Origin of the sequence: uncultured Dokdonia sp. (assembly GCF_947492815.1) — a bacterium.
Lineage (GTDB): Bacteria > Bacteroidota > Bacteroidia > Flavobacteriales > Flavobacteriaceae > Dokdonia.
This window is the reverse complement of the sequence record NZ_CANLOB010000018.1, coordinates 1-57,671: the sequence shown is the minus strand read 5'-3', so window position 1 is coordinate 57,671 and position 57,671 is coordinate 1. Positions and strand designations below refer to the sequence as shown.

At 33.7% G+C, this 57,671-nt stretch carries 40 protein-coding genes and 1 tRNA gene (1 of these 41 running past the window's edge); 25 read left to right on the top strand and 16 right to left on the bottom strand.

All coding sequences use genetic code 11. The features are described 5' to 3' along the window. The 6 genes from Q1A01_RS15600 to Q1A01_RS15575 all read left to right on the top strand — a co-directional run. Positions 1-590 carry the 3' portion of a hypothetical protein gene (locus Q1A01_RS15600; RefSeq protein ID WP_299682869.1) on the top strand. The gene continues 109 nt to the left of window position 1, outside the view, so only the last 590 of its 699 coding nucleotides appear in the window; its start codon lies off the left edge, out of view; it ends in the stop codon at positions 588-590. 19 nt (positions 591-609) lie between these two features. Then, positions 610-1,608, top strand: a complete 999-nt coding sequence (locus Q1A01_RS15595) for a cyclic GMP-AMP synthase DncV-like nucleotidyltransferase (protein WP_299682868.1) — start codon at positions 610-612, stop codon at positions 1,606-1,608. Then, complete coding sequence (locus Q1A01_RS15590; RefSeq protein ID WP_299682867.1) at positions 1,598-2,233, top strand: hypothetical protein; 636 nt, start codon at positions 1,598-1,600, stop codon at positions 2,231-2,233. The genes Q1A01_RS15595 and Q1A01_RS15590 overlap by 11 nt, the downstream gene beginning before the upstream one ends. 56 nt (positions 2,234-2,289) lie before the next feature. Continuing rightward, positions 2,290-2,883: a hypothetical protein gene (locus tag Q1A01_RS15585; RefSeq protein ID WP_299682865.1), complete on the top strand. Its 594-nt coding sequence runs from the start codon at positions 2,290-2,292 to the stop codon at positions 2,881-2,883. 31 nt (positions 2,884-2,914) lie between these two features. Beyond that, positions 2,915-6,142, top strand: coding sequence for a hypothetical protein (locus tag Q1A01_RS15580; protein ID WP_299682863.1), 3,228 nt, complete (start codon positions 2,915-2,917; stop codon positions 6,140-6,142). 865 nt (positions 6,143-7,007) lie between these two features. After that, a complete protein-coding gene (locus Q1A01_RS15575; protein WP_299682861.1) occupies positions 7,008-9,587 on the top strand; it encodes a phosphoenolpyruvate carboxylase in 2,580 nt (859 codons plus the stop codon). A 370-nt stretch (positions 9,588-9,957) separates the two neighbouring features. Here the strand turns inward: Q1A01_RS15575 and amt are convergent, their stop codons facing one another. From amt to Q1A01_RS15560, 3 genes are read right to left on the bottom strand one after another with little or no spacing between them, the layout of a single operon-like run. Further along, positions 9,958-11,253 carry an ammonium transporter gene (gene amt / locus Q1A01_RS15570; protein WP_299682858.1) on the bottom strand — a complete coding sequence of 432 codons (1,296 nt, stop codon included), beginning with the start codon at positions 11,251-11,253 and terminating at the stop codon, positions 9,958-9,960. 5 nt (positions 11,254-11,258) lie between these two features. Further along, positions 11,259-11,597, bottom strand: a complete 339-nt coding sequence (locus Q1A01_RS15565; RefSeq protein WP_089371119.1) for a P-II family nitrogen regulator — start codon at positions 11,595-11,597, stop codon at positions 11,259-11,261. 15 nt (positions 11,598-11,612) lie between these two features. Beyond that, positions 11,613-12,641: a porin gene (locus tag Q1A01_RS15560; RefSeq protein ID WP_299682854.1), complete on the bottom strand. Its 1,029-nt coding sequence runs from the start codon at positions 12,639-12,641 to the stop codon at positions 11,613-11,615. Positions 12,642-13,079: 438 nt separating this feature from the next. On the opposite strand from Q1A01_RS15560, the gene gltB reads away from it, so the two are divergent. Then, positions 13,080-17,579: a glutamate synthase large subunit gene (gene gltB / locus Q1A01_RS15555; RefSeq protein ID WP_299682853.1), complete on the top strand. Its 4,500-nt coding sequence runs from the start codon at positions 13,080-13,082 to the stop codon at positions 17,577-17,579. A gap of 3 nt (positions 17,580-17,582) precedes the next feature. Then, the gene (locus Q1A01_RS15550; protein WP_299682851.1) at positions 17,583-19,049 is read left to right on the top strand and encodes a glutamate synthase subunit beta; all 1,467 of its coding nucleotides are present in this window, start codon (positions 17,583-17,585) and stop codon (positions 19,047-19,049) included. Between the two features lie 56 nt (positions 19,050-19,105). Here the strand turns inward: Q1A01_RS15550 and Q1A01_RS15545 are convergent, their stop codons facing one another. Continuing rightward, positions 19,106-19,786 (bottom strand): LytTR family DNA-binding domain-containing protein, encoded by a 681-nt coding sequence (locus tag Q1A01_RS15545; RefSeq protein ID WP_299682850.1) that lies wholly within the window; start codon positions 19,784-19,786, stop codon positions 19,106-19,108. After that, complete coding sequence (locus Q1A01_RS15540; protein WP_299682849.1) at positions 19,779-20,909, bottom strand: sensor histidine kinase; 1,131 nt, start codon at positions 20,907-20,909, stop codon at positions 19,779-19,781. The genes Q1A01_RS15545 and Q1A01_RS15540 overlap by 8 nt, the downstream gene beginning before the upstream one ends. A gap of 314 nt (positions 20,910-21,223) precedes the next feature. On the opposite strand from Q1A01_RS15540, the gene Q1A01_RS15535 reads away from it, so the two are divergent. Further along, the gene (locus tag Q1A01_RS15535; RefSeq protein WP_299682848.1) at positions 21,224-22,606 is read left to right on the top strand and encodes a vanadium-dependent haloperoxidase; all 1,383 of its coding nucleotides are present in this window, start codon (positions 21,224-21,226) and stop codon (positions 22,604-22,606) included. A gap of 180 nt (positions 22,607-22,786) precedes the next feature. Here Q1A01_RS15535 and Q1A01_RS15530 read toward each other — a convergent pair whose 3' ends face one another. The 3 genes from Q1A01_RS15530 to Q1A01_RS15520 all read right to left on the bottom strand — a co-directional run bounded on the left by Q1A01_RS15530 (position 22,787) and on the right by Q1A01_RS15520 (position 30,275). Beyond that, complete coding sequence (locus Q1A01_RS15530; protein ID WP_299682847.1) at positions 22,787-23,050, bottom strand: GIY-YIG nuclease family protein; 264 nt, start codon at positions 23,048-23,050, stop codon at positions 22,787-22,789. A 316-nt stretch (positions 23,051-23,366) separates the two neighbouring features. Continuing rightward, positions 23,367-27,224, bottom strand: coding sequence for a carbohydrate-binding protein (locus Q1A01_RS15525; protein ID WP_299682846.1), 3,858 nt, complete (start codon positions 27,222-27,224; stop codon positions 23,367-23,369). Between the two features lie 216 nt (positions 27,225-27,440). Continuing rightward, a complete protein-coding gene (locus tag Q1A01_RS15520; RefSeq protein WP_299682845.1) occupies positions 27,441-30,275 on the bottom strand; it encodes a triple tyrosine motif-containing protein in 2,835 nt (944 codons plus the stop codon). A gap of 311 nt (positions 30,276-30,586) precedes the next feature. Between Q1A01_RS15520 and Q1A01_RS15515 the strand changes: the two genes are divergently transcribed. The 6 genes from Q1A01_RS15515 to tnpA all read left to right on the top strand — a co-directional run bounded on the left by Q1A01_RS15515 (position 30,587) and on the right by tnpA (position 40,423). Further along, on the top strand, positions 30,587-33,547 hold the full coding sequence (locus Q1A01_RS15515) for a TonB-dependent receptor (RefSeq protein WP_299682844.1): 2,961 nt from the start codon (positions 30,587-30,589) through the stop codon (positions 33,545-33,547). A gap of 10 nt (positions 33,548-33,557) precedes the next feature. Next, a complete protein-coding gene (locus tag Q1A01_RS15510) occupies positions 33,558-34,934 on the top strand; it encodes a RagB/SusD family nutrient uptake outer membrane protein (RefSeq protein ID WP_299682843.1) in 1,377 nt (458 codons plus the stop codon). A 16-nt stretch (positions 34,935-34,950) separates the two neighbouring features. After that, a complete protein-coding gene (locus tag Q1A01_RS15505; protein WP_299682842.1) occupies positions 34,951-36,438 on the top strand; it encodes a glycoside hydrolase family 30 beta sandwich domain-containing protein in 1,488 nt (495 codons plus the stop codon). Between the two features lie 15 nt (positions 36,439-36,453). After that, positions 36,454-38,238 carry a SusE domain-containing protein gene (locus tag Q1A01_RS15500; RefSeq protein WP_299682841.1) on the top strand — a complete coding sequence of 595 codons (1,785 nt, stop codon included), beginning with the start codon at positions 36,454-36,456 and terminating at the stop codon, positions 38,236-38,238. Positions 38,239-38,356: 118 nt separating this feature from the next. Then, positions 38,357-39,862, top strand: a complete 1,506-nt coding sequence (locus tag Q1A01_RS15495) for a glycoside hydrolase family 30 protein (protein WP_299682835.1) — start codon at positions 38,357-38,359, stop codon at positions 39,860-39,862. A 126-nt stretch (positions 39,863-39,988) separates the two neighbouring features. Next, a complete protein-coding gene (gene tnpA, locus Q1A01_RS15490; RefSeq protein ID WP_299682832.1) occupies positions 39,989-40,423 on the top strand; it encodes an IS200/IS605 family transposase in 435 nt (144 codons plus the stop codon). A 161-nt stretch (positions 40,424-40,584) separates the two neighbouring features. On the opposite strand, the gene Q1A01_RS15485 is transcribed toward tnpA, so the two are convergent. Beyond that, positions 40,585-40,658 (bottom strand) — tRNA-Met (locus Q1A01_RS15485). A 167-nt stretch (positions 40,659-40,825) separates the two neighbouring features. Here Q1A01_RS15485 and Q1A01_RS15480 point away from each other — a divergent pair. Further along, the gene (locus Q1A01_RS15480; RefSeq protein WP_299682830.1) at positions 40,826-41,218 is read left to right on the top strand and encodes an START-like domain-containing protein; all 393 of its coding nucleotides are present in this window, start codon (positions 40,826-40,828) and stop codon (positions 41,216-41,218) included. A 55-nt stretch (positions 41,219-41,273) separates the two neighbouring features. Next, a complete protein-coding gene (locus tag Q1A01_RS15475) occupies positions 41,274-42,119 on the top strand; it encodes an aminotransferase class IV (RefSeq protein WP_299682828.1) in 846 nt (281 codons plus the stop codon). On the opposite strand, the gene Q1A01_RS15470 is transcribed toward Q1A01_RS15475, so the two are convergent. Next, complete coding sequence (locus tag Q1A01_RS15470; RefSeq protein ID WP_299682826.1) at positions 42,116-42,676, bottom strand: YqgE/AlgH family protein; 561 nt, start codon at positions 42,674-42,676, stop codon at positions 42,116-42,118. The two genes, Q1A01_RS15475 and Q1A01_RS15470, sit on opposite strands and share 4 nt — an antisense overlap. A 367-nt stretch (positions 42,677-43,043) precedes the next feature. Here Q1A01_RS15470 and Q1A01_RS15465 point away from each other — a divergent pair, with 367 nt between their 5' ends. Continuing rightward, the gene (locus tag Q1A01_RS15465) at positions 43,044-43,844 is read left to right on the top strand and encodes a TIGR00266 family protein (RefSeq protein WP_299682943.1); all 801 of its coding nucleotides are present in this window, start codon (positions 43,044-43,046) and stop codon (positions 43,842-43,844) included. A gap of 173 nt (positions 43,845-44,017) precedes the next feature. Continuing rightward, entirely contained in the window at positions 44,018-44,215 is a 198-nt protein-coding gene (locus Q1A01_RS15460) for a hypothetical protein (protein ID WP_299682824.1), read from the top strand. A 52-nt stretch (positions 44,216-44,267) separates the two neighbouring features. Here the strand turns inward: Q1A01_RS15460 and Q1A01_RS15455 are convergent, their stop codons facing one another. Together Q1A01_RS15455 and Q1A01_RS15450 are read right to left on the bottom strand one after the other, a co-directional pair. Continuing rightward, entirely contained in the window at positions 44,268-45,209 is a 942-nt protein-coding gene (locus Q1A01_RS15455) for a LysR substrate-binding domain-containing protein (RefSeq protein ID WP_299682822.1), read from the bottom strand. Between the two features lie 157 nt (positions 45,210-45,366). Continuing rightward, the gene (locus Q1A01_RS15450; RefSeq protein WP_299682820.1) at positions 45,367-45,783 is read right to left on the bottom strand and encodes a DUF2141 domain-containing protein; all 417 of its coding nucleotides are present in this window, start codon (positions 45,781-45,783) and stop codon (positions 45,367-45,369) included. A gap of 283 nt (positions 45,784-46,066) precedes the next feature. Between Q1A01_RS15450 and Q1A01_RS15445 the strand changes: the two genes are divergently transcribed. The 5 genes from Q1A01_RS15445 (at position 46,067) to Q1A01_RS15425 (ending at position 52,493) form a co-directional block, all read left to right on the top strand. Then, positions 46,067-47,458 (top strand): tetratricopeptide repeat protein, encoded by a 1,392-nt coding sequence (locus Q1A01_RS15445; protein ID WP_299682818.1) that lies wholly within the window; start codon positions 46,067-46,069, stop codon positions 47,456-47,458. A 77-nt stretch (positions 47,459-47,535) separates the two neighbouring features. Beyond that, positions 47,536-48,510, top strand: a complete 975-nt coding sequence (locus tag Q1A01_RS15440; protein ID WP_299682817.1) for a DUF368 domain-containing protein — start codon at positions 47,536-47,538, stop codon at positions 48,508-48,510. Beyond that, a complete protein-coding gene (locus Q1A01_RS15435) occupies positions 48,500-49,519 on the top strand; it encodes a DUF368 domain-containing protein (protein ID WP_299682815.1) in 1,020 nt (339 codons plus the stop codon). The genes Q1A01_RS15440 and Q1A01_RS15435 overlap by 11 nt, the downstream gene beginning before the upstream one ends. Next, on the top strand, positions 49,512-50,264 hold the full coding sequence (locus tag Q1A01_RS15430; protein ID WP_299682813.1) for a shikimate dehydrogenase: 753 nt from the start codon (positions 49,512-49,514) through the stop codon (positions 50,262-50,264). Before Q1A01_RS15435 ends, Q1A01_RS15430 begins: the two co-directional genes overlap by 8 nt. A 111-nt stretch (positions 50,265-50,375) precedes the next feature. Next, entirely contained in the window at positions 50,376-52,493 is a 2,118-nt protein-coding gene (locus Q1A01_RS15425) for a DUF349 domain-containing protein (RefSeq protein ID WP_299682811.1), read from the top strand. 132 nt (positions 52,494-52,625) lie between these two features. Here Q1A01_RS15425 and Q1A01_RS15420 read toward each other — a convergent pair whose 3' ends face one another. The 3 genes from Q1A01_RS15420 to Q1A01_RS15410 form a co-directional block, all read right to left on the bottom strand. Beyond that, positions 52,626-53,003, bottom strand: coding sequence for a LysM peptidoglycan-binding domain-containing protein (locus Q1A01_RS15420; RefSeq protein WP_299682809.1), 378 nt, complete (start codon positions 53,001-53,003; stop codon positions 52,626-52,628). Positions 53,004-53,192: 189 nt separating this feature from the next. Beyond that, complete coding sequence (locus Q1A01_RS15415) at positions 53,193-53,987, bottom strand: head GIN domain-containing protein (RefSeq protein WP_299682807.1); 795 nt, start codon at positions 53,985-53,987, stop codon at positions 53,193-53,195. Between the two features lie 5 nt (positions 53,988-53,992). After that, a complete protein-coding gene (locus Q1A01_RS15410; RefSeq protein WP_299682804.1) occupies positions 53,993-55,090 on the bottom strand; it encodes an acyloxyacyl hydrolase in 1,098 nt (365 codons plus the stop codon). Between the two features lie 319 nt (positions 55,091-55,409). Between Q1A01_RS15410 and Q1A01_RS15405 the strand changes: the two genes are divergently transcribed. Then, a complete protein-coding gene (locus Q1A01_RS15405; protein ID WP_299682801.1) occupies positions 55,410-56,831 on the top strand; it encodes a CotH kinase family protein in 1,422 nt (473 codons plus the stop codon). A 92-nt stretch (positions 56,832-56,923) separates the two neighbouring features. On the opposite strand, the gene Q1A01_RS15400 is transcribed toward Q1A01_RS15405, so the two are convergent. Continuing rightward, the gene (locus Q1A01_RS15400) at positions 56,924-57,370 is read right to left on the bottom strand and encodes a hypothetical protein (protein ID WP_299682798.1); all 447 of its coding nucleotides are present in this window, start codon (positions 57,368-57,370) and stop codon (positions 56,924-56,926) included. Positions 57,371-57,671 lie beyond the last annotated feature (301 nt).

The following is a 57,671-nucleotide window of genomic DNA, read 5'->3' as shown; positions in this document are numbered from 1 at the left end:
GATATTATAAACCCTTTGCAGTTATACTTTTAGTAAGTCTATGTCTTGCAGGAATCATGTGGTTACAGCAATGGAACTGGACCTATCCCATTTTTGGACTAGGGCTTTTAGGTATGGTATTGCATATCGTAGACAGATACCTGTGGAAATACCCTCCTTTTTCTTGGATGTTTACCATAGAAGATTTTTCTGGAACCTATACTGGAAAACAAGAATGTCATATCATTAAAGATGGCGAATTCAAAATAGTACTGATAGACGTTGCTATGATTATTGTGCAAACGGGAAGTTCTATTTCTGTGCATGCTTTTTATAAGAAACATGATGAAAGATCTTCTAACTCTTATAGCGAACTCTGTATCATCTCCAAGACAGAAGATAAAATGCATTATAAGATTCTCCATCAATATACCAATGAAGGAAGTACACATTTGGATAGGCATCAAGGAACTTCTACAATAAAGGTCATTAAAGATGGGCAAGATTATTTTCTAGAAGGAAATTACTATACCAATAGAACACCCTTTCCTACGCAAGGAAAGTTTTTACGCCTTCAGAGGCAGACTATGGAAACAATTCATCAATCTTAATAATTAAATAAAAAAAACAATGGCAACATTACATAAAGAGTACAATATCTTCTATAACAAAATTAAATTAACACAAAGAAGGAAAGAAGATTTATTAGGAAGTCGTAAAGAACTCCGAAGAAAAATAGAAAAGTGGTTTGTAGAAAATAAGCCAAATAAGTTACAACCTACATTTAAAGGGCAAGGTTCTTTTGAAATGGATACGACAGTAAATCCTATTCCTGAAGGAAATGAGGATAAAAAATTATTGAAATACGATCTAGATGATGGTGTTTACTTCAATGAAAAGAAAGGAGAAGACAATAAGGAAGAGATCGCTACTTGGCATAATTGGGTATATGAAGCCGTAAAAGATCATACTGGCGAAAACGTAAAGCGAAAACAAACCTGTGTACGTGTACTCTTTGCTGATGGACATCATATCGATCTGCCTATTTATTACAAAAAAGGAGACACTTCTAAACTGGCGCATCGTTCTAAAGATTGGATATCTAGCGATCCTGTAGCATTTACAGATTGGTTTAACAAAAAATCAAATAAGCAAATTAAACGCTTAGTACGATATATAAAAGCATGGAAAGACTATAGACACGAAAAAAATAGTCATCTTAAATTACCATCAGGATTTGCGCTGACTATTTTAATGGTCAAACACTATCATGAAGATGATAATGATGATGTTTCATTTAGAAAGACTATACAATCTATACACGCAGCACTTACACAACCAAATGGTTTTGTATGCAAACGTCCTACCATGCCTAAAGATGCAAATGTATTTGAAGACTACTCAAAAACACGTAAAGAAGATTTTTTAAAAACACTAAAAAACCTTTGCGATGATTGTAAACGTGCTGATGATGAGAAAAATCAAAAGAAAGCTTCTGAGTATTTGATAGATCGACAGTTTGGAACTCGGTTTCCTAAAGGCAATAATGTAGATGAAGAAACACAGTCTGCCAAGATTAAAAAGGAAGTAACAGCTACGCTTATATCTCCTAAACCCTATGGACAGTAAAAAGCAAATACAAGAAGTAGTAGATACGTTTCCTAGTTTAGACTATCTAGAGGAGAAAAAAGCTTTTGTAGGAACATTAGAGGTCATGGAACATGATCTATATGAAGTCTATATTGATATAACACCTTGGCGTACTGCTTTTCCAAAAGTATATGAAACAGGAGAGCGTATTCCTCGTATTCTAGATAGACATATATATGAAGAAGGAAGCTGTTGCTTTACAACCCCTGCGCTAGCAGATATTCTTTTAAAAACGAAAGTAAAAACACTATTAGAATTTATAGTGAGAATTGTAATTCCTTTTTTTCAAAACAATTCCTATTATGAAATTCATAAAGAATATATCTATGGAGAATACTCTCATACAGAAGGAATATTAGAAGGCTATCAAGATGTCTTGAAAATAAAAGATAGCTCAAAGGTCATTGATTTATTGGTAGCCTATTATTTGGGATTTCGCCTTACACACAGACATCATTGTTATTGTGGGAGTAAATACACTTTACGCAAATGTAAAAATGGAGTGCATTTTAGAGGGTATCAAAAATTGAAGCTTATAGACAAAAACAGATTATTAAATAATCTTATACACATGCTGTCATCCATAGAGCTGAAAACAACTTAGCTATTGTCATAGTATCAATATCATTTTAAATCATCAAACTACATTTTTTTAACCTTATGAGAACAAATTATTTTATGTATTACAAACCGTGGACAGTGATTCCCATGATTGGTTTTTTCTTTTTAGGAATAACAGCATTTCATGAAGTTGCTCCTGCTAGCATTCTATTTTTAGGTTTTTTCTATTTAATAGATCGATGGTTATGGAAATTTCCTCCATTCTCATGGATTTTTGTAATTGATAATTTTTCAGGTACCTATGAAGGAAAACAAGAATGTTTTATTAGGAGAGATAATCAAATACGGAAAGTATATCTCGATATCAAAGTAATTATCGCTCAGACGGGAAGTAATATTGTTGTTAATGCTTTTTATAATAATCATAAGGAGGTCTCTTCTAATTCTCATAGTACGTTTTGTGTGATCACCAAAACAGAAGATGAGCAACATTTTAAGATTATTTACCAATACGCAAAAGAAGGTAGTAGAAATCTCGATGCTCATTTTGGCACTTCTATCATTAAAGTCATTAAAGAGAAGAGAGAATGTTACTTAGAAGGAACCTATTATACAGACCAACAATTAAATCCTACTCACGGGCATTACATACGTCTTAAACGCACATCTAGAAGAACGTCTCATCCATCTTAATATGCCTTTATAGGTTTTAAAATAGATTACTATGTATCCAAAAACACATACCAAACGACCTAAAAGAAATCAAAAACGCTCTGTACCTTCTCTTCATAAAAATGGAGAATTAGCGGTCTTTTATAACCTGGCGTATAATCGTACCAGTACCTTTATAAAAACCATCCAACGAAAAGATAAAGCACATGAATTTACAGAACTTAGAGATGTGTTTTTTCCAATGCATTCAGAAACGGGAATACGTAAATCACATATTGATGAGACCATTCTAGATAATAAAATAAAAGGATTGACAGATCGTGCCTATTCAGAACTCAAGGTATTTTTATGGAATGCTGCAAAAGGGAAGAACATCCGCTTTGTAACGCCTCAAGATATCAAGGAAATCAATCATGTTTTATTACTATTGCTTAGATTACGAGATTATCATTCGCATTTTTGGCATGAAGACACAGCACTATATCCAACACCTACAACACGTCTTGTATTAGATCGAACTTTTCAAATAGCAGTACATAGTTACCAACCTCAAATTGATTTTGCAGTAGATGTGACGTTACTCACTCACTGTTGGGATACAAAAGATGCCAATAAATTAGGGACGATGGGAATTAATTTCTTTTTAGTTTTTTTCCTCACCAAAGGGCAAATGGAACTGTTTATGAAGTCCCGCCAATATTTGAACCGTGGTGGGTATAGCAAACCACCTACCGAACTAAAAAGAAGTCATCAAAAAGAAAGCTACCTGATAGATGCACAAGGAAATTTCAAAAAACGTCCAGATGGTAGTGTACGATCAGGGAATGATATTTTGGATCTAGAAAAAAGCCGATTCATAACTTCATTCTATGCACAACGAGATGCTTCAGAAAGTGCCGCTTATTGGTTAGGAAAACATATGCTTTTCTCAATGGATGTACAGCAATTTCACGTATTACAACTCTCTAATTATTTAGAAAGTATTCCAGGCTATTTATATACAAACCTATCGGATGCGATGCAATTGGAAGAAGTACAGCGCACTTCCAGAAGACCGACTGCCTTGCTAGCAACATCTATAGCATTAGCAACTGGAGAAATTCCAAATCTTGCTTGGCGCGTATACTCAGATGAGGTGATCCAGAAAAAAGTAACCCATACAACAAAAACAAAAGAAGACCTCCAGAAAATACCAGAAAGTTATTACAAAACACAACCCATCTATGTTTCAACATTAGGAACTATTGCTGTGACAGCAGATCGTTTGGATCAGGAAACAGAGACGATTCAAGAAGCGCAATTACAGCTATTTCAAGAGCTATATGTCTCTAATGATCGGGTAATGATTCGACTGGAAGTAGCAGCAAATACCTATGTACACATGGTGATTGGACATGAAAATATAAAACATTGGGCGGCATTGACGACAATGAATCAATTTGAAAAGAGTGTGGAGGCTTTAACCGCTTTCGCGAAAGCGTATACAGCATGGTTAGAACAGTTAAGTAACAACACCCTATTTGATATTAAACAAAGTTACTTACGACATTTTAATGGGGAGACCTATCCTGATGGTTCTTGTAAATACCATTCGTTATTGCCTAAAATCTTACTCCAATTACAAGAAGAAAACCGTTCCGATACCGAAGCTATGACCGTCTTAAAAGCACGTATCAAACAAAAACTGACACATATCTTACAAAAAGACAATCCTGCACATTTTGCAGCTTTGGTAGATACTTATAATAGTCCCGCATATCAAACAGGATATCTAGCTAAAAAAGAGCAAGAACAGTATCTAAAGAAAATAAATCGTATTCAAAACTTGATCAAAGCAAAGAAGGCAACCAGCACTAATCTAGCAGAAAAGAAACGTTTAGAACGAGAATGGGAAGGAAAAACACACCGAGACATCCGGCATAAAAAAATGCAATTGTTGTACCGTTCTATTTCATGGATTTTAGGAAGAAAGGGAAAGTTTATTACAAAAGAAGCTAAAAAACAATTTGCAAAGTATTGTTACCTGCTAGACATGCAGCATTGGAAAGAAGAAAATCTCGTTCTCATTGCCGATTGGCTCAATGTGGCATGTACCGCTAAAATCAATCTTAAAAAGCACACAAATGATACTGTAGAGATCTATCAAAAGAAGGTCAAGAAAGCATTGTTACAAGCCACTTCATTTGATGATTGTTTTACACAAATCACACACATAGCACTCGATAAGTATCAGGAAGAGCTCACAAACGTGGAGACGTATACACGGTATGAAAATCTGATAGGGCTTGCGCGAAAATTAAACATTTCCAATCCTTCTAATACCAAGAAGAGTACCACTGTAGAAGACCACGCTCATATGTCTCGTCGTGCCGAAATATTAGCGCCTTTTTATAGACAAGAAGAAGGAAATACACATTGTTATATCCATTTACCACACGATTTTTTCTTGATAGCTCCCAAAACCCGAGAGAAGCTACACCAATTTAAACACCTTCCAGAGGTAAAACAGTGCTTTTCTGATATCCATTCACATTGGAAATCATTAAGTGACGTACCAACATATCAGACCTATTTAGATGATTTTAAAACAATAAATAGTCATTTACGAGAGGCTAAGGCAGCCTCACAAGTAGAAGAAGCGATGCGTTTAAAAGTACAACGAGATCACATAAAACACCATTATAAAAATTGGTATACAGATACGGTACTTACTTTATTACAAAGCAAACTTCAAGAGAAAGATGCACGTTTGCCTACAGGCTGGCAGAAAAAGAAAGTAGGGAGAATTAGAAAACATAAGCAATTGTTTTTTAGTAAAGAGATTCAGGGAGTGACGGTGTTGTTTACCTTAAAACAATTAAAGAATCATGACTTTTACCATGGTCTAGGGAAGAAAGGACCGCTTATAGATTTGATCATCCAGCGTTTACAAAAAGAAAACCCTGAAAAAACAAGCTACACCTATGAAGAGATTAAAACTGCGTTACAACTCCATTGGAAAGAGAGTATAGCCTTTGTTTCGGCCATCTTACAATTTGAACAACGGCATCCTAAATCTTTTACAGCAATAGGTGATGTCTATAAAGAACGATTGGGATATGCCTCTTTTGAAGCTTTTAAACACCCATTGGGAACTAATTTTACAAAAATAAATGAAGCCAGAAATTATGCATTTCATGGAGATGTATTAGCTCCTAATGATTCTTATACAGATAGTGTCCGTCGTATGTTAGGATACAAAAAAAAGCCATACCGACATCAAGAAAAGCGGAAAACATAAAGTTTTGAGAGAGTGTATGATGTGTAAACTATTGATTATGTATAAGATATAGGAGGTGTGTTGTGATTTGCGTTGTTTTGAAACGTATTCACAATATAACTAGGAATCATGACTATATCAGAATTGTTGTGATTTGCGTTGTTTTGAAACATATTCACAATTGTATTAAGTAAATTATGTTCCTCTGCAAAGTTGTGATTTGCGTTGTTTTAAAGCGTGTTCACAACTGGAATAATTATTAACATAAAATTTGCTGTGACTTGCATTGTTTTAAGACGTATTCACAACGTTTCTGTGATTTTAATGAGTTCTTTCATTGTTGTGATTTACGTTGTTTTGAGACGTATGCACAATTTGCTGGCAGTTTGGGATGATGTTCGAGCTGTTGTGACTTGTTATATGTTAAATAACGATCACAACCTCCTGAGTCTTTATTTGTTGATGTACGAGTGGTGATTTATCTCGTATTGAAAGATGATCACCACTTTTTAGTGAAACTCAATTTTGAGAAGTCTACAAGAGGTAGTCAATAGTGTAAGTTGAACTAATCCCGCTTTTAAGCGGGATCTTATCGGTGAATTTCGATTCTTAAATTGATTTATTTTTAGACTCAGGACTTTTCTTGTATACTTTACTATCTAAAAGAAATAACATTTCTTAATAGGATCTATATCCTGTGAGTATCTTAAAGCAAGCTTTGCTTATTGAATAAATGCGGGATACAGAATATCTATTTTAAACGCTTTTTTTTGAAGTTTTAGCAATTAGAAACCGAATAAAAGTATTATTCGTAAAAAGAGGAGATTCACTATTTAAATTGCGTATCCTTTAGTAATTTTAAAGTTGGTTTAAAAACACCTTTGCTATGTCAATTCAACCTAAGATTACACGATTTACTCAAAATGTACTGTCTAAATATCAGATTTACAATAGTATATTTATGACGTTACCCTTTGATGCTGTTACGAAAACGGGGGCTTTATTACCTTTATTTCATGAGACCTGTCAGAAAGGATTTGAAAAAGGTGATAATCCTACAACGATTGTTGAAACGTTTTTTGAAAAATACCAAGCGAGACGTTCTCCAGAAAGTCAAATTAATCTATTATTTCGTTTTATTCAATATATAGAACGTCAAGTCGTGTTGTTTGATGCCATAGAAGATGCTGCTTTCGCGAAAGTGAATAATATGGACGGAATTGGAACCCTACGTAGTTTAAAGGAAGCGGTCGTGGCAGATGATAAATTAGAAACCCTTCAAAAATACTTAGAAGAATTTAAAGTGCGTATTGTATTAACCGCACACCCAACCCAGTTTTACCCTGGATCCGTATTAGGTATTATTACAGATTTGACGGAGGCGATTAAAGAAAATGATTTACTGCGTATCAATGATCTATTAGCCCAATTGGGGAAAACACCATTCTTCAAACATAAAAAACCAACTCCTTATGATGAAGCGGTGAGTTTGATATGGTATCTAGAAAATGTGTTTTACAAATCCTTTGGAACGATTTACGATTATATCCAACAAAATATATTTGATGGAAAACATATTGACAATGATATTATTAATGTTGGTTTCTGGCCAGGTGGAGATCGAGATGGGAACCCATTTGTAACGCCAGAAATCACTTTAAAAGTAGCGCAACGATTACGAGAAACTATTATTAAAAACTACTATAGAGATGTACGACGTCTTAAGAGGAAACTTTCCTTTAAAGGGGTAGAAGATCGTATTACGGCTATAGAAAGAGCGTTATATGATACGATTATACATCAAGAATCTAGAATCACACTAGCTCATTTTACATCTGAGTTAAAAGAGATTAAGGAAATACTTATCGCAGAACATCAGTCACTATATGTCTCTGAAGTCAATAGTCTTTTAAATAGAGTGCATTTATTTGGTTTTCACTTTTCTACACTGGATATACGTCAGGATAGCAGGAAGCATCATCAGTTTTTTACTGATATGGTCAATGCAACGATAGCGCATAATAGTGGTCTATTTCCTGCCAATTATCATGAATTGTCAGAAACGGCACAAATTGAAATACTTTCTAAGGTAAAAGGAAAAGTAGACGTGTCTTGGATAAAGGATGAGGAGACCTTGAAGGCGCTTCATACCATGAAATCCATTAAAACCATTCAGGAAACAAACGGCGAACAAGCAGCCAATCGATATATTATTAGTAATAATCAGACGACACTGAATGTCATGCAGTTGTTTGCGATGCTTAAGTTAGTAGCATTTCAAGATAAACTTACGGTAGATATAGGTCCGTTATTCGAAACCATCACCGATTTAGAGAATGCGCCTGCTGTCATGGAAGAGTTGTATACGAATCCTGAATATGCAGCACATTTAAAATCAAGGGGCAACAGACAAACGATTATGTTAGGTTTTAGTGATGGAACAAAAGATGGAGGATACCTCATGGCCAATTGGGCGATTTACAAAGCCAAAGAAAACCTAACTGCTATTTCTAGAAAATATGATGTAACTGTTATCTTTTTTGACGGACGTGGTGGACCGCCAGCCAGAGGAGGAGGGAAGACACATAATTTTTATGCTTCTTTAGGACCGACTATAGAAGATAAAGAAGTGCAGTTAACCATTCAAGGGCAAACCATTAGTTCTAATTTTGGAACCCTAGAATCTTCACAATATAATTTAGAACAGTTGATCAGTTCTGGAATTTATAACAGCTTAAGCGAGGTAAACCTCAGTATGCTTCCAGAGAATAGAGAAGTCATGAATGAACTTGCTGCGCTAAGTTATGAAGCCTATAGTGCATTTAAAGCGCATCCAAAATTTATTTCCTACTTAGAGCATATGAGTACGCTTAAGTATTATGCTAAAACAAATATAGGAAGCCGTCCTTCCAAGCGTGGAAAGTCGGATGGTTTGGTGTTTGGAGATTTACGTGCGATTCCTTTTGTAGGATCTTGGAGTCAGTTAAAACAGAATGTCCCTGGCTTCTTTGGAGTTGGAACGGCTTTAAAACACTATGAAGATGCAGGAGCGTTTGATAAAGTACAACAACTGTTTAAGACGTCTAGTTTCTTTAAAACACTTATAGAAAATAGTATGATGTCCTTGTCAAAATCTTTCTTTGATCTCACCAAGTACATGTCTGAAGATCCAGAATATGGGGAGTTTTGGAATGTCATTTATAAAGAATACGAAACCTCAAAACGTCTTATATTAAAGCTTACGGGGTATCAAGAATTGATGGAGGAAGAACCTGCTGGAAGAGCTTCTATCGCTGTAAGAGAATCTATTGTATTGCCATTATTGACGATTCAGCAGTATGCACTTAAGAAAATTCAAGAATTAGAAAAAGCACCAGTACGCGACGAAGCGCAAATTGCCATTTTTGAAAAGATCGTAACTCGTTCTTTGTTTGGTAATATCAATGCGAGTCGTAATTCGGCCTAATCTATCCTACTTTTATGTATGCTTTACACGCTTTCGCGAAAGCGTATACATCTATATTTTTCGTCAAACTGAACTTGTTTCAGTTTCACATCATAGTTGTTGATTAATACGATGAGATTCCGAAATAAATTCGGAATGACGTTTCGTTATATTGTAAACCTGCATTAAATATAATACAGGTTAAATAATTGTGAGATTGAGTTCTTCTTAGAGAGTAGATTTTTAAAGTATTGTTTTACACTTTAAAAGGAATGTAGAGACGCAGAAGTTTATACTAAGCGTAGCCGAAGTATGAAAGCATATAAAAAGTAAAAACCTCAAAGTTGGGATGCTTTGAGGTTTCTTTTTTTAGTAGGTATGTTCAAGAAGATTAATGTTCGTTTAGTCTGAAATCTGGATAGGCATCCATTCCGTGTTCATGTGCATCTAATCCCTCTAATTCTTCACGTTCTGTAACTCTAATACCCATGGTCTTTTTGAGTGTAAAAATGATTAAGAAGGATGATAGTATACATATAACTGCATAGGCTAGTACTCCATAAAGTTGCGGTAAGAAAGCTAATGTATTAGCAGCTTCAGAGGCTGTTGCTACTACATCACCATTTGCATTTAAGAATTCACCAGCATCATTGGTAGAAGCACTAAATCCAAATATACCTACAGCTAGAGTTCCCCAAATACCACATACCAAGTGTACGGCAATGGCACCTACAGGATCATCTAATTTAATTTTGTCTATAAAGCTTACTGCAAAGACGATTAATAAGCCAGCGATTGCTCCAATAATAATGGCACTTGTAGGTGACATTACATCTGCGCCTGCCGTAATACCCACCAATCCACCAAGGATACCATTTAAGAACATGGTAAGATCTAAATTTTTATACATAACGGTAGATGCTATCGCAGCAACAACTCCACCGGCTGCCGCAGCAAGACAGGTGGTTACAAGTGTTAATGAAGTTAAACTTGCATCTGCCGATAAAACAGAGCCTCCATTAAAACCAAACCAACCTAACCATAGGATTAAAACTCCTGCAGTTGCTAATGGGATATTGTGTCCTGGTATTGCTTGCGGCTTACCATCTTTATATTTTCCGATTCTGGCACCTAATAACCAAACAGCAACTAATGCTGCCCAACCACCTACAGAATGAACCAATGTAGAACCTGCAAAATCATAAAAGCCTAGTGAATCTAAAAAACCTTCTCCCCATTTCCAAGAACCTGCAATTGGGTATATGAATCCTACATATATTACGGTGAATATCATAAAAGGTAGAATTTTCATACGTTCAGCAACAGCTCCAGATACAATAGTCGCTGCCGTTGCGGCAAACATTCCTTGAAATAGAAAATCTGTCCAATAGGTGTAGCCTTTATTATATGCTAAATCTAATGTGCCTGCATCCGTAAGCGGTGCATCCAATCCAACGCCTGTAAATCCTATAAATCCATTAAAATCTCCAGGGTACATAAGATTGAATCCTACCAAACAGTAAAGTAGAAGTCCTACTGTGATGATAAATATATTTTTGAATAAAATATTGATAGTATTTTTTTGCCTTGTTAATCCAATTTCTAAAAATGCAAATCCTAAATGCATAAAGAATACAAGAGCAGTACAGATCATCATCCATACATTATTTGTAGTAAGTATTTCCATGTTTTTTATTTTAAAGTATTACCGCCTTTTTCTCCAGTTCTGATTCTGTAGACTTCATCAATTTGAGAGACAAATATTTTACCATCACCAACTTCTCCTGTAGAGCCAGCTTCAAGAATGGCTTTGATAGTCACCTCTTCGAAATCATCATTGACAACAATAGATAAATAGCGTCTTTGTATATCACTAGTGCTATAGGAAACACCTCTGTACACATGACCTTCTTTCTCATTGCCTAGTCCAGTAACATCCCAATAGGAGAAAAAATTTACGCCTACTTCGTGCAATGCTTTTTTAACAACAGAAAACTTAGATTTTCTAATGATAGCTTCAACTTTTTTCATTGTGTTTATATATGGTTAATTAAATTTATATACCGCAGCAACAAGGAATGAAGCCAAGTTGCTTGATGGGTTTAAGTCATTATCTACGTATACATCTTCAGACCAAGTATCTACCCTCAGTTCAGGGATAATAGTTAAGTCACCTACTTTATAATTTGCTGTGAGTGTTGCTGCAAAAACAGTTTCATCATCGATATCTTCTTCGTGTAATCCAAAATATTCAGCACGTAATCCTAATGCTAGTTTTTCTGAGAATGTATATTGAGGATATAATGCAGCTCCATAAAACCCACTTCCATCGGTATCATTGTATGTAGCATTCACTCCTAAGAAGAACTTCTCACTTATATCTGTACCTCCTGTGTAGTCTACCTGAAATGTTGGATCTGAGTTTCCTGTTTGATTTCCGTACAGAAAATTGAGTAATTGATCTTTATAGCCTAATTGCGTTCCAAAAGTGTAACTCCCATCAAAATTGGTCTCCGTAAAATCTGTACTATTCATTACTGCAAGTAGGATAGAGAAATCTTCAGAAGCAGCAATTCCAACTTTAAGCCCTGTGTGAGAAAAAGGTCCGTTAGAAAACATATAGGAAGTACTATAATTAAAATTGCCTACAGGTGATATCACTTCGTACCCTAAGAAAGTATTGAAGTTTCCTAATGTTATCTGTACTTTATCACTTACGTTGTAATACGCATATAATTGATTTACAATGTTACTTGAACCTACAGATAGAAAAACGGCATCTTCTCCTCTTGGTCCAAAAGCAAGATCTGCGACAAACCCTATTTTTTCACCTTCGTAAGAAATAATGGCATTTGCCATTCCTATGCTAAATCCACTTCTGTCTGCAAATGAGGTTCCAGGATTTAAAAAGAAGGTCTCTCCTTCTGCTTCAAATGCCGTATTGGGGCCAGTTAGGTTTGTTCTAAAATAGGTGTCTACACTACCAGATATCGAAAATTTCTTTTTGTCTTCAGATTCTTGTGCAGATAAAAATGTTGTACATAAGATCATTCCTAATAGTAAATTTAATTTCATAGTATTCGTTTTGATTGATTGATGCGTCAAATCTATGTAAAAAGAAATTTAACATTATAATAAATAGGGGTAATGGTGTTATTTTTATTAATATTTATTTTTACACCCTATTTTTTTAGGGGGTGTGTAAATAAATTTGATTTTTTTAAGAAAATGACATCATGTTGTTGTGCAGTTTTTAAAGAAAAATCACTTTTTGTAATTTATTTTTAACAAAAAGAATTTTTCGAAAACGTTTTAGTTGTAAAACACTGTTTTTATTACATATTTTTCAATTGTGTATTTAGTAATATGAAGGCTGAAAAATGCATATTTATCATTTATAGATGCTATAATCTTTAATTCCTTAAAAGTGTTTTAGCTTTTTTTGTTACTGAAAATTAGCCTCTATATTCGAGTTTCATTTAAAGGATAAAAACTTTAGAAAACGTTGAAAATATGCTAAAGAAACAAGGTCTCTATTTGCCAGAATTCGAACATGATAATTGTGGTGCTGGTTTTATTTGTAGTCTTACTGGAAAACGATCGAATGATATTATTCATAAAGCGCTAGAAATTTTAGTAAAGTTGGAACATAGAGGCGCTGTAAGTGCTGATGGTAAGACAGGAGACGGAGCTGGTATATTGATAGATATTCCACATAAATTCTTTAAAATATTTTGTGATTTTGAACTGCCAGAAGTAGGAAACTATGCCGTTAGTAATGTATTTCTTCCTAGAAAAGAAAATCAGCGTAGGTATTGTATTGAAGTTTTAGAAAAAGCAATAGAAGATCAAGGATTAGAACTTATAGGATGGAGAGACGTTCCTGTGAATAGTGAGATACTAGGAGAGATTGCTGCAACTACAGAGCCGTATGTAAAACAATTATTTATTGGTAAATCTTCTAATGATCAATCTGAAAGAGCATTTAACTTAAAACTATTTGCAGCTCGTAAGATTGCAGAGCATACTATTTATAACTCTAAACTTTCAGAATGTAAATTTTTCTATATCCCAAGCCTTTCAACAAAGATTATCATATTTAAAGGTCTTTTAAAACCAGAAGATATTAATGCCTATTATTTAGACCTCTATAATGCTGCGCTAGATACACGGTTAGCTTTAGTACATCAGCGTTTTTCAACAAATACGTTCCCTACTTGGGATTTAGCGCAACCATTTAGGTATATCTGTCATAATGGAGAAATTAATACATTACGGGGTAATGTGTCTAGAATGTTTTCACGTGAAGAAATTATGCAGAGTGATGCATTTGGTGACGATATTAAAAAGATTATTCCTACTATTTTAAGAGGAAAATCAGACTCCGCTACATTAGATATGGTGGTAGAGTTATTACTCATGTCTGGACGTTCTTTGCCAGAAGCTATGATGATGTTAGTTCCTGAAGCTTGGGAGAAGAATGAACGCATGTCTGATGCAAAAAGAGCATTTTATGAATATAACTCGTGTCTCATGGAACCATGGGATGGCCCTGCATCCATTCCATTTACAGATGGTAATTATATTGGAGCTGTACTGGACAGAAATGGACTAAGACCCTCACGATATACTGTTACTAAAAACGGTAATGTTATTATGTCTTCAGAAACAGGCGTTGTAGATATCAAGCCTGAAAATGTTGAATTTCATGGGCGTTTAGAACCAGGAAAAATGTTTCTGGTGAATATGAATGAGGGACGTATTGTCAATGATGAAGAGATCAAAGAAGAAATAGCCGCTAAGTATCCTTATAGAAAGTGGCTCAATGAAAATTTGGTACATCTCAAAGATATTTCAGCCAAGAAAGGACCTATTACTTATAATGAGATTGAGTTAAAAAAGCGTAAGATTATTTTTGGGTATACCCAAGAAGATATCAATACACTTATTCGTCCAATGGCGCAATTAGGTAAAGAACCTATTGGGTCTATGGGAAGTGATACTCCTATAGCGGTATTGTCTGAAAAACCACAATTAGTTTATAATTATTTCAAACAATTATTTGCACAAGTAACCAATCCGCCATTAGATGGAATTCGAGAAGAATTAATTACGGATATAAGCCTTACGTTGGGAAGTGATGTAAATCTCTTTGATATTAATGCAGCGCATTGTAAGAAACTTAAAATTCAAAATCCTGTTATTTCAAAACATGATCTAGATAAGATTCGAAATTACGATAACAATCCTAATTTTAAAATAGCTTCTATTTCTATGTTATATGAAGTAAATAGAGGGCTCAATGAGCTTGAAGTTGCTCTTGAGAATTTAGTGACAAAAGCGTCAAAAGCTATAGAAGGTGGGGCAAATATTATCATTCTTTCTGATCGTTATGTAGATGATCATCATGCTCCTATTCCTGCCTTACTAGCTTGTTCCTTTGTAAATCATGCATTGCATAAATTAAAAAAGCGTTCGCAGATAAGTTTAATTATTGAATCTGCCGAGCCAAGAGAAGTACATCATTTTGCATTACTTTTTGGTTTTGGTGCAAGTGCAGTCAATCCATATATCGTTAATGAAATTGTACAAGAACAAGTTGCTGCAAATGATGTTACAGATATTGAATATTTAACTGCCATTAAAAACTATAACAAGGCCATAGGAAAAGGAATTCTAAAGGTCATGAATAAAATAGGAATCTCTACCCTAAACTCGTATAGAGGTTCTCAATTATTTGAATGCATAGGAATTAATGCAAAAACGGTTGCTAAGTACTTCCCTAATACACCTACGCGTATAGAAGGAATAGGATTACGAGAGATAGAACAAGAAATTGTAAAACAACACAGAAAAGCATTTCAAACCAATGATGCTCATGTTGACATAGAAATAGGAGGAGACTACAGATGGCGTCGCGGACAAGAAAAACATATGTTTAATCCGTTAACCGTAGCAAAGCTTCAAGAATCTGTAAGAACCAATAAAGCATCAACATTTAAAGAATATTCACAGCTAATTAATGATCAATCTAAAAGCTTAATGACCATACGTGGTTTATTAGAATTTGATCAATTTGATCCTATTCCTCTTGACGAAGTAGAACCGTGGACAGCCATTGTAAAACGTTTTAAAACAGGGGCAATGTCATATGGGTCTATTAGTAAAGAAGCTCATGAAAACCTTGCTGTAGCGATGAATCGAATTGGCGGGAAAAGTAATTCAGGAGAAGGAGGGGAAAATCAAGAACGTTTTTATAAAAGCGCGCAAGGTGACTGGAAAAACTCAGCGATCAAACAAGTGGCTTCTGGACGATTTGGTGTAACCTCAAATTATCTTTCCAATGCAAGTGAGATTCAAATTAAAATTGCACAAGGAGCAAAACCCGGTGAAGGAGGACAATTGCCAGGTCCAAAAGTAAATCATGAGATTGCTAAAACTAGAAATTCTACCCCATATGTAGGACTCATATCACCACCACCTCATCATGATATTTATTCAATAGAAGATTTATCACAATTAATCTATGATGTCAAAGCAGCCAATAGAGAAGCACGTGTAAATGTAAAGTTAGTCTCAGAAGTAGGTGTAGGGACGATTGCTGCGGGTGTTGTAAAAGCAAAAGCAGATGTCGTCTTAATCTCAGGTTTTGATGGGGGAACAGGAGCCTCTCCTTTAACATCACTCAGACATGCAGGATTGCCTTGGGAACTTGGTATTGCAGAAGCACAACAAACATTGGTCATGAATAATTTACGTAATCGTATTGTCTTAGAATGTGATGGCCAACTTAAAACAGGTAGAGATGTAGCTATTGCTTGTTTATTAGGCGCCGAAGAATTTGGATTTGCTACGGCACCTTTAGTTGCATCAGGATGTATTATGATGCGTGCATGTCACTTAAATACGTGTCCAGTAGGAATTGCTACTCAAAACCCAGAATTACGCAAGAAGTTTAAAGGGAGACCAGAACACGTTGTAAATTATATGTATTTCGTTGCACAAGAACTGCGTGAGATTATGGCGAAGCTTGGTTTTAGAACCGTGAATGAAATGGTAGGACAAGTACAGAAACTAAATCGCAATAAAGCCATTGATCATTATAAAGCATCAGGTATAGACCTGACACCTATCTTACATAAAGTATCCGTTTCTGAAGAAGTTGCTTTTTATAATACTACACAGCAGGAACATGACTTAGAAACACATTTGGACTTTAAAATTATTAAGCAAGCACACCAAGCGTTATTTAGAAGACAAAAAACACATTTACGCTTACCCATTACGAATATCAACCGTGCGGTAGGTGCAATTGTGAGTAATGAAATTTCAAAAATATATGGCGCACAAGGATTACCAGAAGATACAATTGATATCGATTTTGAAGGATCTGCAGGGCAGAGTTTTGGAGCTTTTGCAACCAAAGGATTGCGTATGACAGTTCATGGCAACACCAATGATTATTTAGGAAAAGGACTCTCTGGCGCAACACTGGTGATCAAAGTTCCTGAAGCCTGTACCATTGTTCCAGAAGATAATATTATTACCGGAAATGTGACTTTGTATGGTGCTACCTCTGGAGAAGTATATATAAATGGAAAGGCAGGAGAACGTTTTTGCGTTCGTAATTCAGGAGCTAAAGCCGTTGTAGAAGGCATTGGCGATCATGGTTGTGAGTATATGACAGGGGGTATTGCAGTTATTCTTGGAGAAGTAGGACGCAATTTTGGAGCTGGTATGAGTGGTGGTATTGCGTATATTTTTGATGAAAAGAAAACCTTCTCACAACATTGTAATGCGACAGATTTAAATATTGGTCCAGTAACCGTAGAAGAGGATGAGTTGCAATTGAGAAGCTTATTGAAAAAACATTACGAAGCTACCGATAGTCCATTGGCAAAACGCATTCTCACTAATTGGGAAAACAACCTCCCTAAGTTTAAGAAAGTACTTCCGGAAGAATATAGAAAAGCCTTACTACGATTAGAACAAGAACAATTACAAATAGCATAAAAGATGGGAAAGATCACAGGATTTTTAGAATATGAACGTCAAGTAGAAGCATGTGAATCTCCTAAAGAACGTATCAAAAATTATAAGGAATTTACCATTCCATTAGAACCTTCCAAACTTCAAGATCAAGGAGCGCGTTGTATGGATTGTGGTATTCCGTTTTGTCATAGCGGATGTCCTTTAGGTAATTTTATTCCTGATTTTAATGATAAGGTATATAAAGGAAAATGGGAAGAAGCTGCTCAAATTTTACATAAAACCAATAACTTTCCTGAGTTTACGGGGCGTTTGTGTCCTGCACCCTGCGAAGAAGCATGTGTGTTGGGTATCAACGAAGATCCTGTTACAATTGAGAATATTGAAAAGAATATAGTGGAGACCGCTTTCGCGAAAGCGTGGATCACCCCAAACCCTCCGAAGCAAAGAACCGATAAAACAGTCGCTGTCATAGGATCAGGACCTGCAGGACTTGCTGCTGCACAACAATTGAATCGTGCAGGACATCTAGTCACTGTGTTTGAACGCGATGCAAAAGTAGGCGGATTATTACGTTACGGGATTCCAGATTTTAAATTGGAAAAACACATTATAGATAGACGTATTAAAATACTAGAAGACGAAGGTATTATCTTTAAAACCAATGTCGAAGTAGGAAAAACAATACTGGCGAGTGAATTACAAACTGAATATGATGCTGTGGTATTATGTGGAGGAGCAACTGTAAAACGATCTTTGCCCATTGCAGGAGTAGATCTAAAGGGCGTACATCAAGCCATGGATTTCTTAAAGCAAAACAATCAGCGAGTAGATGGTATTTCAGATTTTGAAGAAGTACTTACAGCAGAAGGGAAGCATGTCATTGTTATAGGAGGTGGTGATACGGGATCTGATTGTATTGGAACTTCTAATCGCCATGGCGCTACATCGGTTACCAACTTTGAGATTTTAAATAAACCTACAGAAGGAAGACCTGCGCATCAACCTTGGCCTTATTGGCCTATGAAACTCAAAACAACGTCTTCGCATCAAGAAGGCGTTGAGCGTTTTTTTAGTATTTCTACCAAAGAATTTATAGGAGATACAAAAGGCAATCTAAAAGCATTAAAAACCATTCAGGTAGAATGGATTTTTAAAGATGGAGAGCGTCCACAATTAAAAGAAGTACCCAACACCGAAAAAGAATGGAAGTGTGATCTAGCTTTATTAGCACTTGGTTTTACAGGAGCTGAGAAAACCCTAGCCGAACAGTTTGGAGTAACGATGGATGGGAGAACAAATATTCAAGCTACTATCAAAGATTATAAAACCAATGTTTCTGGTGTTTTTACAGCTGGAGACATGCGTAGAGGCCAATCCCTTATTGTATGGGCAATTTCCGAAGGAAGACAAGCAGCGCATCATGTAGATGTATATTTAATGGGTAGTTCTACATTACCTCTAAAAGATGAGAGTGATTTACCTCGGATGTAATGCAAATGAGTTTAAAGAATCTTTACACGCTTTCGCGAAAGCGTATACATCAAGTATTATGAAAACAACTCTTTTTTTACAGTCTCAAAATAAGTGGCACTTACAGGAATACGGTGATCTTGTATGATGATATCCTTATCCTTTAACGCTTGCACTTTGTTTTTATTGATGATATAAGAACGATGCACCCGCATAAATAGGGAAGGAGGTAAACTGTCTTCCAGTGATTTTAAACTTTGATAGGACATGATCTTTTTATTATCTAGATAAAAAGTCACATATTCACTATCACTTTTTATATAATAAATTTCTGATAAGCGTACTTTGTGTAAGTCGTATCCAGACTTTATTGTGATAGTTTGCGAGCTTATGTCTGTTATATTTCTCGTAGTTGTTTGTACTTTGTTTACGGCCGTTAAAAAACGTTCAAAAGTAATTGGTTTTAAGAGGTAATCTATGGCGTTGAGTTCATATCCATCTAGCGCGTATTCTGAATATGCTGTTGTAAAAATTACTCTAGTTGTGGGCGAAATCATCTTTGCAAAATCAGTGCCTTTAAGCTGTGGCATTTGGATGTCTAAGAAAACGACATCAATTGTTGTTGATTTTAAGATGGATAATGCTTCTAAAGGGTTTTCGTATTCGCCTTCTGATACAATGAAATCTAGTTTATCTACATAACTTTTAAGCAAAGCTCTTGCTAATTCTTCATCATCTATAATGATACACTTAAGCATTGGTTTTTATTTTTAATTGAACTTGAAATATATCGATGCCTTCTAAAACGGTTAAGGTATGCTTTTCGGGGTATACTATGGCAAGTCGTTTCTTTACATTTTCTAATCCAATACCGCCTACAGTATCTTTTTCGGTATGTACATTGGCAATCGTGTTTTCTACTTTAAAGGTAATCGCATCTTGCGTAGCATTTATGTATATTTTAATGAAAGTATTTTGAATGCTTTCTATGTTACTATGTTTAAAAGCATTTTCTACAAATGGAATAAGTAACATAGGAGCAATCTCTATGTTAGGATCTTCCATTGTAAATTGAGTCATGATAGGGTATGTTTTGCTACTTTTAAGAGAAAATAGTTTGATATAATCATTGATGTAATCTACTTCTTTTTGAAGAGGTACAAAGGGTCGTTCACATTCATACAATACATAGCGTAACATATTAGAAAGGTAACTAATACTTTCTTGTGTTTTTTGAGTGTCTATGGCAGATAAGGAGTAAATATTATTTAATGCATTAAAAAGAAAATGCGGATTGATTTGAGATTTTAGAAGTTTGAGTTCTGTTTCTAATGTTTCGGTTTTACTTAATATAAGTGCAGCTTCCTTTTTTTGTGCAAATAAAAATATCTCTATGACAGATGTCAGTATAAATGTGATGCAGAGTAATAAGAAATTAATAAGAAAAGGAGAATTCAGTACTTTCCCAAATTGGGTGAGATTTTTTTGAGGGTTTGGAGGTGGTTTTCTATGCCTATCTTGTGAAGGCGGAGGTCCTGGTGGCCTCCCTTCCCTATAATCAGGAAAACGCTCGTTTTGAAAAATTTGTGATGGCCTATCTGGGCGATTCTGAAAAGGACTATTTGGGGAAAACTGATAAGATAAAAAAGCAGATACTATAAGAACTCCTAATCCTAATAAGATGAATGGTGTTTTTTTCCTTCTATTCAAAAAAGTAGGAGCTAAACTTAGTGTAATGCTACTAATAAGCACAATTTGAAGAATATAGATAACACTATTTTGCTTAATAAAATTTGGGATATCCTTATGACCTAGTGCCATTATAATCCAAACAATAGACCAAAACAGGACTTGAAATACAATTCTTTTTAATGATTTCATATCACAAATAAAAGTAAAATAAGATTAGTGAACTTTTAATTATTGGATAAATGACTTTATAATAGTACCCGTTTATAGCGTTTATTATTGCATTTACTGAAAACATAACCCCATTCGCTGAAAACTCTGTTTTTAGAATACTACACACAATGAATATTCAGTTATTTACATCAGACAACCTTTTATAAATGCAATCAATTTTATGAAAACAACACTACACTTTTTAAACACTATTTGGCGCCAAAATAATGCTTAAGAAGGCATATATGAAAAGAGACTTGTATGCTTTTTCTAACCATTTAACACGATTACTTATGAAACGATCACATTTTAAAACACTATTTACCTTAGCAGTGACTCTAGTGTTATTGCAATCCTGTGCCAACGATGACGATGCTCAAGACACAGCTATTGTAGATACTCCTGTAGTCACAAATGCAACTACACAACTGATTACAGACTGGAATGATCTTTGGCTTGATTTAGATCGCTATACAGATGCGATGAGACCTAATTCAACGGCAAGAGCACTTGCTTATATTCATTTAGCAGGATATGAAACTGCTGTAGCCGATATGGATGGATACACTTCAAACGAAGAGCGATTACAAGGATTTAATATCAATGAGAATCAACGCGAAGACAATGTGGATGTAAACCTAGCGCTTAATACCTGTTACGCATTGGTTTTTGATCACTTTATGTTTAGTGTATCAAACAACGAAAAAGCTGCTATAGCCATTTTACAAGAAAATAAGGTAAGTGAGTTATCGACAGATTTGTCTGAATCTGAAATTGAAAACTCTATAGAATGGGGTACGTATGTTGCAGAACGTGTGATCGCATATAGTCAAAGTGATACAGATGCTGAGACTCAGATTCTAGATCCCAACCCAGCGTCTTATGTAGCACCTACAGGAGATGGTTTATGGATAGCCGCAGAAGGGGAAAGTGCTTGGTTTCCATATTGGAGTAGTGTAAGAGCATTTGTGATCTCTCCAGATGAAACTACGAGTATTCCTCCTGCATACGAATATAGTACAGCCACAACGAGTGAATATTATATAGCCATGGAAGAGGTAAATGATATTGCAACGGTAGCAAGAGAAGAGGATAATGAAGATTTATGGATTGCTGAGTTTTGGTCTGACGATGTAGAAAGCTTGATGATGAGTCCACCTGGAAGACAATTTTCTATTGCAAATCAATTAATCGGACAAGCAGATTTAGGATATGAACAATCTTTAGAATTATTGCTTAGGCTTGGTTTTGCAATCAATGACGCAGCAGTTTCTGCTTGGGATGATAAATACACGTATGATACGCAGCGTCCTAGCACCTATATACGAGCTACTATGAATACAGATTTTGATACGAATTTAGCACGATTTATTGATTCACCTAATCCTGCATTTCCTAGTTATCCATCGGGTCATGCAACATTTGCAGGAGTATCAGCTGGTGTTTTTGCTCACATTTTTGGAGGAGATGCAATTAATTTTACAGATAGAAGTCATGAAGGAAGAGTGGAGTTTAATGGGGTTCCACGTACATACAACTCTTTTTCAGAAATGGCGCAGGAAAATGCCTATTCTAGAGTGCCATTAGGGGTACACGTTCAAATAGATAGCGATGAAGGAATTCGTTTGGGCTATGAAATTTCTGATGCTGTTAATGATTTTGATCTGACAAATTAATAATCGCTTTTCACCCCTTAATAACACCCGTATTATATACGCTTTCGCGAAAGCGTATACTTGAAACATTACTTTTTAGAATAATCAAGCAGTTGCATTTCAGATGTAACTGATTGAATTTTAAGTTGCGAGAACGAGAATTGAACTCGTGTCCGCCTCTGGCGGATATGAATCCTACCTTTATACTATGTTGAAAAACTGATTAATAATTTCTTTTTTTTCCTTTCTACCTATTCCCGATTTGAACCATTTTTCTCTAGAAAGAGCTTCCTTTTTAGATTCAAAAAATTCTATATGAATTACAATCCAAGGTCTGTAGGATATTGTCCAGCCTTTTATTGCATATTTATTATGAGAATGGAATCGAGAGATTAAATCAGATGAAATACCTGTATAGGATTTTTGGTGCTTTTGAGAATATGGTATGTAAACAACGTACTCCATAAAACCTAAAAAGGCCAACTATAGTTGACCTTTTATTTGTAGCGAGAACGAGAATTGAACTCGTGACCTCCGGGTTATGAACTGTAGCAGATATATTGTAAATTAATGAATATCAGTATATTTAGATGTGTATAATTTACAAATCATAGCATTATCCTTACATCTAACAACATGCAAAACCCTACGTTTATGGTAATTTTCATTTATCATATAAACCTCTAAACGCTTTTATTGTTAAATATAAAAGTAGCGGGACGATTGTAATTTTTCTCGCTGTTTTATCATTTACAATAATTTAATGTATTTAATTAGTTTATTAATAAACAATGAATGGTTTAGCTTGTAAGTTATCAACTTTTATAAAATATTGCCCTTTTGGCAAATCTTTAGTCATAGAATCAAGGGGTATATTTTGGATACCATTTCTAGATTCTGGATGATCTGTAAATTTAGCAACAACTTGCCCTAAAGTATTAAATATGAAAATTTCTACTGCTTGTACCTTCTCATTTATCTCGAGTTCATATCTAACTGTATTTTCTGAAAATTGATTAGTGTATACGACAACATTTTTAGTAGGAATATTCTGGAGTATTGTGTTTTCTATATTTTCATTTGTACTTGATCTTATTGACAACAATTCAAAACTCCATTGTTGCTGTGGTGAGTTATTTCTTTCTTGCTGAACTACACTCAGGCCGAGTGAATTTGTTCCATTTGGAATTTCTAAAGCTTTACCACTTCTTGCAGATACAATTTCGAAAAAGCTATTTCCAATAGGTATAATTTGCCACCTTTGATTTACATTGTCAAAAGAGTCGTATTGTTGTACTTCTGCACCATTTTGGAGTGATCCATCTACAAGATCTAAAACCTTATTGCTGTGTAAGGCAGTAATTTTATATTCATTACCTCCAGTGTTTTCTAGAATCCAACTTTGGTTGTCACCACCCGTAACTTCCCATTGCTGTACTCTAGCGCCATTGCTTTGAGAAACTCCTGCGACATCCATTACTCTATTAGATCTTCGATTTCTAATTATATAGATTTCTCCAGATTGAATATCACCATCATTAGGATTGTTTGCTTGCGGAGTTGCATTTGCGGTATTAGAATTACCACTATTTCCGGCTTGATTTATGGCTCTTACGCGATAGAAATATTGCGTTCCGTTAACAACTGCGTTGTCGACAAAAGTTGTTTCTTCAATGCCATTTGCAATGACCGAAAACCCACTGTTACTAGTTGTAGAGCGTCTTAATTCATAAGTCGCGGCATCTGTTACACTATTCCACGAAAGTGAAACTGTTGCATCTCCTCCAGTTGCTGTAAGGTTATTAGGAGTAGCAGGAGGATTTAGTTCATTTGATTCATTAAAAACGAACCAATTTATATTTCCGATTCCTTGACTGTTAGGAGCTAAGAAAACAAAATAAAGATCATGAATTCCGGTGACTTGATCAATGTTTACAGTTCTAGTTATCCAAGATTGCCAACCGCCAGTAAAACCGAAAGATAAAGTACCCACAAGATCACCTGTAACGCTCCCTAAGCGAATTTGCATGGTGCCTGTAAAATTTGCATTTGAGGCGATGCGGGCTTCTAAACTTCTTGCACCATTTCCAAAATCTATATTGTTATAAACTAGAAAATCGTCTCTATTTATAAACCCCACATTTTGTCCTCCTCCAGCATCGCTCGTATTTTGAGTTTGAATCCCTTGGCTATTATCAAAATCTTCTGCTTCTATGCGTACAAATGCAGATCTAGCGGGCTCTTGTGGAGTTGCATTTGCGGTATTAGAATTACCACTATTTCCGGCTTGATTTATGGCTCTTACACGATAGAAATATTGGGTGCCATTGGTAACTGAATTATCAGTATAAGTTGTTTCTGTTAGAGCATTTGCAATAGTCGAGAATCCGTTATTACCATTTGTAGATCTTCTTACTTCATATGTATCGGCGTCTGCTACAGTGTTCCATGAAAGTGAAACTGCTTCATCTTCTGCATTTGCGGTTAAATTTGTAGGTGCTGATGGCGGATTACCTAAATCTTGTTGACTAAACCGAAACCAGTTTATATTTCCAATACCTTCACCTCCCTGAAAAACGAGATAAAGATCACTAAGACCAGAAGTCTCTTGAATATTAGCCTCTTTAGTAACCCAAGATTGATAACCTCCTGTGTTTCCAAAAGATACGACACCTATTAGATTTCCTGTAGTACTTCCTAAACGAAGTTCCATTGTTCCCTCAAAATTAGCTCCAGAAGCTATTCGTACATTTACGCTACTTGCCCCATTACCAAAATCTACATTTTCATAGACAAGAAAATCATTGCTATCTATAAATCCAACGTTTTGACCTTCACCAATATCTGATGTGTTTTCTAATTGGACAGTTTGACCTTCATTAAATTCTTCAGCTTCAATCTGGCTAAATGCGTTTATAATAATTATGTTAGGAACTGCCGATATTTGAGTAGATTCTGTAGTTCCGATCTCATTTATCGCTCTTATTCTGTAGTAATAAGTTGTCCCATTAGTAACGTTTGTATCTGTATATGTGGTATTAGTTAAGTCAGAAGCGATAGTTGAAAATGGGCCATTAATGTTAGTAGCTCTTCTAACAGCATAAGTTGTAGCTCTATTTGCATCGTCCCAGCTAAGATTTACCTCTGTATCGTCTGTAGTGAAAATTATATTTGTAGGTGCTTCGGGAGGTTGTGGTGTAAACTCACCTTCCCAGGTAAATGTAGCTGCAGAGCGTCCAGGTAAATTATAGGTAAAGGATCTTCCGTTCCAATTGACACTTATTTCTTGATCTGTACTGTTTATATTGTATACAAGAAGTACTTTCTCTCCATTTTCATTACGTAAAGCTACATTAGTGACAGTATCATTATCTGGATCATTTGTGGCTAGTCTTACAGCTCCAGGTTGTACAAATTTTGATATTTGAGAGATGATGTAATAGGAAACATTGCGTGTAATACTATTTGAGTTATTAACAGTTATCGCACCTAAGCATTCATCACACCCGCCTGGGGTTCTTGGGTTTGAGTCTGGGTCTGCTGCATAGTTCCATTCAATTACTGTTCGAGACCAGTTTCGTAAAGAACCAATGACAACATTTTCTATATGCCATCCAAAGTCACCATTAAACTCTCCATTAGAACTGGTAAATTGCTCTGTAAAATATACATTTTTACCTGTAGCATTACGTACCTCAGACATTGCCTCAATATTAGCTCCTGGATCATATAAATGAAAAGCGGCACCCTCTGCATAAGTGCTATTATTTAATATATTTATAGGATATCCCGGGTTATCGCAGTTATGATCAAAGGCTATGATTCGAGGAGTAAAACCAGCAGCTTCTATTTGAGGACCTAAATGATTGTTTATAAAGTCTAATTGTTCATTAGAAGTCATTGCCATACTAGGCTCATTAAATGGATTTTCAGGTTCATTTTGTGGCGTAATACCCCATATTGGAATCCCTTCTGCCTCCATTTCCTGTAAATATCTAACAAAATACCTTGCATAAGCCTCGTAAAATTGCGGATCCAAACTTCCACCAATAGCTGGATTTGAAGAAGTATCTCTATTAGTCTTCATCCAGGTAGGGGCAGACCAAGGTGTTGCCAAAATTTTAATATTAGGATTAATTTCAAGTACTTTCTTTATTATAGGTATTAGATCTTCTTTATCAGGACCATCTAGACTGAAATTATTCATATTTATATCTCCCGGCGTATTGTTGTAAAAGTATACTGAGTTACTTAAATCTGATGCGCCTATACTAATCCTCATTACAGATAGCTTTGAGCCATCATTGTTTGGGTTAAAAGTTTCTTGAAGAATGGAGTTTTGCAAATTTGGATTAAGGTCATTAAGAACTTGAGCACTTCCTTGTGTCATCATAAAACCAAATCCATCGATGGTCTGAAACGTTTCTTGCTCTTCAACATTAATTGTAGCATTAGGAATTTCCCCATTGTTAAATGAGGTCGGAGTTTGTTCTTCTAGAAGAACCGTTTGATCTCCTTTTGTTAAGTGAACGGATACTTCTTGACCAGTCGAAGAAGTACATGTAAACAGAAAAGATATGATAGTTGCTATTACAACTAACACATCTGAACTTTTTTTTGAGTAAGTTTTTATTTTCATGACTATTGGTTTTAAAATATTCTATGTTGATCTTAAAAAGATTTATCAAAACAGGAATATCTATAATTATTAGACCAATAAATTTAGAATATGACAATTATTTATAATAATTTTTGAATACTCTTCAAATACATCAATATTTGTACATCATACTTCCAAGTTACGTCAGAATAATTCAAGTGGCTTATAGTCAGTTTCTTGTAGTTGTGTTTTCTTTTATAAATTTGTCAAAAAAATATTAAAACTAGACTCTTGATTGACTTGCAATTTTTTTCGAACTCTATATCTTGCAGTTTCTACACCTCGTACAGAAATATTTAACAAAGGGGCAATTTCTTTATTAGTTAAATTCATTTTTATAAATGCACAAAGCCTGAGTTCACGTGTAGTTATTTTCGGATGTATATATTTTAATTTTTTAAAGAAATCTTGATGGATCTTTTCAAAATTAACATCATACACTTTCATATATTCTTCCCCTACTTTATGTTGATGTAATTTTTTAAATATTTCAATTATCTTTTTTTTCGACTCCGCATTTTTAACAAGGTTCTTTAACTCTTTTAAATCATTTTGAATTTCAGCAAAAGCTCTTTTTTTATTTATAAGCTGTACGGTATAATTTGTTAGTTCCTTGCTTTTAAATATCACATCTTCTTCAAGTTGATTTTTGTCCTGTTTGAGTTTTAACCTTTCAATTTCTAAATTGAGTACTTTTTTGGATCTTTCCAATAGTGCTTTAGATTTGTTTCTCTCTTCTGTTATTTTATTATTAATAAGTCTTATCCCTAACCATATAATGAAAATCATTAAACTCACATATGTGATTTTTGCAAAATTTGTTTTGTGCCATAGTGGCTGTACTATAAAAGTGAAACTAGCTTCATTACCAATAATTCCTTTTTCGTCAAGGCTTCGCACTAAAAAATCATAAGAACCTGCAGGTAAATGGGTGTATTCTTTAAACGAATTATCACTCCATGTTGACCAGTCGTTATCAAGATCTTTGAGTTTGTAACTAAATTTTATATTTGAAGTTGGAGTTTTTTCAGGAGTTGCAAATTCAAACCTTAACACTTCTGTTGAATTTGATATTTCTAACTCGTTTTCCTCTCTAATAACTACTTGAGAAGTTATATTTTTAGTGCTTTCTTGTTTTGTTACTTTTGTTATGATTGTAGAAAAACTAGGTTTATCTAGTGATTCTTTTAAATTATATACATAAAGACCTGATTTTGCGCCTATCAAAACTTTCTTGTTTGTTATAGGTAGGATTTTCTCAAATCCTCTATTTAAATCTCCCTTAAGGTTACGAAAAGTATTTTTATCTATATCAGGGTGTTTGTCAGATTGTTTAAATAAACCTATTTCATCATTTAGCACGACCCACGTAGTATCCTGATGTGTTAGAATTTTTCTAGTATTAATTGTGTTTCCAATAATATTATTAAGTTTAGGATATGGTAAAAATTCATTATTTTCTTTATTAAATGTATAAAAACCAGTATTTGTAGAAAATATAATATCAGAATTCCAATTATGAACATTAATATTGAATGGAGATTTAAATCCATTTTGATCAGTAAAATGATCTATTGCTACAACTCTTCTATAGTCTTCACTAAACTTTACTTTGAAGACCCCTTTAAATCCATGGCACACCCAAAATGTATTTTCCTCATCTGAAGGCAAAACATCTCTTGTAGATTCTAGAAATCCTTTAATTTTTGTTGTTATGTTAAATCTTGTTCCTTCTTTTTTAAGAAGATAAAAGCCATTGTAACTACAGGCGAGAAATTCATTATTCTTATTTGAAATAGGAATAACTTTCCAGAATCCTCTTTCATTACTGATTTGAGTAACTTCCTCATCACTTATTTCATAAAGACCTAAGTCATGACTTACTATTGTAGAAGCCCCTATGTTTGAAAGAGACCAAGCTTGACCCTGCGGAATTTTTGTCTTAACAAAGTTGAAAACAGAACCTTCATTGGGTATTTTTGAAAAATAAACTCCATTGTTTGTTGCTATATAAATGGACTCATTTTTTATCAATATATCGTAAACAGATCCTTCTCTAAAAAGATTACTAAAAGAAGCATTATATTCTATAAGATCTATGCCATCATTTAAAAGAACCCATAATTCATCCTTATCTTCATAAAAATTTAATACTGTGTTATCTTGTATTTGGTCATAAATGGATCCTTTTTGGGAAGTATTCTTTCCATTAGAAAAAGTTAAAATTTTTGAACCAATAGTTCCTAGTATGTAAGTATCTCCTTTTTTTACTGCTACTGATAAAAATTCGTTTTGATCTTCTGAAAAGACTTCATGTTTTTTTGTTAATACTCCACTTGTTAAATCCCCTAGGTATATGTGACCTTTTTTAGTTATAATTTCAATGAAATTTGCTTTGTCTGATGGTAAGAAAGAAATGATAACTTCATTACCAATATCTTTTGAATTAAATATTGAGTTAAAGCTTTTCAAAACAGGATCAAAACTCATAACACCCAAATTTTCATCTTGAATATAATATGTGTCTTTAACAACATCTGAATGAATAAATCTACTTTCTGAGGGGATATATGATGATGAATTATTTTCTACTGTTATTAAACCTTTAAAGGTTCTAAAGATTATAATTCCATTAACTTCATGTATCTGCCAAACATTTTCTATTTTTTCTGTAGTGATTTTAAGATCCCTTAAAATGGAGTGAAATTCATAGTTTCCTAAAGAATTTTTTTCAACTTTTCCAAAATCATTGTAGCCGCCGGCATACACAGTACCATTTGAAGCGTACAAAAGACTTCTTACAGCAGAACTATTAGGTAAAAGGATATCTTGCCATTTTTGACCATCGTATGTAATAACTCCATCATTATTTCCAAAGTAATAAATTCCAGTTGAATCTCTTGCCATGGTCCAAAACTGAGAATCGCCCTTATAAGTAGTTCTGTCAAAATGAGTGATTTTTGCTAATTCAGGAATAGCAGATATAAATTTTTCAGGGTTCTGTGCTTGAACTTTTGTCTGGGAAATCATAGTGAATATGATCAACAGTTTAGTGTATTTACTATACATTACTAATAATATAAATTAAACGTATATGCCTTAATATCAATTTTTTAAAATAAAAAAAGTAAAATAGACGTAATCATACTTCGAAATCGATGTATTTAAGAAGTGTCTAAAAAATTGGCTCTATTTTTAACATATTCTAAATTTCGACTTAGGAATTTTAAGAATATCAAAATCTAATTTCAAAATAACATTCGCAGCGTTTAAAGAAACGATTAAATATTTAAAATTTCAAAACTAAAAACGAATTAAGAATTATAATATGTCAATTAACAATGAGTAAAACATTTATTTTTATTCTTTACTTTTTAAGTATTTCATCTTTATTACAAGCCCAAGAATTGTTACTTTCTGGTAAAGTATTAGGAGAAACTAGCACACCTATTTTAGGAGCTACAATATTAGTAAAAAATACAAGTAGAGGAGTTACATCCGACTTTGATGGAAACTTTTCTCTTAAAGTATCAAAAGGAGAAACTTTAGTTGTTTCTTCAGTAGGCTTTGAAGCACAGGAAATTTTAATCACTAACCAATCTTCTATTGAAGTCATTCTTATAGAAGATATTTTATCTCTTAAAGAGGTAGTGATTATTGGATACGGGACCTCAACTAAAAAATCTCTTACGTCTTCAGTCTCTGTGGTAGAAGGAGAAGATATTGTTGATGATAAACCTTTTACTAACATAGAAAATTCATTGCAAGGTAAAATATCTGGAATTCAGGTTATTAATCCTTCGGGCAGCCCTGGTCAAAGTACAGCAATAAGAATAAGAGGTGCTATTTCTTTATTGGGTAATTCCGATCCACTTTATATTATAGATGGGATTCAAGCTCAAAATACAGAAGGGTTGAATCCAAGAGATGTAGAGTCTATATCAGTTTTAAAAGATGCATCTGCTACTTCAATTTATGGAGCTCAAGCAGCTAATGGAGTTGTTCTGATTACCACTAAACGGGGCGAAAAAGGAAAGTCAATGTTAAGGTTTTCTTCATTTTTAGGCGTAAATGAAGTAGTTAACACCTTAGATTTATTAAATTCTGAACAATTTATTAATGTTTTGAATACCTCTAGGGCCAATGTAGGATTACCTTTAGTTGCTGATCCGAATAATTTTGCCTTCAATTCAGATTTTCAAAGAGAACTCTATGATCCTGCCACGGTTCAAAATTATGAAGTATCCTTTTCAGGAGGTGACAACAATGGAAATTACTATATATCAGGAGGTTTGCAGGATGAGCAAGGGACAATAGAAACTACAGGTTTTCAAAGATATTCTCTGCGATTTAATCAAGATCGTGAAGTTTTTAAAAATCTTAAAGTAAAGAGTAGTGTAGGTTTATCAAGAACAAATTTTAATGTAATTAACGATAATCAGAGAGTTAATCAAGGTGGAGTCGTATTATCTGCTCTACAAACACCACCAATTATTGGTATTATAGATGATAATGGCAACTTTCCTTCAAATCCTTTTCAACCTGGATTTGACAATCCAATAGCTCTTGTAAGAGGGGAGGATAGAGAATTTGTAACATCAAAAGTTCTTGCAAATTTAAATCTTGGTTACACTCTACCTGCTGGAATTCTAATCAATAGTGCTTTTAGTATAGATTATTCACAATCTAAATTTAATAGATTTGTAGACCCATTTACTACTTCAAACGGAAGAGCCACAAATGGACAAGCAGAGACCGCTACTTTCCAAAATACAATATGGTTATGGGAGAATACTGTTAATTACAATTTTAGTCCAGTTAAGGATAAAATTAATTTAGACTTTTTACTAGGCACATCTATTCAGGAAAGACGAGACGATAATACAAGAATTTTAGGAAATAATTTTTTAAATGGCTCTATAACTACCGTCAATCCAGCGACAGAAATTTTGGCTACAGAAGAAAGTATATTTGAAAACTCAAATAATTCTATATTCTTCAGAACCAAAATATCATATTTAGATCGATATTTTATTGAATCTACTATTAGACGAGACGGTTCATCACGTTTTGGTCCAAGTAATCGTTTTGCTGTTTTCCCTTCTTTTTCTGGATCTTGGATTGCTTCAGATGAAAAATTTCTACAAGAAGTTTCTTGGCTTAGTAGGTTGAAGTTTCGAATAGGTTATGGATTTACAGGAAATCAAAATTTCGGAAATAATAGATTTCAAGCTCTTTTTAGTCCAAACTCAAATTATGTAGTAAATGGACAAGTTGTTACTGGGGTATTCCCTTCACAAGTTGCAAATGCAAATTTAAAATGGGAGTCTACAGAGCAAACTAATTTTGGAATTGATCTTAGTTTGTTTAAGAATAGATTTAATATAACTTTCGAAACTTACTTAAAGAATACAACCGATTTACTCATTAATAATCCATTACCCATAACAACAGGTTTTGATAATGCTACACAAAATATTGGATCTATAGAAAATAGAGGAATAGAATTAGCACTAGATGCTGTGTTATTAGACACTGATGATCTTTCAATAAATTTGAATGCAAATTATACTCGAAATGTTAATGAGGTTACCAATATAGGAGGGCAAATAATTACTTCTGGATCAGTTAGTGATCAAGGTGAAGTTACACGTATAGAAGAAGAACAGCCTGTAGGTAACTTTTTTGGTTTTGTTTCAGAAGGGGTCGATCCTGAGACAGGTAATATTATATTCTCAGATCTTAACGGAGATGGTATAATTGATGATAATAATGATAGGACCATTATAGGAAATGCTCTTCCGGATTTTTCTTGGGCTACGACAACTACGATTAATTATAAAGGATTTGAACTTATTGTTTTCTTTCAGGGAGTTGAAGGACAGGATATTTATAACGCAACACGTCTTGAACTAGAAAACCAATCTGGATTTACAAATCAAAGTACTACCGTTTTAAATGCTTGGACTCCTGATAATCCTAACACAGACATTCCTAGAGCTGCATTTGGGGATCCTGATGGGAATAATAGAGCGTCTACAAGGTGGGTTGAAGATGGGTCTTTCATAAAACTTCGTGAGCTTACTTTAGGCTATAATTTTCCTAAAAAGTGGACCCAGAAGTTAGGCATAAATAATTTGAAACTCTTTATGCAAGGTAGAAACTTAGCAACTTGGACAAATTATTCTGGATATGATCCCGAAGTAAGTAGAGACGGTTCTAATGTTTTATCAAGCGGTATTGATTTTGGAACCTACCCACAAGTAAGAACTTTTATTGGAGGATTAAATATGACATTTTAAAATAAATATTATGAACATTAGATTTTTTATATTTTTAACTAGTACGTTTTTTGTCTTGGCTTGTTCAGAAGATAGTCTTAAGGTTCCTGTAAGAAATGATATAGCCACTGAGAATTTTTTTCTTACTGAAGAAGATGCTAATGCTGCAGTTATAGGAGCTTATGACGCTTTGCAACCAGATAGTTATTATGGTTTTGATTATTATGTTTTGGGGGATGTAAGAGCAGATAATAGCTTTGCAGGAGGAGATAATCCAAATAATTTTTCAATAGATAATTATACGTTACGCCCAACAAATGAGGTTACGACTCGGTTCTTTAGACAAGTTTATAGAGCAATAGGGCGTGCAAACGCTGCCATAGATGGAATTACCAGTATGGATGAGTCTGTTTTTCAAGAAGGAAGACAAAATGAACTCTTAGGAGAATCTTTATTTCTTAGAGCTCTTAATTATTTTAATCTTGTTCAGTTTTATGGCGGAGTTCCGATTGTGACAGAAGCTACAACTTCTTTAGAAGCAGATCAGATTTTTATTCCAAGAAATACAGAAACAGAGGTTTATGAACAAATAATAAATGATTTGAGGCAATCTATTGACTTTTTAGATAACCAAAACCTCGAGCAAGGAAGAGCAAACATTGGAGCAGCAGAAACACTTCTAGCAAAAGTTCAACTCTCATTAGGCAATTTCACGGAAGTGATAAACATAACGAATAACACAATGTCGAGAGGTTTTTCACTTGTTTCTGATTTTGACACTCTTTTTGACCAACAAAATAATGATAATAGTGAAGTTCTGTTTGCTATTCAATATGCTGGAGCTCAAGAAGGAAATGTTTTTCCTGAGCTTATATTACCTACTCCAGAGGCGTCATTTGATTTTATTAAGTTTAATACCCCCACACCTAACAGTGAAATGGCATTTGAAAATAATGATGTAAGAAAGGCTTCTTCCTTGGTTGAAAGAAATGGAATTTTATTTGTGTTTAAATGGAGAAATGGTAATGCATTTAATTCAGCAGATAATAGTATCGTATTGCGCTATGCAGATGTTCTTCTTATGAGAGCAGAGGCTCTTAATCAAATGCAAGATAACAATGGTGCTGTAAATTTATTGAATGAGGTTAGAAATAGAGCTGGTTTATCAAATTACAATGGAACTATGACTACTCAAGCTATAAACGAAGCAATACTAAATGAACGCAGAGTAGAATTTATGTTTGAAGGGCAACGCTTGTTTGATTTAAAAAGACAAGGTTTTGAAGCTACTAGACAAGCTATCATACAGTCTAAAAATATTGAAATTCAAGAATTTCAATTACTCTTACCTATCCCTCAAGGAGAATTAGACAGAAACCCTGAATTAACACAAAATCCAGGGTATTAATATAAAAAATAAAAAAATGAAAAAGAAACTTTTATTATTAGGCTTGTTATTATGTACAATTACATTTTATAATTGTAATGATGACCCAGAATCTTCAGACAGTTCAATAATGCCAGAAGAAACATCAAATGATTCTGAAGATCAAGATACATCTACATCTGGTGAAGTACGTGTAGTAATAACAACTCCTGATGAAAATTCTAAACTTAGGGAATTACCCAATCAATTACCATTTACAGATCAAAATACAGGAAGTATTACGATAACGGTAGATGAATTTGACACTGCTCAAACAATAGAAGGTTTTGGTGGTGCTTTAACAGGGAGTTCAGCTTTTTTACTCAATAATAATACAGAAGCTCTTAATGAACTGTTTAGTGAAAATGGAATTCGTTTAAGTTATACAAGACTTACCGTAGGAGCGTCAGATTTTAATAGAAATGGCAGTTATACTTATAATGAGATTACTAGTGATGAAGATTTAAATCTAGATCAATTTTCTATTGATGAGGATTTTACAAATAACAATCCTATTATCCCAGTGGCTCAAAATATTATTTCTATAAATAATGAAATGAAATTTAAAGCAGCTCCTTGGACTGCTCCTAGATGGATGAAAAACAATAATTCATTCAATGGAGGAAGTTTACAGTCACAATATTTTAGTGTTTATGCAGATTATTTAATAAAATATCTTGAAGCATATCAAAACAATGGCATTACAATAGATGCTATCTCTACTCAAAACGAACCTCTTTTTGAGAATAATTCTTACCCTACTATGAAAATGACTGCTCAAGAACAAATTGCATTTATTGGAAGTCATTTAGGCCCAGCTCTAGAGAATTCAAATGTAAATCCAATAATAATAGGTTATGATCATAATTTTAGAGAAAGTGAAGACCCTAATTTTCCAAATACGTTGTTAAGTGATCCGGTAGTGGCTTCTTTTACTAATTCAATAGCTTATCATGCTTATGCAGGTCAACCATCTGATATAGATGCATTAAGAGCTCAATTTCCTGACGTGAATATCTATTTTACAGAACAATCAGGAATTCAAAATGCAGGTACTACTTTTCAAGGCGAAATAGATTTCTTTATGAAAACAATATTTACTGGCACATTAAGAAGAGGTGCCAAAACAATATTACTTTGGAATCTCGCACTAGATGAGAACGGAGGCCCACGAAATGGAGGATGTCAAGTATGTCGTGGTATTTTAACGATAGATAGTAGTGGGAATTACGTAAAAAATGTTGACTACTATATACTAGGGCATTTTTCAAAATATGTTGATGCAGGCGCAGAAGTAATTAGTACAAACTCTTTACAAGGAGTTCTGGAAAATGTAGCTTTCAAAAACCCAGATGGATCTAAAGTACTAGTAGTATATAATTCTTCAAATGAAAACAATCCTCAAGATTTAAATGTCAACGTAGGAGATAGAAATTTTAAATACCTGATTCCTCGTGGAGCGCTGGTAACTTTTAAATGGAACTAATTAAAAATTGTAATTATGAAAACACAAATAAACAAATTAAGTTTACTTTTTATCTTTATTTCTTTACTTACACTTACTAGTTGCGAAGAAGAAAATAATATAGATGCTCTATCTACTTTTGAACTTTCAGAACCTTTATTATTATCGCCTCAGGCAGACTTTACTCTTAATCTTGAAAGCCAAAATAGTAATGATATCGTAAGATTTGAATGGGAATCTGCAAACTCAACAGGAGATTTCTTAATCACGTACACATTTTTCATCGATCTATTAAATGGTGATTTTAGTGAACCTATATTATCTCAAACTACGTCTAATAATGGAGCAGAGACCTTCTTTGAATTAACTCAAGGAGAATTAGATGTCATTTTATCCAATGCTGGTTTTGAATCCAATGAAGTGGTATCGGTAAAATGGGGTGTGAGAGCTCAATCTATAAATCAAATTACCGAGGTTACTTCTTTTGATATAAACATTCGACGTTTTGATGCTCAAGTCCCACCAAATAGTTTATTTATAGCAGGTGATGCCACAGAAACTGGAAATGACATAAGTAATGCGATACAGTTAAGAAGATTACCTAATGCAGATGGATCTCTAACAAATATTTTTCAATTATATACTTCATTACAAGGAGGCTCAACTTATAATTTTTATTCTTCACAAAACGAAGATATGGCTTTGACATATACAAGTAATGGAGAAAATATTGAAATAGGAGATGCAGGAATTAATGTCGTTCAAACTGGGGTTTATAGGATAACAGTAGACTTTAATTCAGAGACATTAAACTTATTTAATATAGATAGATGGAGTATTGTTGGTAATGTAATACCTGATGGCTGGAATGGCGATCAAGCATTAGAGTATCAAGGAAATGGTATATGGCAATCTACTATAGAATTAATAGATGCAGATCCAGGAGATGCAAATAAGAGATTCATTTTTAGAGCAAATGAAGACTGGGAACAAGTATTAAAAATTATTCCTGAGTCTACCAATGAACTAGCATTTGAAGCTACAGCAGGAGAATTTGGCTACACAAGTTTAGAAGATGTTCCCGTTTCTAATCTAGGCTTTAGGTTAATCACTTTAAGTTTGAATGGTAACGGTTTTTCATTCACTAACGAACTAGGAGAAGAAGAAGAAGAAGAAACACCACTTGAAACCCCAGATCAATTATATCTATCCGGAAGTGCAACAGAAACTGGTTCTGATGTATCTAATGCTCTATTAATGAATAGATTAATTAATGAAGACGGGAGTGAGTCAGAAATTTTTGAAATTTTCACTTCTCTTACAGGTGGAGAAAGCTATAACTTCTTTGAAGAAAATATAATTGGATCAACATCTTATACAGTAAACTCAGGTATTTTGGAACTAGGTAGTGATCCTATTACAGTTTCAGAAACTGGCATATATCGAGTTTCTGTAAATTTTGATAATGCTACACTTTCCCTTCTTGAAATAACAAACTGGAGTATTGTAGGAAATGTAATAGAAAATGGATGGGACGGTGATGAGCCATTAACATATCAAGGGAATGGTGTTTTTCAAGCTTCTATAGAATTAATAGATGCAGATCCAGGAGATACAAACAAGCGATTCATTTTTAGAGCAAATGAAGACTGGGCTTTAGTTTTTAAAGAAATTCCTGAAACTGATATGGAATTAGCCTTTGAGGGTACAGCAGAAATGTTTGGTTATACTCAATTAGATGATATTTCTGTTTCTAATTTAGGTATGCAACAAATTACTTTAACTTTAAATGGTTCTGGCTACAGTTATACTATCAACTAAATTAACGTCTAAAACATTTATTTAACCTAAGAAAGATTCACACAAAATCTCCCTATTCTATAAAATAGATTTTCAACTCTATCTATTAAGGATATAGGGAGATTTAAAATTTAATAGTATGTCAATTTATAAACTCAGCATATTCATAATTCTTATTGTATTTGCATCATGTACACAGACAGCATTAAAAAATGATTCGCTTTCGCGAAAAGGAAATAGCAACGTTTTGAAGAAAAACGACTCTTTGAATAATATAGGTCTAAACGGTGTTCAAGTATACACGACGGCAAATAACACAGAATTACGCCTTTCTAAGACCAATACACTTCATTTTTCTAGCACAGATCAAGCTCTAGAGTCAGAAGTGAGTATTTTTGTAAATCCCAATAAAACATTTCAAAGTTTATTAGGTATAGGGGGAGCAATTACAGATGCATCTTCAGAAGTATTTGCAAAATTAAGCAAAGAGCGTCAAAAAGAGTTTTTACAAGCATATTATAGTAAAGAAAATGGGATTGGATATTCTTTAGCAAGAACGACCATACATAGTTCTGACTTTGGAAGTGAAAGTTATACGTACGTCACAAATAATCAAAAAGATCTTTCTTCTTTTAGTATAGAACACGATAGAAAAAATAGACTTCCATTAATTAGAAAAATAATTGATGCTTCAGGAGGTGAGATACCTCTTTATGTGAGTCCTTGGAGTCCCCCTGCATTTATGAAAACTAATAATAATATGTTACAAGGAGGCAAACTTTTACCTGAATATGCAGCATCATGGGCACTTTACTTTGCAAAGTTTATAAAAGCTTACGAAGAAGAGGAAAACATTCCCATTTGGGGCCTTACAATACAAAATGAACCTATGGCTACTCAACGTTGGGAATCCTGTATCTATACTGCTGAAGAAGAAAGAGATTTCCTTAAAAATCATTTAGGTCCTACTTTAGAAAGGGAAGGTCTTGGAGATAAAAATATTGTCGTATGGGATCATAATAGAGACCTCATAACAAATAGGGCAAACACAATTTTCGATGACCCTGAGGCTTCAAAATATGCTTGGGGGATAGGTTTTCATTGGTACGAGGTTTGGTCAGGAGGAGAATACATGTACGAGAATCTTGCTAGAATAAATGAATCTTATCCTGATAAAAAGCTTCTTTTTACTGAAGGTTGTGTTGAAAGTTTTGATGAACAAAAATATCAATTTTGGCCTAATGCAGAACGCTACGGACAATCTATGATCAATGATTTTAACAATGGAACAGTAGGTTGGACTGACTGGAATATTTTATTAGATCACACAGGAGGGCCTAATCATGTTCAAAACTTTTGCTTTGCTCCTATTCATGCAAACACGAGAACTGGTGAACTTATCTATACTCCATCATATTATTATATAGGTCATTTTTCTAAATTCATAAGACCTAAAGCAAAAAGAGTTAGTACCTCTTCAAGTAGAAGTCATTTATTAAGCACTTCTTTCTTGAATGCAGATGGCAAAATGGTAACTGTTGTTATGAACCAAAGTAACCTAAAAATAGATTACAAACTTTACATAGGGAGTAATGCTGTAGAAGAAACTATTTTACCTCACGCAATACAAACACTAGTTTATTAACATTTTAAAGATCAACCAAGAAAAAAATATTATTATAAAGCTCTTTTTATTGGTTTCAAATTTAGATTTAGAACCCTGCAATTTATTGCAGCACTTTAGTGATGCGAAAAATTATATATTTACCTTATGGGTAATTATCAACGTAAATGTTCACATACTGTAAGTAGTTTAAGTTGTCATATTGTTTGGTCAACGAAATATTGTTATAAAGTTTTGAAAGGTGGTATTCAGTCATGTTGTCGAGAGTTATTAGTAGAAACTTGTAATGCTCAAGATGTAGAGATATTGAAAGGAGTTGTTAGTTCAGGTCATATTCATATGCATGTTGAATATGCTCCAAAACATAGCATAAGTTTTTTAGTAAAACAGCTAAAAGGCAGAACTTCTCGAAAAGTACAAATGGAGTTTTCATCCTTAGGAAAAACTTACTGGGGAAAACATTTTTGGGCTACTAGTTATGAAGCTTTGAGTACTGGAAATATAACAGACGAAATGGTGAATGAGTATTTGGAACATCATCGCAAAACTAATTCAGATACTTCAAATTTCATATTGAAATAAATTAGGGGCTTTAGTCCCTAGTCAAACAAACCTCTGCACTTTAGTGCAGAATAGTTTAGTTATCATTCTGATAATTTAGATTTCATAGTATTAAAATACAAAATCAAAAATAATCCATAAAAAAAGAGGATGCCTTTTTAGACAACCTCTTCATTTTTAAGTAGCGAGAACGAGAATTGAACTCGTGACCTCCGGGTTATGAATCCGACGCTCTAACCAACTGAGCTACCTCGCCATTATTTGCTTTTTGAAATAATAATTTATATACTATCCCGTAAGCGGGTGCAAATATAAAAACAATTCATCTTACTACAAACACAAATTTTAAAATAAAATCAAAACTATTTTTTTGTTCTCGCGATTTCTTTCAATATATTGGGCTATACTAACAACAACAAACCTATGAGCGATAAAATAAAATATGAAATGGAGTTTGTGATTCGAGCATCACCTAATCTATTGTACCAATATATGGCAACACCATCAGGGATGAGTGAGTGGTTTGCTGATAACGTAAATTCTAGAGGTGAATTATACACCTTTATATGGGATGGCTCTGAAGAACAAGCAAAGTTGATTACTAAAAAAAGTAATGAACGTATTCGATTCAGATGGCTAGAAGACGATGAAGATGGTGAAGATTACTATTTTGAACTTCGAATTCAAGTAGATGAGATTACAAAAGATGTTTCCTTGATTATTACTGATTATGCAGAAGAAGATGAAGTAGATGAAGGGAAGATGTTTTGGGATAATCAAATTTCAGAACTAAAACATGTCATAGGATCCGTTTAATTCCTGTGCTAAATAGTATATTTGTCCCGCCCTCAAAAGAGTGGCGGGATTTTTTATGATTAATGATAACGGTACCTTAGTACAAAGCGATAAAACAACCCTTAGTCCTATGAATAGAGGACTTCTATATGGGGATGGTGTTTTTGAAACTATTAAAGCAGTGAATGCTAAATTACTCTTCTGGGAAGATCATTACTTTAGGTTGATGGCCTCTATGCGCATACTTCGTATGGAAATACCAATGGAGTTTACACCCGAACTTTTAGAGGAACAATTAATAGAGACTTTAAAAGCAAATGACTTGTCTAATAAGACTGCTCGCATACGCATTACAGTATATCGTAATGAAGGTGGCGCTTATTTACCTGAAAATAGAGGCGTAGGCTATTATATACACGCAAAAGAAATCTCAGATCCCTTTTACATATTACCTGAGACTCCTTATGAAGTTGAACTTTATAAAGATCATTATGTAAATGCAGATATATTATCAACCTTAAAAACAACTAATAAGGTGCTTCATGTGACGGGAAGTATCTTTGCTGAAGATAATGGCTATGATAATTGCCTGTTGATTAATACTAAAAAGAATGTCGTAGAGGCATTACAAGGAAATATATTCTTAGTAAAAGGAACACATATTAAAACACCTCCATTAGAAGATGGTTGTTTACGTGGTATTATTCGTAAACAATTACTTGCAATTCTTCCATTGATGAAAGAATATACTTTTGAAGAAGCTTCTATATCCCCTTTTGAATTACAAAAAGCAGACGAACTCTTTATTACGAATGTTATAAAGGGTATTCAGCCTATTACAAAGTATCGAAAGAAAGTATATACTAATGAAGTAGCTAAAACGCTTTTACAAAAATTAAATGTAAAAGCAAGATTAAGTTAGTTGTAATGCGGGTGTTCTGGTGCATTAGACCAAATTAAATAATCACCACCTAGCTCTATAATTTTTTCTCTCCAAAGTTTTGGACAACATTTGGTCAGTATATCCTCTTTATAATTATTTTCAACAACAACCCAAGATTTTTCTTGTAGTTCTTGATTGAGTTGTTGTGCATCCCATCCAGAATATCCCAAGAAAAATTGAATTTCTTGCGATTTAATTTTGTTATCCTCTATAAGTTGAATAACCATATCAAAGTCGCCACCCCAAAAGATTCCAGAAGCTATCTCTGTACTTCCTGTGATCAGGTTAGGAATTGTATGTATAAAGTAAATATTATCTTGTTCTACAGGACCCCCATTAAAAATTGGTAGATCATTACGGGTGAGAAATGGAATAAAATCGTTGAGCTTTTGTTCAAGAGGTTTGTTCATTATAAACCCCACTGTACCTTGATCATTATGATCGGCAAGCAGAACAACAGATCTATTAAATGACACATCACCTATAATAGACGGCTCTGCGATTAATAAATACCCTTTATTTGGAGGTAGTTTCATGGCATTTTTTAATTACATAAATAAACCTAGTCAATTTTTTTACCATATCAAAATAAAGTGACTTATGTTTAACGCTATCTTTTTTATTTCAGGAGATTAAAAAATGTAAATCATCTTTAATAACTTATTATATATTGATCTTTTTGTTGTTAAATATTTGATTTTTAATTATTTATATTTTTTTGCTAATTATTTTCAATACTATTTTTTTTAATCGAAATTATTTTTATTTCAAGTATTTGTTAAACAAGTTATTACTAGAAAAACTATGCGATGTTAGATTTTTCTATTTAATTTATGAGTACGCTGTAACAAAAGGATGTCTTTATTTACTTATGAGGTACTATTTATTATTTATACAATTACAATGGAAGCACACGAAATAGATTACGAGATTATAGGAGAAGAAATGCAATATGTAGAAATAGAGCTAGATCCGCAGGAAGGTGTCATTGCAGAAGCAGGAAGCTTTATGATGATGGAAGAAGGTATTCGAATGGATACTATTTTTGGAGATGGATCTCAGAAAGATAACTCCGTCATGGGGAGAATTTTTGGAGCAGGAAAACGATTACTTACTGGTGAAAGCCTTTTTATGACTGCATTTTATAATGATGTATTAGGAAAGAAAAAAGTAAGTTTTGCATCTCCATACCCAGGTAAAATAATTCCGATAGACCTGGCGGCAATAGGAGGGAAGTTTATTTGTCAAAAAGATGCTTTCTTATGCGCAGCTAAAGGAGTATCTGTTGGGATAGAGTTTTCTAAAAAATTAGGTAGAGGTCTCTTTGGAGGAGAAGGCTTTATTATGCAAAAATTAGAAGGAGACGGAATAGCTTTTGTGCATGCAGGAGGTACTACGCTAAAGAAAGAACTTGTGCCAGGAGAAAAACTAAAAGTGGATACAGGATGTATTATTGGTTTTGATCATACAGTAGATTATGATATCGAATTTGTAGGGGGTATTAAGAATACTATTTTTGGAGGGGAAGGATTATTCTTTGCAACCTTATCAGGCCCTGGTACGGTCTATATTCAATCATTACCTTTTAGTAGACTTGCAAATAGAGTCCTTGCATTAGCACCCTCGGGAGGTGGTAAATCTAGAGGAGAAGGATCTATTTTAGGAGGATTAGGAGATTTGTTAGACGGCGATAATGGATTTTAGTAAACATCTGTAAACAAGTGTTTTATGTTTTAACACGATCAAAAATTGTTGTTAAAGTGTAAGGATTCGCTAAAAAAGTAGAACAAAAGGTGTATATTTAAGATATAATAAAAAACACCTGCCTATACTTAAAACTACTTTTATTAGATCTAACCTAAACCCTAATTTCGAATATGGCGAGAGCAATGTTTGAATACACAAAAACAATCCTTAACAAGGTAAGTTTTGATAGTGTATTATTTTGTAAAGAACTACAAAAAGCAGTGAAAAGATTACTTCCTTATGAAATTGAGGAACTTCGAATTTGGATTGACAGCCTTGTAAAGGAAAAGCCAAATCTTAATCAATGTCTAATTTATTTAAACCCATAAAAAAGAGCCTTGGAAACAAGGCTCTTTTTAGTGACACCTATATATGAAAGGGTTACTTATGATGAATAGGGCTAATAATTTGCACATTTTGAAATGCAATAGCGCCTTTTACAACACTAGCTATAGTGGTGCGTAATGCATCTATAATTTGCATTTTTAATTCACTTTTATGGTAAATAAGACTTACTTCTCTTGCAGGAGAAGGTTCTTTAAACTTTTTAAGAAATTCGATGTCCTTTCCTTTGTAATCCATAGTGTGTAAATATGGCAATAATGTCATTCCTAAGTCTTCATTAGCTAACTTTACAAGCGTTTCAAAACTTCCGCTTTCTAATGAAAAATGATCATCTTCTTGATTTCCTATTGTTTTACATAAATTAATAACACCATCCCTAAAACAATGCCCATCCTCCAGTAGCAACATATCCGTTAAATCTAGATCTGATACTTCTATATTTTTCTTTTGAAAAAGTCGGTGATTTTGGGTTACATAAGCAATAAATGGTTCGTAATAGAGAGGACGCTCTTTTATATTTTCATTTTGAAGTGGTGTAGCTGCAATAGCTGCATCCAAATGTCCTTCTTCTAATTTTTGTATAATCGTTTCCGTGTTTAACTCTTCTATTTTAAGTTTTACTTTTGGATACTTATTTATAAAATTACGCAAGAACATAGGTAATAGAGTAGGCATAATCGTAGGGATGATTCCTAATTTGAATTCACCTCCTATAAATCCTTTTTCTTGATCTACAATATCAGAAATGCGATTAGCCTCATTTACAATGTTTTTTGCTTGAATAACGATCTTATTACCTATTTCAGTCAACTCAATAGGTTTTTTTGTACGATCAAAGATTAAAATATCTAATTCTTCTTCTATCTTTTGTATTTGCATACTTAAAGTAGGCTGCGTGACAAATGTTTTTTCGGCTGCTTTTGTGAAGTTTTTATGTTCCGCAACAGCAAGGACATATTTTAATTGCGTAATAGTCATAAGATGGTCTCTGGTGTCTTTGTTCTTACAAAAATACGAAGCTATTAGCAAAAACTATACATAATAGAAAACAATTAGTTTTTCTTATATCAAATGTTTCCTCATAAAAAAGGCTTCATTATATAATGAAGCCTTCCGTAAAACATATTGTAGTCTATTACATGCTTATTTTAATAGTGATATCCTCTTCTTCTACGGTAAATTTTGCATCACCCCATGTAGGAGGTCCAAAGCTAGCTCCAACACCAGAGATTCCATAAGGTTCTTTTGGCATACCGCTTGGTTCAAAATCCATACGTCCATTTGAGTTTAGATCATGTAATGTGATAATACCATATGAACCTGGCTGCACATTTTCAAATACTAATGTAACCGATTTGTTTTCTGGAGTAGTTTCGGAAGCATCAAGAGGAGCAGCTTTCATAAAAGTAGCTTCATCATAAAGTGCAGCAGATACTTTTCCGTCATTATTTAATAGGTTTGGAATTTCGACAGTTACTGTAACGCCTTTATTTTCTTGTGCAAATGTTAAGGTTGAACATAAAATTGCGATTAAATAGATAAAAGTTTTCATAATAATGTGTTGTTTTTATAGTGTTAATTTTGATTGACAGGGTAAAAGTATGTATACGCTTTCGCGAAAGCGAACAAAACCTTCTGAACTGTCAAAAACTGAGATTGAACTGTAGAAGGAGTGATATTTCTGCCAAAATTGGATATCTGCTGCGGTTAGTTCATGCTTTTCTCCTTTCGGCTTAATTATTGAATGTTCATTATTATGTTGACAACTCTTAGTATGAATAATAGCATTGCTCTAAAACATTGTTAAATTTATACTAATACATAAACGAATGTGTATGAACTATAATCCTGAAGAAGAAGAAAATTTTTCCCTGACGCGTTTTGAGTCTATGTTGAAGACGAATAACGTCTCGTTTTTTGACTCTGAAGAGTTTGAGCGTATAACAAATTACTATATAGAAGAAGGTAAAATAGCATTGGCTAGAAAAGCAGTTAAGCTTGGTCTAGAACAACACCCTACTTCTATAAATCTTAGATTATACAAGGCAGAGATTTTTATTTTTGAAAATAAATTTGAAGAAGCAAATGTTATTTTAAACGAGCTCTATGAATTAGAGCCTAATAATGAAGAGATTTATATTCAAAAAGCAAATATATATAGTAAGCAAGATAAACATCAAGAAGCCATAGACTTATTAGAAATGGCAATAGATCTTACGGAAGATCCTTCTGATGTATATTCCCTAATAGGAATGGAATATCTATTTATAGACGATTTTCAGAATGCAAAGTATAACTTTATGAAATGTCTGGAGATAGATGATACTGATTATAGTGCCCTTTACAATATTATTTATTGTTTTGATTTTCTAGAGCAACGTGAAGAAGCGATAGAGTATCTAAATATGTTCTTAAATAAAAACCCATATTGCGAAGTAGCTTGGCATCAGGTTGGAAAACAATATTTTGACCTAAAACTCTATGAGAAAGCACTTTCTGCATTTGACTTTGCTGTAATAAGTGATGATCGTTTTATTGGTGCTTATTTAGAGAAGGGGAAAGTGTTAGAAAAGTTAGGAAGGTATAACGAAGCTCTTGAAAATTATCAAATCACGCTAGAACTTGATGACCCTACGTCTTTTGCGTTACTACGTATGGGAAAATGTTATGATCAGTTAGGAAATGATGAATTAGCCCTAAAACATTATAAACGTTGTGTTCATGAAGATCCACTATTAGATAATGGATGGATTGCTATTACAGATTATTATACCAAAAAGCTAGATTTTCAAAAAGCACTGTACTACATAAATAAAGCAATACATATTGATTCTGAAAATGTATTGTATTGGAAACGATATGCTAAGATTAATCATCGTTTAAAATTTTATGAAGAAGCAGAACATGGCTATAGACGTACATTAGAGCTTGGAAATTATGAGTTAGAGACATGGCTAACACATGCAGATATATTATTGTATCTCGAAGAAACAGACGCTGCAATTACGATTCTTTCACAAGCTTTAGAGTTTTATCCTGAAAATGTAGAGATCATGTTTCGTTTATCTGGCTTGAATTATACAAAGTATGATGATATTCAAGGACGTTTTTTCTTAAAGACCGCCTTAATGATTGATCCAGATTTTTCTATTATTTTGGAGGAGTTGTTTCCATATGCGTATTCTAAAAAAGAAGTAAAACAGCTTTTAGCCAAATATAATGTCTAGTACAAGGTTATTTTTGTTGTTTCTGTAGGTCTTCTTAGTCAAACCTATTATTTTAGCATATACTAAAGTATGTGCCTATGTCAAAATCTGTTTTTTCTTACTTTTTAATACTGCTTAAAGGAATGGCAATGGGAGCTGCCGATGTAGTTCCAGGAGTTTCCGGAGGAACAATTGCTTTTATATCAGGTATCTATCAGGAGCTTATAGAAACAATAGATCGATTAGACTTTGGTATTATTAAAGTATGGAAAAAGGAAGGGTTTAAAACAATGTTTGTGCAATACAACCTTGGATTCCTGATGAGTTTATTCCTAGGTGTTTTTATAAGTATCTTATCATTAGCTAATTTAATTTCGTATTTATTAGAAAACCATCCAGTGATTGTTTGGTCATTCTTTTTTGGTTTGGTGCTTGCCAGTATTATTTATATAGGAAAACAAATTAAAACATGGAGTCCTGTTATTGTTATTACTGCAATTATAGGCGTGGCTGTTGCTTATTATATTACCATAGCGACACCAACACAAGCTCCAGATGCGTTATATTTCTTTTTCTTATCAGGTTGTATCGCTATTATAGCAATGATTTTACCAGGCGTTTCCGGATCTTTTATTTTGGTATTATTGGGATCGTATGGTATTGTATTAGCTTCCTTAACAGATTTTATAGAAGGACTTTTGGCAGGTGATTGGGAAGTAGTTAAAACAAGCTTTTTTAAAGTATTACTTTTTATTATTGGATGTGTAGTGGGATTAAAGCTTTTTTCAAAAGCATTAAAATGGATGTTTGCTCATAAAAAAGAAATTACATTAGCAGTGCTTACAGGCTTTATGATAGGGTCATTGAATAAAATATGGCCTTGGAAAAATGTACTTTCTACTAGAATAGATAGGCATGGAGAGGAAGTTCCATTATTAGAAAAAAGTGTGTTACCTTCTTCTTTTGAAGGAGACCCCTTAGTAGTATATGCTATTATTTTTGCAATTATAGGATTTTTAGCAATATTCTTACTGGAACGATTAGCTGTACGAAAAAAAATAAATGCAAACTAAAACGCGAACGTTTACCGATAAAATTTGGCTGGTTCTTAAAGGACTTGCTATGGGAGCTGCCAATAAGGTTCCTGGTGTTTCAGGTGGCGTTGTTGCTTTTGTGGCAGGGTTTTATGAAGAGTTTATTACATCGCTTCAAAAGTTTAATGGTAAAGCATTACGATTACTTCTTAATGGCAGGTTTAAAAGCTTCTGGGCATATATTAATGGTAAATTTTTAGGACTTCTTATTCTAGGGATGCTCATTAGTTATTTTAGTGTCTCTTTACTTCTAGATCTTGCATTACAGTATTATCCTTTGTACGTATGGAGTGCTTTTTTTGGAATGATCATAGGCTCTATTTATTATATAGGTAAAGATTTTGAGAACTGGAATCGGCAAATGATATTGTTTACTATTCTTGGGGTTATTGTGGGTGTAAGTATTAGTCTCTTAGAACCTGCACAAGAAAATGATCACTTACTATTTGTATTCTTTTGTGGTATTATAGGTGTTTCAGGAATGACACTCCCAGGCTTATCAGGTTCTTTTATCTTAATTCTATTAGGGAATTATGTGTTGTTACTTGTAGACTCTGTAAACGCATTGTATACAACGCTTATAGATATCGTTACGCTAGATTTTAGTTTTTCTGATGATCCAGAGCAAATACGATTATTAAAAGTATTATTAGTATTTGCTGCGGGTTCCCTTACCGGATTAGTCACGTTATCCCATTTTTTAGGCTATTTACTTAAGAGGTTTAAAAACAATACAAATGCAGTTATTCTAGGATTTATTACAGGTTCTTTAGGAGTTGTCTGGCCATGGAAGGAAGCAAAATTTAAAGAAGTGGCAGGACTGGAAATATTGGATGCTAATGGGAATCGCATATTAGAAAACTACATTCGTATTTTTCCTACAGAAATAACATTAAAAAATATATTAGCAATTATCTTCATTGCACTTGGTATAGTGCTTGTAGTCGCTTTAGGAAAGTATGGAAATAAAACTAAAGTTCATGGCTAGATATGGTCTTATTGGTAAAAATATAGCGTACTCCTTTTCTAGACGTTATTTTAAAACAAAATTTGAAAAAGAACAGTTAGTAGGGGCGAGTTACGTTAATTTTGATAGCCAAACACTTGAGGAAGTTAAAGAATACCTCTGCAATGATGATATTAACGGTTATAACGTTACAATTCCTTATAAAGAGGAAATTATTCCATTGTTAGATCAGCTAGATACAGATGCACATCATATAGGGGCTGTAAATACTGTAAAACGAAATAATTTAGGACAACTAATAGGTTACAATACAGATTATATTGGTTTTAAACAATCTCTTTTAGAATATACAGAAGGTGTTTTTTTAGATACGTCTATTGCTAAAAAAGCACTCATATTGGGTACGGGAGGAGCATCAAAAGCTGTGGTATATGCACTAACCCAATTAGGAGTTCATTGCCAGTACGTATCTAGAAATAGATATGATAACACAATGTTATACAGTGATATATCGAAGACTATCTTAAGTAAACATTCAATTGTTGTTAACTGTACGCCTTTAGGCACTTCTCCAAATACAGATGCTTTTCCAGATATTCCATATGAATATTTAAATGAATCACATATACTTTATGATTTGATTTATAACCCTGTGAAAACACAATTTTTAACAAAAGGAGAAAAACAAGGAGCTACTATTATTTCTGGGTTACGTATGCTAGAACTACAAGCAGAAGCTGCTTGGGAAATCTGGCAAGAATCATAGTATTTTTTTGTTTTTTAACAGATATATCTATAATCCTTATAGGATATTATAATTATATGAGCGGTATTAGTATCTTTAGCTCTTTAAAGATGAACCTTAACATTGAAACAAATGTCAGAAGAAAAACAATCTCAAGAAAACGAAGAGACTATTAATAATGCTGAAGGAGTAGAGGAGACAACTCCTCAACCTGAAAAAGGTATTGAAGACGAAATTGAAGCATTAGCAGCAGAAGCAGAAGCAACTGAGTTACCTACAGAAGAAGCTGTAGAAGCAGCAATAGAGAAAGAAGAAGTCGCAGAAGAAACTGTAGCTAAAGAGGTTGTGGTTGAAGAAACTGTAATCGAAGAAACTGTAAATGAAGAAGTTGTAGTTGGAAAAACTGTAACCGAAGAAACTATGGTTGAAGAAACTGCAGTTGAAGAAACACAGGAGATTGTTCAGGAAGCTGTTCCAGCAAAAGAGATTGCAAGCGAACCCAAAGAAATCCCTAAGAAAGAGTATCCTTCTTTAACTAAAGAAGAGTTGTTAGAAGAGTTTAAAACACTACTAGCTAATGAGGAGGTGCAATTAATAAAAGATCATGTAGATGGTATTAAAAGCGCTATCGATGCTAAATTTAATGAAGAGCAGGAAACTGCAAAAGTTGCATTTTTAGAAGAAGGAGGTAATGTTATAGACTTTAGGCACTTTTCTCCGCTTAAAAAAGCTTTTAATGAAGCGTATTACGATTACCGTCATAAGCGTTCTAATTACTACCAAAACAAGCAGAAAGATCAAAAGGCAAATCTTGCTTATAGACAACAGCTTATTGAAGAAGTAAAGCAACTTAGAGAAGAATTAGGAGGTACTGAAAGTATACAGTCTACCTTTAATAAGTTCAAAGATATTCAAGAGCGTTGGCATAATGCAGGAAATATACCAAGAGATCGTTATAATCTAGTATGGAATAATTACTATCATCATATTGATAATTTTTATGAGTTATTGCATTTAAACAGAGAGTTTAGAGATAGGCACTTTCAGGATAACTTAACAAAGAAGTTGCAACTTATAGAACGTGCGGAAGAGTTAGCAGCTGAACCAAAAGTAAGTAAGGCGTTTAAGGAACTTCAGTTGTTGCATCGTATGTGGAAAGAAGAGATTGGTCCTGTAGCCAAAGAGTATAGCGATGAAATCTGGGACAAGTTTAGTGCTGCCACAAAGAAAATACACGATGCAAGAGATGCGCAACAAAAAGAGGTTGAAGCATCTTGGGGTAAAAACTTAGAGGTAAAACAAGGTATTATTGAAAAACTAGAAGCGATTAAGTCTCAAGATGTAACGTCGCATCAAGATGTGCAAACAAAGGTAAAGGAAGTGGAAGCCTTGAGAGAAGCTTTCTTTAAGTCTGGTCGTGTGCCTAATGATTCAAATGAAGAGGTATGGTCTACGTTTAAGTCTGTAGTGAGAGAGTTTAATCACAAGAAGAATACATTCTATAAATCTCAGAAAAAAGAACAATTTTCCAATTTAAATAAGAAGTTAGAGCTTATTAAAATAGCGGAAGATAATAAGGATAATGACGATTTTTCGACTACAATTGAGCTGATGAAGAAAATACAGACCGATTGGAAGAAGATAGGGCATGTACCAAGAAAAGATAGTGATAAGATCTGGAAGCAGTTTAAAAATGCTTGTAATCACTTCTTCGATCGTTTGCATGACTCTAAGAAAAAAGCCAATGCTGGAGAAGAAGAGGCGTATGTTAAAAAAGAAGCCTTGTTGGAAACGGTAAAAGGATTAAAGTTAGAAGGGAATCATCAAGAAAATTTAGCACTTATTAAAGAGCATATTTCGAATTGGAAAACCATTGGAAGAGTGCCTTATGGGAAACGAAAAATTGATGAGCTTTTTAATAAAGAATTAGATAATCTTTTTGGTCAATTGGATATTGATAAAAAAGAATCAGAGATGATTCGATATGAAAATCGAATGCAATCTATGGTGGGGGATAATGATACAAGAGCATTAGAAAAGGAACGCTTTTTTATCACCAAAAAAGTGCAAGAAATTAAAGCTGAAATTAATCAGTTAGAAAATAATTTAGGATTTTTTCAGCATGTTGCAGATGATAATCCGTTAGTAAAAGAAGTACATAAAAACATCAATAAACAAAAAGATTCATTAGCTGTTTGGGTAGCAAAACTTAAAAAAGTAAAGCAAATGATTGCCGAAGCTGATAGTTAAACTATTTGTTGTCTTAATAACGCTTAAGTTTCTGGAAATAAATATAATATTATTTATTTTTAGATAAGGCTAAAAAATAAAAAACCTCCAATTTGGAGGTTTTTTATTTTAAAATGCTATATAATTCCTAGCCTATAGATGTGGAATAATTAATTCCTGATCTGGATGAATTACATCTGGGTTTTTAAGAATGTCTGTGTTTGCTTCAAAGATTTTAGTATACTTCATAGCATCTCCATAATAGTGTTTTGCTATCTTTCCTAAAGTGTCTCCGCTAGCTACTGTATGACGTGCATAAACTGCAGTATCTTCTACTTTAATATCTGCTACTATATCACCAGGGTTTTCTCCTCCAGCTTCTTTGATAGCATCCCAAATTTGATTCTTATGATATTGATTTGCTGCTGTACCATTAATATGTAAAACACCATTTTCCTCTTTTACGTCACCATCCTTTACGCCTAACTTTTCTCCTAAGTCTAGAACTCCTTGATATTTTGCTTTCACCATGATTGTTTGAATTTTTAAATGTTAATACTCGTAAATATACAAATACCCATTATAAGTTAATAATATTAGAGGGGAGGAATTACAAGTTTTATCGATGAAATGTAATTTTAGGACGCTGTAAGGCGGTTTTTTATAAAAGATTGAAAAGAAGTAACGCTATTTAGTTAAAAAATAGTTGGTGAAGTGGTGCTATTCAAACCGTAATCTACCTGTAAATAACTCGTCTACATCTACAATTGGAGGTTGATTTCTCGCGATGACATCACCAGTAGCTCTTATTTCTCCAGTAATGCTTAGTTGCGGGTTTACAATCATAGGAGCTGCTCCTACATGCCTTACAACAATATCTTGTGCGATCAGATCTTCTCCATATAGTTTAGGGAATTCGTCAGAAAAATTGATATTCAAATCTTCTGTAGTTCCTGAAATATGGAAATCACTCATCCCATTTGCAACAATACTAATTCTTTCAGATTCAAAATCTAAGAAGAAATCTCCTGTTTTGTTTGGGCTATCTAATCCCGGAGTCGTGACACTTTCTAAGCGTACTATAGGAAAAGTAAGCGTTCCATTACTACGTATTTCATAGGTAGCACTATTTTTTATCAACGTTAAATTGGGTACTGTAATACGTACAAGTGTGCGTCCAAAATCTCTAAAAATGGGACATCCATTTTTATTTTGCATAATAAAGGTCTCGTCTTCTACTTTAAAAACAAGATCATTAAATAAGTTTTCTCTAGTTTCAATAATAATACTTTGCGTCTCTCCTTGTGTAATTTCAAGACGCATATCATTTTCTGTACGTACTTTATCAAAAAATGGTAATTCCAAGGTACGCGTTATAGCATCTCCATCAGTTTGGAGGCAGTCTGTTGCATCTTCAGAGTCACAACTATATAGAAGTGATATTATTAGAAATGAAAATATCATTATACGCTTTCGCGAAAGCGTACCAAGCATCCATTCTAGTGTATGTGTCATGTGTTTCATAATCGATATCCTATTCCAAATTCAACAGCTTCTGCCTTAGCACCATGGGCTTTTACAGTGACTGCTCCAAAAAAACGATCTCCAAAATAACGTTTCAAACCAATTCTTTCGTAAATACGGCCCTCAAAATCATACGGGTAGTACACGTAATACCCTAATTGACTAACGAAGGCAACGCGTCCAAAACGGAGTTCGTGACCTATGAAAACACCTACACGTTTCCAGTCTTCGTCACCTTGCGTTCCAAATTGAGGAAAGGCAATAGCTTCAAATTCAATTTGCTCTTTTAAGAAGCGAGCAAAAAATACATCAACACCAGCTTGTAAAGTACTTTTATAAGAAATACGCTTATCTACAAAAGCAGAAGCAACAAAAAATGGATGCTGACCAAGACCTAGTCTATCGCTTTCATTGGCGCCGCCTCGTAATGCAAAATTATATCTTAGTGGTTCAGTATACTTTTTATTTTCTAAAGTGATATATGAAGGTATTTCTTGATCTTTTGGAACGTATGTCAATCCTATATTTGCTGCAATTGTATTGAGGCTAGAGTTTGGTGCACGTACATTTCCATTTGAGTAATGAGTAAGCGTTAGTCCTCCTTGTATGTGTATTTGCTTCGTAAGTTGTTGTTTGTAATTAAGTAGGAGATACGTGGCACTTAGTAAATGAGAGCCAAATGCATTATTCTTTTTATTGGTATCAATATCAAAAGGATTGGTATTATAAGCAATCCCTTGTCCTATTCGAAATTGTAACTTTCTATTTAAGAAATAAAAGGAGTAATGCCCAAAAAGACTATAGTTCTTGCCTACAAATTCATTTCCAAAATCTTGATAGAGAAATGAAAATCCCCAATCTGGATAATTATACCTACGTTCCCATTCGTTGAGGCCATAAGTTTTACGATTGTAGCTAAGGATAAGTCCTTTAGGGTGTTCTGTAATTAAATGTGCTATATCTTTACTATGCTCAGCGATATTGCCATAAAAGTACTGTACATCTATATCAAAAGGCTTTTTGACAGATTCTTGAGATTGTATAAAAAAACTGTTGCCTACTATAATTAATAGGGGAAGTACTCTTTTGAGCATAAAAAGGGTTTATAAAAGCGAAAATATAAAAATAGAAAGGTTTTTTAAGGGTTATGCTTAAAATATGAAATAACCTATTATGTTTTATTGGCATCGCCAAAGGGTTTTATACTCTGGTAGTTTATTAGACATCTTCAAGTTAACCCTACCAAATGAGGAAATAAATAAAATATCCACTTTATGCTATAAGATGTATAGTAAAGAATAAGGTATGTGCAATAAGTTTGTTGCTATAAAACAATATCCTATCTTGTATGTCTAACTAATTTTATTTGTTTGTATGCCGGATACGGTAAAAAAATGTAACTCTCATTGTTGTATGTTGTACTACCTCGTACTGTTTTTCGGGTTATTTTTTATAAGAATAAGCAATGCACAAACTGAAATACCTAGTATTGCGATAGATGATTCATTATCGATAGCAGTGGTGCATGCGAATGTACTTGAAGATTTGCAAGGAAGTGTGGATATTATTTATAAGAACAGCCCCTATATGATTGAATTATCTAAGGGAGAAACCAGTACATCAGATACATATCGCCTTATTGATTCGATAGGGAAGTCTTATGTGTTGTATGTTGTCAAACATCCCTTGTTTCAGTTTTATATTGATAAACCTATTATTAATGAACCAAAACGTATGGCAACGCTTACCTATACGGATAAGGATACCATTCTACAAACCTATGCAGGTATAGAGTTACGCGGTAGTAGTTCGTTGATATTTCCTAAAAAGACCTATGATATCAATTTACACACATCGGCAGATGGAACGTCTAATCAGGATCTCCAAATAGATACCATGCGTAATGACGATGATTGGATTTTGGATGCGATTCACAATGAGCCTTTGCGTATGCGATCACATCTGTCTTATCAATTATGGAAAGAAATACATACGCCGTATTACCTTAAAAGAGAACCTACAGTAGAAGCAGGTGTCGCCACACGTTACTGTGAAGTGTTTATTAACGATCGGTATAAAGGTGTGTATTTGGTAAGCGAACAAGTAGATCGTAAATTATTGCAGCTTAAAAAACGAAAAGGAGATACAACGCGTGGAGAGCTTTTTCAAGGGGCTCGTTATTTAGGAGCATCGTCTTTTGAGACTCTTCCTCAAAAAAAGAATTACCTGCTATCTTGGGGAGGTTATGATATTAAATATCCTGTACCTACCAATACGCCTTGGGATAACCTATATGATTTTACGGACTTTGTACTTCATAGTGATGATACCGCTTTCGCGAAAGAAATCTCTGAGCGCTTCCAAATAGAAAATGTAATTGACTATTTCTTATTTATCAATGCATTACGCGCACCTGATAATATGGGGAAGAATATATATGTAGCTAGATATAAGGAAGACGAACCATACTTCTATGTTCCCTGGGATCTCGACGGAACCTTTGGTACTATCTTTAATGGAAAACGGATCCCTACTACAGATGATTTCTTAACGAATGGCCTATTAAGACGTTTAATCGAAGTCAATCCAGATAACTTTATACAACGCTTTCAAAACCGCTGGATAGCCCTTAGAAAAGATGTTTTTAAAACCACTGCATTGCAACAACGACAGACGGATGTTTACACTTCTCTTAAAAATAACTTGCTTTACGAACGCGAACAACAACGTTGGCCTGAAGTCATTTATGATCAGGAAGGGTTGGAGTATATGCATGCTTGGACTGAAAAACGGTTACTATTTTTGGATGAGTTTATTGGTAGGATGGGAGAGTAGGATTCTTGCTACTGCCTAGTTGCTATGTGTTTATGTTTAAATAGATGCATAATGAATAAGCTTGTCTTCGTTTAATAGAGTCTATAACGTTTCTAAAATAGTATCTCTAATTCGTTAGTTGCTTTTTTACTCCTAAATTTTAAAAGATATTTTTTATTCTTTTCTAGAAGGTAGCTGATCGCTTTTATTTTTAAAAGGACCTTATCTCCTTTATCTATAATTTCACCTTGTACGTTGTAAATATATGGGTGGTTAATAGAAATTTTATGTGTAGTTTTCACCCTTTTAATAGGGTTTATGAGCATAGACTCTACCTCATTTATTTCTGTTTCGTTGTCATAAAAATTTAAAAGTCCTCGTTCAATCCAATATGTAGAGTTTTCAAATTCAAAATCAAATTCTTGTGAATCTGTATAATGAATTATATGAATAGAAAAGAGATTCTTTTCTGAGACATTTTTAAGTTTTAGTTTTAAATAATCATAGTTGCTCATTGGGTTGTAAATGTCATAAAACGTATTTGTGTAAGGTGATTCCAATGGTTTAGAAATCTAATTTAGGAAATATAAACTGAAGAGAACATCAGATATGGTTTTTATAAGTAGGAAGACAAGACTTAGTTATACTACTGTCATTTCGAGCGCAGTCGAGAACTTGCGTAGTGCTTTTGTGCCAAAGAATGGATTTTAATTACACGAATAGATATAAAACAAAAAAGCTTTTCAGGAATGAGAAGCTCTTGTTGTTTTAGATGGAAGATGAGGGATCATTCCTAAAAGTTGTGTGTGAATTAAAATAGAAGTTGGATTTTTGTAAAAAAAAATGGAACTGTCCTTAGAC

What these genes read in the sequence shown, in the direction of transcription:
- Q1A01_RS15595 (WP_299682868.1), top strand. Translation starts at nt 610, where the DNA reads ATGGCAACATTACATAAAGAGTACAATATCTTCTATAACAAAATTAAA.
- Q1A01_RS15590 (WP_299682867.1), top strand. Translation starts at nt 1,598, where the DNA reads ATGGACAGTAAAAAGCAAATACAAGAAGTAGTAGATACGTTTCCTAGT.
- Q1A01_RS15585 (WP_299682865.1), top strand. Translation starts at nt 2,290, where the DNA reads ATGAGAACAAATTATTTTATGTATTACAAACCGTGGACAGTGATTCCC.
- Q1A01_RS15580 (WP_299682863.1), top strand. Translation starts at nt 2,915, where the DNA reads ATGTATCCAAAAACACATACCAAACGACCTAAAAGAAATCAAAAACGC.
- Q1A01_RS15575 (WP_299682861.1), top strand. Translation starts at nt 7,008, where the DNA reads ATGTCAATTCAACCTAAGATTACACGATTTACTCAAAATGTACTGTCT.
- amt (WP_299682858.1), bottom strand. Translation starts at nt 11,253, where the DNA reads ATGGAAATACTTACTACAAATAATGTATGGATGATGATCTGTACTGCT.
- Q1A01_RS15565 (WP_089371119.1), bottom strand. Translation starts at nt 11,597, where the DNA reads ATGAAAAAAGTTGAAGCTATCATTAGAAAATCTAAGTTTTCTGTTGTT.
- Q1A01_RS15560 (WP_299682854.1), bottom strand. Translation starts at nt 12,641, where the DNA reads ATGAAATTAAATTTACTATTAGGAATGATCTTATGTACAACATTTTTA.
- gltB (WP_299682853.1), top strand. Translation starts at nt 13,080, where the DNA reads ATGCTAAAGAAACAAGGTCTCTATTTGCCAGAATTCGAACATGATAAT.
- Q1A01_RS15550 (WP_299682851.1), top strand. Translation starts at nt 17,583, where the DNA reads ATGGGAAAGATCACAGGATTTTTAGAATATGAACGTCAAGTAGAAGCA.
- Q1A01_RS15545 (WP_299682850.1), bottom strand. Translation starts at nt 19,786, where the DNA reads ATGCTTAAGTGTATCATTATAGATGATGAAGAATTAGCAAGAGCTTTG.
- Q1A01_RS15540 (WP_299682849.1), bottom strand. Translation starts at nt 20,909, where the DNA reads ATGAAATCATTAAAAAGAATTGTATTTCAAGTCCTGTTTTGGTCTATT.
- Q1A01_RS15535 (WP_299682848.1), top strand. Translation starts at nt 21,224, where the DNA reads ATGAAACGATCACATTTTAAAACACTATTTACCTTAGCAGTGACTCTA.
- Q1A01_RS15530 (WP_299682847.1), bottom strand. Translation starts at nt 23,050, where the DNA reads ATGGAGTACGTTGTTTACATACCATATTCTCAAAAGCACCAAAAATCC.
- Q1A01_RS15525 (WP_299682846.1), bottom strand. Translation starts at nt 27,224, where the DNA reads ATGAAAATAAAAACTTACTCAAAAAAAAGTTCAGATGTGTTAGTTGTA.
- Q1A01_RS15520 (WP_299682845.1), bottom strand. Translation starts at nt 30,275, where the DNA reads ATGATTTCCCAGACAAAAGTTCAAGCACAGAACCCTGAAAAATTTATA.
- Q1A01_RS15515 (WP_299682844.1), top strand. Translation starts at nt 30,587, where the DNA reads ATGAGTAAAACATTTATTTTTATTCTTTACTTTTTAAGTATTTCATCT.
- Q1A01_RS15510 (WP_299682843.1), top strand. Translation starts at nt 33,558, where the DNA reads ATGAACATTAGATTTTTTATATTTTTAACTAGTACGTTTTTTGTCTTG.
- Q1A01_RS15505 (WP_299682842.1), top strand. Translation starts at nt 34,951, where the DNA reads ATGAAAAAGAAACTTTTATTATTAGGCTTGTTATTATGTACAATTACA.
- Q1A01_RS15500 (WP_299682841.1), top strand. Translation starts at nt 36,454, where the DNA reads ATGAAAACACAAATAAACAAATTAAGTTTACTTTTTATCTTTATTTCT.
- Q1A01_RS15495 (WP_299682835.1), top strand. Translation starts at nt 38,357, where the DNA reads ATGTCAATTTATAAACTCAGCATATTCATAATTCTTATTGTATTTGCA.
- tnpA (WP_299682832.1), top strand. Translation starts at nt 39,989, where the DNA reads ATGGGTAATTATCAACGTAAATGTTCACATACTGTAAGTAGTTTAAGT.
- Q1A01_RS15480 (WP_299682830.1), top strand. Translation starts at nt 40,826, where the DNA reads ATGAGCGATAAAATAAAATATGAAATGGAGTTTGTGATTCGAGCATCA.
- Q1A01_RS15475 (WP_299682828.1), top strand. Translation starts at nt 41,274, where the DNA reads ATGATTAATGATAACGGTACCTTAGTACAAAGCGATAAAACAACCCTT.
- Q1A01_RS15470 (WP_299682826.1), bottom strand. Translation starts at nt 42,676, where the DNA reads ATGAAACTACCTCCAAATAAAGGGTATTTATTAATCGCAGAGCCGTCT.
- Q1A01_RS15465 (WP_299682943.1), top strand. Translation starts at nt 43,044, where the DNA reads ATGGAAGCACACGAAATAGATTACGAGATTATAGGAGAAGAAATGCAA.
- Q1A01_RS15460 (WP_299682824.1), top strand. Translation starts at nt 44,018, where the DNA reads ATGGCGAGAGCAATGTTTGAATACACAAAAACAATCCTTAACAAGGTA.
- Q1A01_RS15455 (WP_299682822.1), bottom strand. Translation starts at nt 45,209, where the DNA reads ATGACTATTACGCAATTAAAATATGTCCTTGCTGTTGCGGAACATAAA.
- Q1A01_RS15450 (WP_299682820.1), bottom strand. Translation starts at nt 45,783, where the DNA reads ATGAAAACTTTTATCTATTTAATCGCAATTTTATGTTCAACCTTAACA.
- Q1A01_RS15445 (WP_299682818.1), top strand. Translation starts at nt 46,067, where the DNA reads ATGAACTATAATCCTGAAGAAGAAGAAAATTTTTCCCTGACGCGTTTT.
- Q1A01_RS15440 (WP_299682817.1), top strand. Translation starts at nt 47,536, where the DNA reads ATGTCAAAATCTGTTTTTTCTTACTTTTTAATACTGCTTAAAGGAATG.
- Q1A01_RS15435 (WP_299682815.1), top strand. Translation starts at nt 48,500, where the DNA reads ATGCAAACTAAAACGCGAACGTTTACCGATAAAATTTGGCTGGTTCTT.
- Q1A01_RS15430 (WP_299682813.1), top strand. Translation starts at nt 49,512, where the DNA reads ATGGCTAGATATGGTCTTATTGGTAAAAATATAGCGTACTCCTTTTCT.
- Q1A01_RS15425 (WP_299682811.1), top strand. Translation starts at nt 50,376, where the DNA reads ATGTCAGAAGAAAAACAATCTCAAGAAAACGAAGAGACTATTAATAAT.
- Q1A01_RS15420 (WP_299682809.1), bottom strand. Translation starts at nt 53,003, where the DNA reads ATGGTGAAAGCAAAATATCAAGGAGTTCTAGACTTAGGAGAAAAGTTA.
- Q1A01_RS15415 (WP_299682807.1), bottom strand. Translation starts at nt 53,987, where the DNA reads ATGACACATACACTAGAATGGATGCTTGGTACGCTTTCGCGAAAGCGT.
- Q1A01_RS15410 (WP_299682804.1), bottom strand. Translation starts at nt 55,090, where the DNA reads ATGCTCAAAAGAGTACTTCCCCTATTAATTATAGTAGGCAACAGTTTT.
- Q1A01_RS15405 (WP_299682801.1), top strand. Translation starts at nt 55,410, where the DNA reads ATGTTGTACTACCTCGTACTGTTTTTCGGGTTATTTTTTATAAGAATA.